This window comes from Actinomadura sp. 1N219, assembly GCF_044326405.1.
Classification (GTDB): Bacteria; Actinomycetota; Actinomycetes; order Streptosporangiales; family Streptosporangiaceae; genus Spirillospora.
Genome location: NZ_JBIRAY010000023.1, coordinates 57,672 through 103,876 on the forward strand (window position 1 = coordinate 57,672; position 46,205 = coordinate 103,876).

13 protein-coding genes (1 of these 13 only partly in view) are annotated in these 46,205 nt (G+C 75.3%); 9 read left to right on the plus strand and 4 right to left on the minus strand.

Features of this window, described 5'->3' with window-relative positions:
• A protein-coding gene (locus tag ACH35V_RS39700; RefSeq protein ID WP_395980049.1) for a type I polyketide synthase crosses the window boundary here: on the plus strand, nucleotides 1-16,444 show its 3' portion. It extends 3,770 nt beyond the left edge of the window; only the last 16,444 of its 20,214 coding nucleotides appear in the window; its start codon lies beyond the left edge, outside the window; the stop codon is at nucleotides 16,442-16,444.
• Between the two features lie 14 nt (nucleotides 16,445-16,458).
• Entirely contained in the window at nucleotides 16,459-21,990 is a 5,532-nt protein-coding gene (locus ACH35V_RS39705; RefSeq protein ID WP_395980050.1) for a type I polyketide synthase, read from the plus strand.
• A gap of 99 nt (nucleotides 21,991-22,089) precedes the next feature.
• Here the strand turns inward: ACH35V_RS39705 and ACH35V_RS39710 are convergent, their stop codons facing one another.
• Together ACH35V_RS39710 and ACH35V_RS39715 are read right to left on the minus strand one after the other, a co-directional pair.
• Entirely contained in the window at nucleotides 22,090-23,694 is a 1,605-nt protein-coding gene (locus ACH35V_RS39710; protein ID WP_395980051.1) for an MFS transporter, read from the minus strand.
• A gap of 29 nt (nucleotides 23,695-23,723) precedes the next feature.
• Nucleotides 23,724-25,277, minus strand: coding sequence for an AMP-binding protein (locus ACH35V_RS39715; RefSeq protein WP_395980052.1), 1,554 nt, complete (start codon nucleotides 25,275-25,277; stop codon nucleotides 23,724-23,726).
• Between the two features lie 111 nt (nucleotides 25,278-25,388).
• On the opposite strand from ACH35V_RS39715, the gene ACH35V_RS39720 reads away from it, so the two are divergent.
• Entirely contained in the window at nucleotides 25,389-25,646 is a 258-nt protein-coding gene (locus ACH35V_RS39720; protein ID WP_395980053.1) for an acyl carrier protein, read from the plus strand.
• A 26-nt stretch (nucleotides 25,647-25,672) separates the two neighbouring features.
• On the opposite strand, the gene ACH35V_RS39725 is transcribed toward ACH35V_RS39720, so the two are convergent.
• Complete coding sequence (locus tag ACH35V_RS39725; protein WP_395980054.1) at nucleotides 25,673-26,602, minus strand: ACP S-malonyltransferase; 930 nt, start codon at nucleotides 26,600-26,602, stop codon at nucleotides 25,673-25,675.
• Between the two features lie 216 nt (nucleotides 26,603-26,818).
• On the opposite strand from ACH35V_RS39725, the gene ACH35V_RS39730 reads away from it, so the two are divergent.
• From ACH35V_RS39730 to thiO, 6 genes are all read left to right on the plus strand, one after another.
• On the plus strand, nucleotides 26,819-28,399 hold the full coding sequence (locus ACH35V_RS39730; RefSeq protein ID WP_395980055.1) for an AMP-binding protein: 1,581 nt from the start codon (nucleotides 26,819-26,821) through the stop codon (nucleotides 28,397-28,399).
• A 129-nt stretch (nucleotides 28,400-28,528) separates the two neighbouring features.
• A complete protein-coding gene (locus ACH35V_RS39735) occupies nucleotides 28,529-29,389 on the plus strand; it encodes an SDR family oxidoreductase (RefSeq protein ID WP_395980056.1) in 861 nt (286 codons plus the stop codon).
• Between the two features lie 45 nt (nucleotides 29,390-29,434).
• Nucleotides 29,435-40,357 (plus strand): type I polyketide synthase, encoded by a 10,923-nt coding sequence (locus ACH35V_RS39740; RefSeq protein WP_395980057.1) that lies wholly within the window; start codon nucleotides 29,435-29,437, stop codon nucleotides 40,355-40,357.
• Between the two features lie 50 nt (nucleotides 40,358-40,407).
• Nucleotides 40,408-40,989, plus strand: coding sequence for an FcoT family thioesterase (locus ACH35V_RS39745; RefSeq protein WP_395980058.1), 582 nt, complete (start codon nucleotides 40,408-40,410; stop codon nucleotides 40,987-40,989).
• Nucleotides 40,990-41,020: 31 nt separating this feature from the next.
• Nucleotides 41,021-43,162 carry a type I polyketide synthase gene (locus tag ACH35V_RS39750; RefSeq protein WP_395980059.1) on the plus strand — a complete coding sequence of 714 codons (2,142 nt, stop codon included), beginning with the start codon at nucleotides 41,021-41,023 and terminating at the stop codon, nucleotides 43,160-43,162.
• Between the two features lie 62 nt (nucleotides 43,163-43,224).
• Entirely contained in the window at nucleotides 43,225-44,349 is a 1,125-nt protein-coding gene (gene thiO, locus ACH35V_RS39755; RefSeq protein WP_395980060.1) for a glycine oxidase ThiO, read from the plus strand.
• A 70-nt stretch (nucleotides 44,350-44,419) separates the two neighbouring features.
• Here thiO and ACH35V_RS39760 read toward each other — a convergent pair.
• The coding region (locus ACH35V_RS39760) for an acyltransferase domain-containing protein (protein WP_395980061.1) at nucleotides 44,420-46,205 on the minus strand (1,786 nt) is incomplete at its 5' end.

Sequence of the window (46,205 nt, forward strand, 5' to 3'; positions counted from 1 at the left end):
GTCGTGGCAGGGCGAGGAGCGGTTCGCCGAGTCGGTGCTGCTGGTCGCCACGTCCGGCGCGGTGGCCGTGGACGGCGTGGACGACGGCGTCGCCGATCTCGCGGGCGCGGCGGTGTGGGGCCTGGTCAGGTCCGCGCAGTCGGAGGACCCGGGCCGGATCGTGCTCGCCGACCTGGACGACGCGGCGGACCCGGCGGACGCGGTGGCGATGGCGTCCTCGGGGGAACCGCAGCTGGCGATCCGTGCGGGCGTCCTCAGAGCGGCCCGGCTGGCGAGGATGCCGATGGGGTCGCCGGACGCCGACCCCGCCTCGACCTTCGCGGCCGACGCCGATGGCGCGGTCTTGGTGACGGGTGCTTTGGGTGCGCTGGGCGGTGTGGTGGCTCGGCATCTGGTGGCCAGGCGTGGTGTGCGGCGGTTGCTGTTGACGAGCCGTCGCGGCGCTGACGCGCCGGGTGCGGCGGAGTTGCGCGCGGAGTTGGAGGGGCTGGGCGCCGAGGTGGAGGTGGCCGCGTGTGATGTGGCCGACCGCGAGGCGCTGGCGCAGCTCCTGGACGGCCGACACCTGTCGGGCGTGGTGCACGTGGCCGGGGTGCTGGACGACGGCATGATCTCGTCGTTGACGCCCGAGCGCGTGGACACCGTCCTGCGCCCGAAGGTCGATGCGGCCTGGAATCTGCACGAGCTGACACGGGACATGGATCTGTCGGCGTTCGTGCTGTTCTCGTCAGCGGCCGGTGTTCTGGGGACCCCGGGCCAAGGCAACTACGCCGCCGCCAACGCCTTCCTGGACGCTCTCGCCCACCATCGCAGGGCCGAGGGCCTGCCCGCGCAATCGCTGGCCTGGGGCCCGTGGGCGGCGGACAACGGCGGCATGGCGGGTGAACTCGACGACGCCGACATCCAGCGCATGGCCCGCGCGGGAGTGCGCGGCCTGACCGGTGAACTGGGACTCTCGCTGCTCGACCTCGCCGGGACGCTGGACGAGGCCGCACCCGTCCCCATCCACCTGGACCTCGCAGTTCTCGCCGGCACGGGTCAGGGCGAGCTGCCCGCCCTCTTCCACGGGCTCGTGCCACGCGTCAGGCGCAGTGCCGCGGGCGCGCGTGCTGAGGCGGACTCGCTGCGGGCGCTCCTGGCGAGCCGTCCAGAACCGGAATGGGCGGACGCGCTCCTCGACCTGGTGCGCACTCAGGCCGCCAATGTCCTGGGCCATGCCGGTCCGTCCGCGATCGAACCCGACCGGGCCTTCCGCGACCTCGGCTTCGACTCGCTGTCGGCGGTGGAGCTCCGCAACGGGGTCGGCGAGGCGACCGGGCTGAAGCTGCCCGCGACGCTCGTGTTCGACCACCCCACCCCGGCCGTGCTGGCGCGGTTCCTGCTGGACGAGGTGTCCGGCGCCGCCGCCGACGGCGGTGCCCTCCCCGCCGTGTCCGCGTCCGCCGACGACGAGCCCATCGCGATCGTGGGAATGGCCTGCCGGTATCCGGGCGGCGTCGCCACGCCCGAGGACCTGTGGCGGCTCGTCGCCGGCGGTGTGGACGCGGTCTCGGAGTTCCCCGCCGACCGGGGCTGGGACGTCGCCGAGCTGTTCGACCCGGACGGAGAGCGGCCGAACACCAGCTACGTGAACTCGGGCGGATTCCTGCACGACGCGGCCGCCTTCGACGCCGAGTTCTTCGGGATCAGCCCGAACGAGGCCCGCGCCATGGACCCGCAGCAGCGGCTGCTGCTGGAGACGTCCTGGGAGGCCCTCGAACGGGCGGGCATCGACCCGGCGTCGCTGCGCGGCACCGCCACCGGCGTGTTCGCCGGGATGATGTACCACGACTACGCGGCGAACAGCGCCACGGGCGCGATCGCCTCCGGCCGGGTCGCGTACCACTTCGGCTTCGAGGGTCCGGCGGTCACCGTCGACACGGCGTGCTCGTCGTCGCTGGTGGCGCTGCACTGGGCCGTCCAGGCGCTGCGTTCGGGGGAGTGCTCGCTGGCGCTGGCGGGCGGTGTCGCGGTGATGGCGACGCCGGAGACGTTCGTGGAGTTCAGCCGCCAGCGCGGCCTGGCCCGTGACGGGCGCAGCAAGTCGTTCGCGGCGGCGGCCGACGGCACCGGGTGGGGCGAGGGCGCCGGGATGCTGCTGGTGGAGCGGCTGTCGGACGCCCGCCGCAACGGTCACCAGGTGCTGGCGATCGTCCGGGGCAGCGCGACGAACCAGGACGGCGCGTCCAACGGGCTGACCGCGCCGAACGGGCCGTCGCAGCGGCGCGTGATCCGGCAGGCGCTCGCCAAGGCCGGGCTGAGCACGGCGGACATCGACGCGGTCGAGGCGCACGGCACGGGGACGACGCTGGGCGACCCGATCGAGGCGCAGGCTCTCCTTGCGACCTACGGGCAGAACCGTCCCGAGGGGCGTCCGCTGTGGCTGGGGTCGATCAAGTCGAACATCGGCCACGCGCAGGCTGCGGCGGGCGTGGCGGGGATCATCAAGATGGTCGAGGCGATGCGGCACGGCGTCCTGCCGAAGACCTTGCACGTGGACGAGCCGACCCCGCAGGTGGACTGGGCCGAAGGCGACGTGGAACTGCTCACCGAGGCCCGCGAGTGGCCGGTGGACGGGCGGCCGCGCCGGGCCGGGATCTCGTCCTTCGGGATCAGCGGGACGAACGCGCACGTCATCGTCGAGGAGGCTTCCGCCGAGGAGAGCGCCGGGGCCCGCGAGGCGTCCGGCGGCACGATCCCGTGGATCATCTCGGGCAGGTCGGCGGAGGCCCTGCGGGGCCAGGCGGAGAAGCTGCGCACGCATCTCGCGGAGCGTCCGGAGCTGTCGCCGGTGGACGTGGGCTTCACGCTGGCGACCTCGCGCGCCGTCCACGACCACCGCGCGGTCGTCCTGGCCGGCGACCCGGACACCGGGCTCGACGGGCTGGCGGCGATCGCGGCGGGCGAGACCCGTCCCGGCTGCGTCCAGGGCGTGGCGTCGTCCGGTTCGGTGGCGTTCCTGTTCTCCGGTCAGGGCGCGCAGCGGCTCGGGATGGGCCGGGAACTGTACGAGGCGTTCCCGGTGTTCGCGGGGGCGCTCGATGAGGTGTGCGCGGCGCTGGACGAGCACCTGGATCGTCCGTCGCGTGACGTGCTGTGGTCGGACGCCGAGTTGCTGGATCAGACGGTGTTCACGCAGACCGGATTGTTCGCAGTCGAGGTGGCGCTGTTCCGGCTCCTTGAGTCGTGGGGTGTGCGGCCTGCTGTGCTGGCTGGTCATTCGATTGGTGAGTTGGCGGCTGCGCATGTGGCCGGGGTGTGGTCGCTGGAGGATGCGGCGAAGCTGGTGGCGGCGCGTGGGCGGCTGATGCAGGCCCTTCCGCTGGGCGGTGCGATGGCGGCTGTGCAGGCGTCCGAGGACGAAGTCACCGCCCTGCTCGGGGACGGGCCGGTCGCCATCGCGGCGGTGAACGGGCCGCAGTCGGTGGTGGTGTCGGGAGCCGAGGACGAGGTCGTCCGGTTTGTCGATCACTTCACCGGCGAAGGGCGCAAGACGACCCGCCTCCGGGTGTCGCACGCGTTCCACTCGCCGCTCATGGACCCGATGCTGGACGAATTCCGCCAGGTTGCAGAGAGCCTGAATTATGGAGCCTTGGCCATTCCGATCGTGTCGACCTTGACCGGTGGGGTCGTTGAGCCGGAGCAGCTCGGCTCGGCGGAGTACTGGGTGCGGCATGTGCGGGAGGCGGTGCGGTTCGCCGATGCCGTCCAGGCGTTGCACGCCGACGGGGTGACCCGGTTCGTCGAGCTGGGGCCGGACGGCGTCCTGACCGCGATGGCGCGGGACAGCCTCGATCAGGTTCGCGGCGACGTTGTGGCCGTCCCCGTGCTGCGTAAGAAGCAGGACGAGGTCGCCGCCTTCCTCACGGCGGTCGGGTCGCTGCATGCGGCCGGTGTGCCGGTCGACTGGCGCGCGGCCTTCGCCGGACGGGACGCGCGGCGCGTGGACCTGCCCACCTACGCCTTCCAGCGCCGCCCGTACTGGATCGACATCCAGAGTCACTGGCGGGAGGCGTGGGCCGGGTCCTCGGCGGGGATCGGCGACATCGTCTCGGCGGGGCTGGAGGCGTCCGGCCATCCGCTGCTCGGCGCCGTGGTGCCGCTGCCCGGTTCGGACGGCGTGGTGCTGTCCGGACGGCTGTCGCCGCGGTCGCAGCCGTGGCTCGCCGATCACGAGGTCGGCGGGGTCCTGCCGTTCCCGGGGACGGGCTTCGTCGATCTGCTCGTCCGGGCCGGTGACCAGGTCGGCTGCGGCCGGATCGGGGAGCTGACGCTGGAGGCGCCGCTGGTGCTGCCGGCGGACGGCGGCGTCCAAGTACAGGTGGTGGTCGGCGCGGCCGGTGATTCGGGCGCGCGTCCGGTGTCGGTGTACTCGCGGGCGGACGCGGCCGAGCCGTGGCGCCGGCACGCCGAGGGCGTGCTCGAACCGGGCGGCGCGGAACCGGCGGGCGGCGCGGAGACGTGGCCGCCGCCGGGCGCGTCCGCGATTGACCTGGACGGCTTCTACGCGCGGCTCGCCGAAGCGGGCCTGGCGTACGGGCCGGTGTTCCGGGGTCTGGCGGCGGCGTGGCGGCGCGGCGACGAGGTGTTCGCGGAGGTCGCGCTGCCCGAGGACGTGAACGTCGACGGCTACGGCCTGCACCCGGCCCTGCTGGACGCGGGCCTGCACGCGATCGCGCTGACCGGGGTGTCCGGCGACGGGGTCCTGCTGCCGTTCGCGTGGTCGGGTGTGGAGCTGTTCGCGTCGGGCGCGTCGGCGCTGCGGGTGCGGATGGAACCGTCCGGCGGTGGCGTGTCGCTGCGCATGACCGACGCGTCCGGGCGCGCGGTGGCGTCGGTGGACTCGGTGGCTCTGCGGGAGATCGCGCCGGAGCGGTTGTCGGCGGCGCGCGCCGCGTTCCACGACTCGCTGTTCAGGGTCGAATGGTCCCCGGTGGCACTCGCTCCCGCCGACCGTCCGGTGTCGTGGCTGGAGTGGGAGGCGTTGGAGCCCGGTGGCGCGGCGCCTGACGCTGTCGTGCTGAGGGTCGCCGGAGGGGCCGATGCCGTCGCGGCGCGGCGGGCTGTCGTTGACGTCCTGGCCGCGCTGCAGTCGTGGCTGGCCGAGGAGCGGTTCGCCGCTTCGACGCTGGTCGTGGCCACCTCTGGCGCGGTGGCCGTGGACGGCGCGGACGACGGCGACGTCGCCGACCTCGCGGGCGCGGCGGTGTGGGGCCTGGTCCGGTCCGCGCAGTCGGAGAACCCGGGCCGGATCGTGCTCGTGGACCTCGACGAGCACGATCCGGCGTCCTGGGAAGACGTCGTGCCGGTGGCCGTCTCCGGTGAACCGGCGCTCGCCTTCAGGCAGGGCTCGGCCCATGCGGCGCGGCTGGCGCGCGTCCCCGCGGAGCCGCAGCCGGACACCGCTCCCGCCACCGCCTTCACCGGGGACGGCGCCGTTCTGGTCACCGGCGGGACGAGCGGGTTGGGTGCGCTGGTGGCGCGGCATCTGGTGTCGGCGCACGGCGTCCGGGATCTGCTGCTGACGAGCCGTCGCGGCATGGACACGCCCGGTGCCGCCGGGCTGGCGGCGGAGCTGGCGGAGGCCGGTGCGGACGTTGAGGTGGCGGCGTGTGACGTGGGTGACCGCGCCGCGTTGGCACGGTTGCTGGAAGGCCGCCGGTTGTCGGGTGTCGTGCACGCGGCCGGGGTGCTGGACGACGGAATGCTCTCGTCGCTGACGCCCGAACGCGTGGACGCGGTGATGGGCCCGAAGGCGGCGGGGGCCTGGAACCTTCATGAGCTGACCCGCGACATGGACCTGTCGGCGTTCGTGGTGTTCTCATCGGCCGCCGGGGTGCTGGGCGCCCCCGGCCAGGGCAACTATGCGGCGGCGAACGCGTTCGTGGACGGGCTCGTTCAGCATCGGCGCGCGTCCGGGCTGCCGGGCCAGTCGCTGGCCTGGGGGCTGTGGGCGGACGGCGGCATGGCCGGGCAGGTGGACGAGGCCGACGTCCGGCGCCTGGCCCGCGGCGGTGTCGCGGCCCTGTCGTCCGAACGGGGACTCGGCCTGCTCGACACCGCCGGTGCGCTGGACGACGCCGTCCTGATCCCCGCCGACCTGGACCTCAAGGCCCTCACCGCGGGCGGCCGGGAGGTCCCGCACCTGCTGCGCGGCCTCGTCCGGACACCGGCCCGGCGCGACCTCGGCGGCCGGATCGGCGCGTCCGGGGCGTCCGGCGCGGCGGCGGGTCTGGCGCGGCGCCTGTCCGGGCTGGCCGAGGGCGAACGGGAGGGGGCGGTGCTCGACGTCGTCCGCGACCGGGCCGCCCTGGTGCTCGGGCACGCCGACCCGGCCGCGATCGGCCCCGACCGGGCCTTCAACGAGCTGGGATTCGACTCGCTGTCGGCGGTGGAGTTCCGCAACGCGCTGAGCGAGGCGACGGGTCTCCGGCTGCCCGCGACGCTCGTCTTCGACTACCCGGCCCCGGCCGCGCTGGCCCGCCGCCTCCTGGACGAGCTGACCGGCTCCGCCGACGCCGCCGCCGGAGCCGCGACCGACGCGGCCGTCCGGGCGGACGACGAGCCGATCGCCATCGTCGGGATGGCGTGCCGCTATCCGGGCGGCGTCTCGTCACCGGAGGAACTGTGGCGCCTGGTCGCCGGCGGCGTGGACGCCGTCAGCGGGTTCCCGGGCGACCGCGGCTGGGACCGCGAGCGCCTCCACGACCCGGACGGACGCCGTCCCGGCACCAGCTACGTCGACTCCGGCGGCTTCCTGCACGACGCGGCGGAGTTCGACGCCGGGTTCTTCGGGATCAGCCCGAACGAGGCGCTCGCCATGGACCCGCAGCAGCGGATCCTCCTGGAGACGTCCTGGGAGGCGCTCGAACGGGCGGGCATCGACCCGGCGCGGCTGCGCGGCAGCCGCACCGGCGTGTTCACCGGCGTGATGTACCACGACTACGCGGCGAGCAGCAACACCGGATCGATCGCCTCGGGCCGGGTCGCGTACACGCTGGGCCTGGAGGGCCCGGCCGTCTCCGTCGACACGGCGTGCTCGTCGTCGCTGGTGGCGCTGCACCTGGCGGCCCAGTCGCTGCGCTCGGGCGAGTGCTCGCTGGCGCTGGCGGGCGGTGTCGCGGTGATGGCGACGCCGGAGACGTTCGTCGAGTTCAGCCGCCAGCGCGGCCTGGCGCGGGACGGCCGGGCCAAGTCGTTCGCCGCCGCCGCCGACGGGACCGGCTGGGGCGAGGGCGCCGGGATGCTGCTCGTCGAGCGGCTGTCGGACGCCCGGCGCAACGGCCACCCGGTGCTGGCGCTCGTGCGCGGCACCGCCACCAACCAGGACGGCGCGTCCAACGGCCTGACCGCGCCGAACGGCCCCGCCCAGCAGCGCGTGATCGGCCAGGCGCTCGCCAACGCCGGTCTCGGCGCCGCCGACGTCGACGCGGTGGAGGCGCACGGCACCGGGACGACGCTCGGCGACCCGATCGAGGCGCAGGCTCTCCTCGCGACCTACGGCCAGGATCGTCCCGAGGGGCGTCCGCTGTGGCTGGGGTCGATCAAGTCGAACATCGGGCACACCCAGGCCGCTGCCGGGGTGGCGGGGATCATCAAGATGGTCGAGGCGATGCGGCACGGCGTCCTGCCGAAGACGCTGCACGTGGACGAGCCGACCCCGCACGTCGACTGGACGGAAGGCGACGTCGCACTGCTCACCGAGGCCCGCGAGTGGGCGGCGGACGGGCGTCCGCGCCGCGCCGGGATCTCGTCGTTCGGCATCAGCGGCACCAACGCCCACGTGATCATCGAGCAGGCCCCCGCCGAGGACGAAGCACCGGCGGAGGAGCGTCCCGCCGCGCCCGGTGCGGTGCCGTGGATCCTGTCCGCGCGGAGCCGGGAGGCGCTCCCGGCGCAGGCCGCGCGGCTGCTGTCGTTCGTGCGGGAAAATCCGGACCTCGACCCGGGCGACGTCGCGTACTCCCTGGCCACCACCCGGACCGCGCTGGAACACCGCGCCGTGGTCGTCGGCGCGGGCCGCGACGATCTCCTCTCCGGCCTGGACGTCCTGTCCGCGGGCGGCGGCAGCTGGCACGGCGTCGTCACCGGAACGGCCCGTCCCGGCGGGACGACGGCGTTCCTGTTCTCCGGGCAGGGAGCGCAGCGGCTCGGGATGGGCCGCGGGCTGCACGAGTCCTTCCCGGTGTTCGCGGACGCGTTCGACGCGGCGTGCGCGGAGCTGGACCGGCATCTGGACGTTCCGCTGCGGGACGTCATGTGGTCCGAGCCCGGCCTCCTCGACCAGACCATGTACACGCAGGCCGCGCTGTTCACGATCGAGACCGCGCTGTTCCGGCTGCTGGAGTCGTGGGACGTGCGGCCCGGCCTCCTCACCGGCCACTCGATCGGCGAGCTGGCGGCGGCGCACGCGGCCGGGGTGTGGTCCCTGGAAGACGCGGCGAAGCTCGTCGCGGGACGCGGCCGGCTCATGCAGGCGCTTCCGGCGGGCGGCGCGATGGCGGCCGTGCAGGCGACCGAGGACGAGGTCGCCCCGCTGCTGACCGACGGACGCGCCGGCGTCGCCGCCGTGAACGGCCCGGAATCGGTCGTGGTCTCCGGCACCGAGGAGGACGTGGCACGGATCGCTGCGCATTTCGCGTCCGAAGGCCGCAAGACGGCGCGGCTGCGGGTGTCGCACGCGTTCCACTCGCCGCTGATGGACCCGATGCTCGCCGAGTTCGCGGAGATCGCCGCGGAACTGTCGTATGCGGACCCGTCCATCCCGATCGTCTCCGACGTCACCGGACGGCCTGCCGAACCCGGCGAGCTTTGCGACCCCGGCTACTGGGTGCGGCACGTCCGGGAAGCGGTCCGCTTCGCCGACGCCGTAGGCACGCTGCGGGCCGAGGGCGCCACCCGGCTCGTCGAGCTGGGACCGGACGGCGTCCTGACCGCCCTGGCACAGGCCGCCCTCACCGACGACACCGGCGACGTCACCGCGATCCCGCTGCTCCGCAAGGACCAGAACGAACCGGCCGCGCTTCTCACCGCGATCGGACGCCTGCACACCGAGGGCGTCCCCGTCGACTGGCGGGCCGTCCTCGCCGGACGCGGCGCACGGCGCGTCGATCTCCCGACCTACGCCTTCCAGCGCCGCCGGTACTGGCAGGCCGGGCCCGGAACGGGCGGGGACGCCGCGTCGATGGGGCTCGGGACGGCCGCGCATCCGCTGCTGAGCGCCGTCGTGGAGTCGCCGGGCTCCGGCGACGTCGTGCTGACCGGCCGGCTGTCGCCCGGGTCGAGGCCGTGGCTGGCCGACCACCGCGTTCACGGCGCCGTCCTGCTGCCCGGCACGGCCTTCGTCGAGCTCGCCGTCCGCGCCGGGGACCAGGTCGGCTGCGGCGCGCTGGAGCAGCTGACCCTCGAAGCGCCGCTCGTGCTGCCCGAACACGGCGACGTCGTCCTGCACGTGACGGTCGGCCCGGCCGACGGCACGGGGCGCCGGACGTTCGGCGTCCACTCCCGCCGCGCGGACGAACCGGCCGAACGCCCCTGGACCCGCCACGCCGAAGGCGTGCTGGCCGCGGCCGCCGGGGACCCCTCGTCCGACCTGGCGCAGTGGCCGCCCGCCGGCGCGACGCCCATCGAACTCGACGGCGCCTACGACCGCCTCGCCGACCAGGGCCTGGACTACGGGCCGGTGTTCCGCGGGCTGCGCGCGGCGTGGCGGCGCGGCGACGACCTCTTCGCCGAGGTCGCCCTGCCCGACGCCGCGGAGGGCACGGCGGGCGAGTTCGGCATCCACCCCGCGCTGCTGGACGCGGCCATGCACGTGACCCTGCTCGACGACGGCGGGGAGCCGCTGCTCCCGTTCGAGTGGAGCGGCGTGACGCTGCACGCGGCGGGCGCGTCCGCCGTCCGGGTCCGCGTGTCGCCGCTGGCCGGGGACGCCGTGAACATCCTCGTCGCCGACGAGGCGGGCCAGGCCGTCCTCACCGTGGAGTCCCTGATCCCGAGGCCCGTTTCCGCAGACCAACTCAGCGTCGACGCCGGGCCCTCCGAGTCCATGCTCCGCATCGGATGGTCCCGGCGTCCACTCCCCGAAGTATCCGAGGACGCGGACGTGACGGTCTGGACGTGCCCGCAGGCGCGCTCGGGTGATGTACCGGCGGATGTGCGTTCGGTCGCGGGCGAGGCGCTGTCGGCGGTCCAGGGTTGGCTGGCCGGTGAGGAGTCTGCGGGCTCTCGGCTGGTGGTGGTGACGCGGGGTGCGGTGTCGGTTGGCGGTGAGCCGGTGGAGTTGTCGCAGGCTCCGGTGTGGGGTCTGGTGCGGGCGGCTCAGGCGGAGCATCCGGACCGTGTGGTGCTGATGGACGTGGACGACGATCCGAGTTCGATGAGCCTGGCGTCGGCGGTCGCGGCCTCCGGCGAGCCTGAGGCGGCGGTACGCGGCGGAGAGCTGTGGGTGCCGAGGCTGTCCGAGGCGTCAGGGCCACGCCCCGACCGCGCTTGGACGCCGAGCCCGGACGGAACGGTGCTGGTCACCGGCGGGACGGGCGGTCTGGGCGCGCTGGTGGCGCGGCACCTGGTGTCGGCGCACGGAGCCCGGCGCCTGCTGTTGACGAGCCGACGAGGCATGGACGCCCCCGGCGCGGACGCGCTGTGCGCGGAGCTGGCGGATCTGGGCGCCGACGTCACGGTCGCGGCGTGTGACGTGTCCGACCGGCGGGCGCTGGCGGACCTGCTGGCCGCGATCCCGGACGAGCACCCCCTCACCGGCGTGATCCACGCGGCTGGCGTCGCCGACAACGGCCTCCTGGACGCGCTCACTCCCGAACGCCTGGACGCCGTCCTGGCGCCGAAGGCGGACGCGGCCTGGCACCTGCACGAGCTGACCGAAGACCTGGGCCTCTCGGCCTTCGTGCTGTTCTCGTCGGCGGGCGGGCTGGTGCTGGCCGCCGGACAAGGCAACTATGCGGCGGCGAACGTCTTCCTTGACGCGCTGGCCGTGCACCGGCGGGCGAAGGGCCTGGCGGCGACGTCGATCGCCTTCGGACTCTGGGACGCCGGCACCGGCATGGCCAACGACATGACCGCCGCCGATGTGGACCGCCTCGCCCGGCTCGGCATGCCCGCGCTCTCCGCCGAACAGGGCCTCGCGCTGTTCGACGCCGCGCTGGACAACGACGAGCCCGTCCTCGTGCCGCTGCCCCTCGACAAGAAGGCGCTCCAGGCGCGCGGCGACGACGTCCCCGCACTGCTGCGCGGCATGGCGGAACCCGCACGCCGGACCGTCCGGGCACAGGCAGGGACCGGGACATCGGACGGCGGAGCCCTGCGCCGCCGCCTCGCCGGACTGGACGAGACAGACCGCATCGGCCACCTCCTCGAACTGGTGCGCACTCACGTCGCCACCGTGCTCGGGCACACGTCCGTCAACGAGGTCGAACCGGACCGCGTTTTCCAGGAACTCGGATTCGACTCGCTGTCGGCGGTGGAATTGCGCAACGCGCTGCGAGGCGAGACGGGTTTGCGGTTGCCCGCGACGTTGGTGTTCGACTATCCGACGGCGCGTGCGGTGGCGGGCTTCCTGAACCAGGAGATCACCGGAACCGGCGCGGCTGTGGCGGCTCCGGTGGGTCGCGCCGCGCAGGACGACGACCCGGTCGTGATCGTGGGAATGGCGTGCCGCTACCCCGGCGGAGTCGGGTCCCCGGACGAGCTGTGGCAGCTGGTAGCCGACGGTGTGGACGCGGTATCGGGGTTCCCGGTCGATCGCGGCTGGGACGTGGACGGGTTGTATGACCCCGTGCCGGGTCGTTCGGGCAAGAGCGTCGCGCGCGAGGGCGGGTTCGTGTACGACGCGGCGGAGTTCGACGCCGACTTCTTCGCGATCTCACCGCGGGAGGCGGCCGACACAGACCCGCAGCAGCGGTTGTTGCTGGAGGCGTCGTGGGAGGCGCTGGAGCGGGCCGGTATCGATCCGTCGTCGTTGCGGGGCAGCGCCACGGGCGTCTTCGCCGGGCTCATGTACCACGACTATGCGCTGGACACCGACGCGGCCAGCACCAGCGGCGGCAGCCTCGTCACCGGCCGGGTCGCCTACGCGCTCGGCCTGGAAGGCCCGGCGGTGACGGTCGACACGGCGTGCTCGTCGTCGCTGGTCGCGCTGCATTGGGCGGCGCAGGCGCTCCGCTCGGGCGAGTGCTCGCTGGCGTTGGCCGGTGGCGTGACCGTGATGTCCACACCGGGAATGTTCGTGGAATTCAGCCGCCAGCGCGGGCTTTCGCCGGAGGGCCGCTGCAAGTCGTTCTCGGCGTCGGCGGACGGCGCCGGGTGGGCCGAGGGCGTCGGCGTAGTCCTGGTGGAACGGCTGTCGGACGCCCGCCGCAACGGACATCCGGTGCTGGCGGTCGTGCGGGGCAGCGCCATCAACCAGGACGGCGCGTCCAACGGGCTCACGGCGCCGAACGGTCCCTCCCAGGAGCGGGTGATCCGCCAAGCCCTCGCGACCGCCGGGCTGGACACGACGGACATCGACGCGGTGGAGGCCCACGGCACCGGCACCACGCTGGGCGACCCGATCGAGGCGCAGGCGCTGCTCGCCACCTACGGGCGGGACCGGGAGCCGGAACGTCCGCTGTGGCTGGGGTCGATCAAGTCGAACATGGGCCACGCGCAGGCCGCCGCCGGAGTGGCCGGGATCATCAAGATGGTCGAGGCGATGCGGCACGGCGTCCTCCCGAAGACCTTGCACGTGGACGAGCCGACCCCGCACGTCGACTGGTCGGCGGGCGCGGTCGAACTGCTGACCGAGACGCGCGAATGGCCGGTCAACGGACATCCGCGCCGCGCCGGGGTGTCCTCGTTCGGCATCAGCGGCACCAACGCCCACGTGATCCTGGAGGAGGCCCCGGCCGAGGAGAGCGCGGGGGACGGGGACGGCGAGGCGTCCGGCGGCGTCGTGCCGTGGATCATCTCGGGCAGGACGGCGGAGGCTCTGCGGGGCCAGGCGGAGCGGCTGCGCGCGCATCTCGCGGAGCGTCCGGAGCTTTCGCCGGTGGACGTGGGCTGGTCGCTGGCGACCGGCCGGGCGGCGCTGGAACACCGAGCGGTGATCGTCGCCGATGAGCACACCTCCGGGCTGGCGGCGCTGGCGGCAGGTGAGCCGTCCGCGAGCCTGGTCACCGGTGTCGCCACGACCGGGCCCACAGCGTTCGTCTTCTCGGGCCAGGGTGCGCAGCGGCTAGGCATGGGCCGGGAACTCTACGAGGCGTTCCCGGTCTTCGCCGCCGCCTTCGATGAGGTGTGCGCCGCGTTGGACGAGCGCCTGGACCGGCCGATTCGCGAGGTGATCTGGTCGGACGCCGAACGGCTCGATCAGACGATGTTCACGCAGGCCGGGCTGTTCGCCGTCGAGGTGGCGTTGTTCCGGCTGCTGCGCTCGTGGGGCGTGCGGCCCGGTTACCTGGCCGGTCACTCGATCGGTGAGCTGGCCGCCGCGCACGTCGCCGGGGTCTGGTCGCTGGAGGATGCGGCGAAGCTGGTGGCGGCGCGCGGACGCCTGATGCAGGCCCTCCCCTCTGGCGGGACGATGGCGGCCGTCCAGGCGTCCGAGAACGAGGTTATCGACCTGCTCGGCGATGGGTTGGTCGCCGTCGCGGCGGTGAACGGCCCGGAGTCGGTCGTCGTCTCCGGGACCGAAGCTGAAGTCGGCCGGATCGTCGACTACTTCGCCGCCCAGGGCCGAAAGACGACCCGCCTCCGGGTGTCGCACGCGTTCCACTCGCCGCTGATGGACCCGATGCTGGACGACTTCCGCAAGGTCGCCGAAAGCCTTAACTACGAAGCCCCGGCCATCCCGATCGTGTCCACCCTCACCGGCGAGGTCGTCACGCCCGAGCAGATCGGCACGGCCGAGTACTGGGTGCGGCATGTGCGGGAGGCGGTCCGTTTCGCCGACGCCGTCGAGGTGCTGCACGCGGAAGGCGTGCTGCGGTTCCTTGAGGTGGGGCCGGACGGTGTGTTGTCGGCGCTGGTCAGGTCAGCCCTGGACGAGGCCACGGCCGTCCCCGCGCTGCGCGGCGGCCAGGACGAGCCGACCGCGCTGCTCACCGCGATCGGGCACCTCCACGCCAGCGGCGCGGACGTCGACTGGCGTGCGATGTTCGCCGGACGCGAGCCCCGCCGGGTCGAACTGCCGACCTACGCCTTCCAGCGGAAGCGGTACTGGACGGAACCGGCGGCGAGCGGACGGGCGCAGGCGCAGGCCGATGGCGTCGACTCCGCGTTCTGGGACGCGGTGGAGCGGGAGGACCTGCCGGCGCTGGCGGAGGGGCTCGACCTCGAAGCGTCCGCGCTGGGCGACGTCGTGCCCGCGCTGTCGTCCTGGCGGCGCCGTCAGATCGAACGTTCCGCCGCCGATTCGTGGCGCTACCGGATCGTGTGGAAGCCGGTCCCGGACCGGCACGAGAGCGCGCTGCCCGGGACCTGGCTGGTGGCCGTCCCGGAAGGGCACGGCGACCGGGAGCCGGTCACCTCGATCGTCGAAGGACTCGCGGCGCAGGGCGCGCGGGTCGTGCCGATGGAGGTGGCGGGGGACGAGGACCGGGCCGCGCTGTCCCTCCGGCTGGCCGGACACGAGGATGCGGACGGCGTGCTGTCGCTGCTCGCGCTCGACGACCGCGTCCATCCGCGGCACCCGACGCTGACGCTCGGGACCGCGGGGACGATCACGCTGGCGCAGGCGCTCGGCGACGCCGGAAGCGGAGCGCGGCTGTGGTGCGTCACGTCCGGGGGCGTGGCCGTCGACCGGTCCGCGGAGCTGACCGACACGGCGCAGGCGTCGCTGTGGGGGCTCGGGACGGTGCTCGGCCTGGAGAGCCCCGCGACCTGGGGCGGCATGGTCGACCTGCCCGCCGTCGTGGACGGCCGGGCGGTGCGCCGCCTCTGCGGCGTCCTGTCGGGCGCGGACGGCGACCAGCTCGCGATCCGTCCCGCCGTGGTCGCCGCGCGGCGGATGGTCCGCGCCCCGGCCGCTGCGCCGGACGGGACCATGAACGGGACCGGGACGTGGCGGCCGCGCGGGACCGTGCTGGTCACCGGCGGGACGGGCGGCATCGGCGCGCATGTGGCGCGCTGGCTCGCGCGGGGCGGCGCCGGGCACATCGTGCTGACCAGCCGCCGCGGCCCGAGCGCCGAGGGCGCCGCGGAGCTGGAGGCGGAGCTGGCGGCGCTGGGCGCGCGGGTGACGATCGCGGCCTGCGACGTCGCGGACCGCGACGCCGTCCGCGACCTGCTCGACTCGCTCGACGCGCCCGCAGGAAACGACCTTCCATTGAGCGCGGTCGTGCACGCGGCGGGCGTCCTCGGTGACGGCAAGGCGCTGGCGGACCTGTCGGTCGAGGAGTTCGCCGAGGTCGGCCGCGCGAAGATCGCCGGTGCGCGGCATCTCGACGAGCTGCTCGGCGACCGGCAGCTGGACGCGTTCGTGCTGTTCTCGTCCGGCGCCGCGGCCTGGGGCGGCGCGGGGCAGTCCGCGTACGGGGCCGCCAACGCCTACCTGGACGCGCTCGCGCACCGGCGGCGGGCGCGCGGGCTGACCGCCACCGCCGTCGCCTGGGGCGCCTGGGACGCCGGGATGGTCGACACCGAGGTCGGCGCGGCCACCCGGCGGCTCGGGCTGGCGGCGATGGACCCGCGGGCCGCGATCGGCGCGCTCCAGCGGGCGCTCGACCGCGACGAGAGCCACCTCGTCGTCGCCGACATCGACTGGACCCGGTTCGCCGCCGCGTACACGCTCGCGCGGCGCCGTCCGCTCCTGGACGACCTGCCCGAGGTGCGGGAGGCCCTCCACGGGGACGCGGAGGCGGCGCCGTCCGGGGCGGACGACCAGGCCGCGCGGCTCGCCGCGATGTCCGACGCGGAACGCGGGCGTGCGCTGCGCGACCTCGTCCGCGCGCACGTCGCCGCCGTGCTCGGCCACGACGACGCCGCCGCGCTGGAACCGGGCCGGGCGTTCACCGACCTCGGGCTCGACTCCGTCGCCGCGGTGGAGCTGCGGTCCCGGCTGAGCGCGGCCACCGGCCGGCGGCTGCCCGCGACCCTGGCCTTCGACCACGCGTCCCCGGCGGCGCTCGCGGCGCACCTTGCCGACCTGCTGCGGCCGGACGGCGGCGCGGGCGGCGACGCCCCCGGCGACCGTCCGATCGGCGCCGAGCTGGACCGCCTCGAAGCGGCGCTGGCCGCGCTCCCGGCGGAGGAGGCCGAACGCGGCAGGCTCGCCGCCCGCCTGCAGAGCATGGCCGCGCGGCTGACCGAGCCCGCCGGGGAGCGGGACGCGGCGGCGGTGGCGGACCGGCTGGAGCACGCGAGCGCCGACGACATCTTCGACTTCATCGACAAAGACCTCGGCATGGCCTGACCGGAAAGGCTGCAATGGCGAACGACGCGAAGCTCCTGGACTATCTCAAGCGGGTGACCGCCGAACTGCACCAGACCCGCGAGCGGCTGCGGGAGGCGGAGGCGGCCGAGCCCGAGCCGATCGCCATCGTCGCGATGAGCTGCCGGTACCCGGGCGGGGTCCGCTCGCCCGAGGACCTGTGGCGGCTCGTCGCGGACGGCGGCGACGCGATCTCCGCGTTCCCGTCCGACCGGGGCTGGGACACGGGCGCGCTGTTCGACGCCGACCCGGACCGCCCGAACACCACCTACGTCCGCGAGGGCGGCTTCGTCCACGACGCGGGCGACTTCGACGCCGGGTTCTTCGGCATCTCGCCGCGCGAGGCGCTGACGATGGACCCGCAGCAGCGGATCGCGCTGGAGCTGTCGTGGGAGGCGTGCGAACGCGCCGGCATCGACCCGGAGTCCCTCCGGGAGGGACGCGTCGGCGTGTTCGTCGGGTCGGGCGGCCAGGACTACGCCTACGTGCTCGACGCGATGCCAGAGACCGAGGAGGCGTACCTCAGCACCGCCAACGCCGCGTCGGTGATCTCCGGCCGGATCGCGTACACGCTGGGCCTGGAGGGGCCCGCGCTCACCGTCGACACCGCCTGCTCGTCCTCGCTGGTGGCGCTGCACCTCGCCGGGCAGGCGCTGCGGAACGGGGACTGCGACCTCGCGCTCGCCGGCGGCGTCCTCGTCATGTCGCTGCCCGTGCCGTTCATCGCGTTCAGCAGGCAGCGCGGGCTCGCGCCGGACGGGCGCTGCAAGGCGTTCTCCGCGAGCGCCGACGGCACCGGCTGGGCGGAGGGCGCCGGGATCCTCCTGCTGGAACGGCTGTCGGACGCCCGCCGCAACCGCCACCCCGTGCTCGCGGTGGTGCGCGGCTCGGCGATCAACCAGGACGGCGCGTCCAACGGGCTGACCGCGCCGAACGGCCCCGCGCAGCAGCGGCTGATCCGGCGGGCGCTGGCGGAGGCGCGGCTGCCCGCCGCGCACGTCGACGCCGTCGAGGGGCACGGCACCGGCACGACGCTCGGCGACCCGATCGAGGCGCAGGCGCTGCTCGCGACGTACGGGCGGGACAGGTCAGGGGAGCGGCCGCTGTGGCTCGGGTCGATCAAGTCGAACCTCGGGCACGCGCAGGCAGCGGCGGGCGTGGGCGGCCTGGTCAAGATGGTGATGGCGATGCGGCACGGGACGCTCCCGAAGACGCTGCACGTGTCGGAGCCGTCGCCGCACGTCGACTGGGACGACGGCGCCGTCCGGCTGCTGACCGAGGCGGTGCCGTGGCCAGAGACCGGGCGGCCGCGCCGGGCGGCCGTCTCCTCGTTCGGCGTCAGCGGCACCAACGCCCACGTGATCATCGAGCAGGCGCCGGAGGAGGAACCGGCCCGCGACGAACCGGCGTCCGGCGCCGCTCCGGTGCTCTGGCCGGTGTCCGCCCGCACGCCCGCCGCGCTGCGCGCCCAGGCCGACCGCGTCCGCGCGCACCTGGACGGGGGCGCTGTCGCCGACGCGCTCGACGTCGGATACTCGCTCGCGACCGGCCGCGCGGCGCTGGAGCATCGGGCGGTCGTGCTCGCCGGCGACGCGGAGTCGGGGCTGCGGGGCCTGGCGGCCGTCGCGTCCGGGGAGGCGCGCGCGGACGTCCAGACCGGCACGGCGGCCGACGGCCCGACGGCCTTCCTCTTCTCGGGACAGGGCGCGCAGCGGGCCGGCATGGGACGCGGCCTGCACGAGGCTTTCCCGGTGTTCGCCGACGCCTTCGACGCGGTCTGCGCCGAACTGGACCGGCACCTGGACCGCCCGCTGCGGGACGTCATGTGGTCCGGCGCCGAACTCCTCGACCAGACGATGTACACGCAGGCCGGGCTGTTCGCGGTCGAGGTCGCGCTGTTCCGGCTGCTGGAGTCGTGGGGCGTCCGGCCCGACTTCGTCGCCGGGCATTCCATCGGCGAGCTGGCCGCCGCGCACGCCGCCGGGGTGTTCTCGCTGCCGGACGCGGCGAAGCTGGTGGCGGCGCGCGGCCGGCTGATGCAGGCGCTTCCGGCCGGGGGCGCGATGGCGGCGGTCCAGGCGTCCGAGGACGAGGTCGCCGAACTGCTCGGGGACGGGCCGGTGGCCATCGCCGCCGTGAACGGCCCTGACTCGGTCGTGGTCTCCGGGGCCGAGGACGACGTCGACCGCATCGCCGCCCACTTCACCGCGCGGCACCGGAAGACGACCCGGCTGCGGGTCTCGCACGCGTTCCACTCGCCGCTGATGGACCCGATGCTCGACGAGTTCCGCGGCGTCGCCGAAAGCCTCGCCTACGCGGAGCCGTCCGTGCCGGTCTGCTCGACCGTGACCGGACGGATCGCCGCCGCCGGAGAGCTGACGACGCCCGGCTACTGGGTACGGCACGCCCGCGAGGCCGTCCGCTTCCACGACGGCGTCCGCACCCTGCGGTCCGAGGGCGTGGCACGGTTCGCCGAGCTGGGACCCGACGGTGTCCTCGCGGCCATGACGCAGGCGTGCCTGGACGACGAGGACGCGGCCCGCGTCACCGCGGTCCCGGTGCTCCGCGCCGACCAGCCGGAACCGGCGGCGCTCCTCGCCGCGATCGGGCGGCTGTTCGTCAGCGGCGCCCGCCCGGACTGGGACGCCGTGTTCGCCGGGACCGGCGCGCGACGCGTGGACTTGCCGACCTACCCGTTCCAGCGCAAGCGGTACTGGCCCGACACGGCCGCGGGCCCCGTGGGCGACGTCGGCGCGGCCGGGCTGGAACCGGCCGGGCATCCGCTGCTCGGCGCCGTGGTCGCGGCGCCCGAGTCCGGCGGCGCGGTCCTCACCGGACGCCTGTCGGCGGGCGCGCGGCCGTGGCTGGCCGGACACGACGTGCTCGGGCACGCGGTGCTGCCCGGCGCCGCGTTCGTGGAGCTTCTGGTGCGGGCCGGGGACCAGGTCGGCTGCGGCGTGATCGAGGAGCTGACCCTGCACGACCCGCTGGTGCTGCCCGCGGGCGGGGCGGTCGCCGTCCAGGTGGTCGCGGGGGAGGAGGACGCGTCCGGCGAGCGTCCGGTGAGCGTGTTCTCCCGTCCCGCCGACGCCCCGCCGGACCGGCCGTGGACCCGCAACGCCACCGGGACCCTCGCCCCCGGACCGGGGCCGGACCCGGAGCCCGGCCCGGCGGAATGGCCGCCGCCGGACGCCGACCCCCTCGACGTCGACGGCGCCTACGAGCGGCTCCTCACCCGGGGACACGCCTACGGGGAGGTCTTCCAGGGGCTGCGCGCGGCGTGGCGGCGCGGCGACGACCTGTTCGCCGAGGTCGCCCTGCCCGAGAGCGTCGGCGCTGAGGCGGGCGGGTTCGGCGTCCACCCGGCGCTGCTCGACGCGGCGGCCCACGTCCTCCTGCTCGACGGCGCCGGCGGCGCCGAACCCGGCGAAGCCGTGCTGGCCGCCGGCTGGCGACAGGTGCGCCTGCACGCGGCGGGCGCGGCGGCGGCGCGGGTCCGGCTCTCGCCCGCCGGGGACGGCGCCTGGAGCCTGTCGCTGGACGACGAGTCCGGGAAGCCCGTGCTCACCTGCCGCGCCATGTCGACGCGCCCGCTGCCCGCCGCGCTGCTCGACGCCGCGGACGCCCGCCCCGACGACCTCTTCGAGATCGGCTGGGCCCCGTTCACCCTGGATACCGCGGCAGCGGCGAGCTGCGCCGCGCTGGGCGAGGACACGCTCGGCCTGGACGGAACCGTCCCGCGGTTCCCTGACCTGGCCGCGCTGACCGCCGCCGGATCCCCGCCGCCGGACACGGTGCTGTTCGGCCCCGCGCCCGCGACCCCCGAAGCCACCGCCGACATCCCGGGCGCCGTGCACCGGGCCGCGCACGACGTGCTGCGGCTGATCCAGGACTGGCTCGCCGACGAGCGCCTCGCCGCGTCCCGGCTGGTCGTGGTGACCAGGGGCGCGGTGGCGGCGACCGACCGCGAGCATCCCGGCGACCTCGCCGGGGCCGCGCTGTGGGGGCTCGTCCGCGTCGCGCACGCCGAGAACCCGGACCGGTTCGCCCTCCTCGACGTCGACACCGCCGCCGAATCGGCGCGCGCGCTCCCTGCGGCCGCCGGACTGCCCGAACCCGAGCTGGCGCTGCGCGGCGGCGTGCCGCACCGGCCGCGCCTCGCCGCCGCCGTCCCGTCCCGGCACCCGGCGCCGCCCGGCTGGGACCCGGACGGCACCGTCCTGATCACCGGCGGGACCGGCGGCCTCGGCACGCTGATCGCCCGGCACCTCGTGACCGCGCACGGCGTCCGCAGGCTGCTGCTTGCGGGACGCCGGGGCATGGACGCGCCGGGCGCCGCGGACCTGTGCGCGGAGCTGGCGGCGCTCGGCGCGCACGCCGACGTGGCCGCCTGCGACCTCGCCGACCGGGACGCCGCCGCCGCGCTGCTGGCGGCGGTCCCGGCCGGGCATCCGCTGACCGCCGTGATCCACGCGGCGGGCGTGCTCGACGACGGCGTGATCTCCGCGCTCACCCCGGAGCGGATGGACGCCGTCCTGCGCCCCAAGGTCGACGCCGCGTGGAACCTGCACGAGCTGACCAGGGAGCGGGACCTCGCCGCGTTCGTGCTGTTCTCCTCGGTGTCCGGGACGCTCGGCGCCGCCGGGCAGGGCAACTACGCGATGGCGAACGCCTTCCTGGACGGGCTCGCCGCCCACCGCCGCGGGCTGCGGCTCCCGGCGACGTCGCTGGCCTGGGGCCCGTGGGCGGAGGCCGGCGGGATGGCCGGCCGGCTCGGCGAGGACGAGCTGCGCCGCCACGAACGATCGGGCGTCCCCGCGCTGTCCACGCGGGACGGCCTGGCGCTGTTCGACCGGACGCTCCAGACCGGCGCGCCGGTCCTCGCGCCCGTCCGGCTGGACGTCGGCGTGCTGCGGTCCCACGCCGCGTCCGGGGGCGTCCCGGCGATGCTGCACGGCCTGGCCCGCGTCCCCGCCCGCCGGACCGCCGAGGCGGGCGGCGCGCCGTCACTCGACCGGCGGCTCGCCGGCCTGAACGCGCAGGAACGCGCCCGCTTCCTGCTGGATCTCGTGCGCGGCCACGTCGCCGCCGTCCTCGGGCACGACGACCGGGACGCCGTGGAGCCCGAGCGGGCGTTCAGCGAGCTGGGCTTCACCTCGCTCACCGCGGTGCAACTGCGGAACGCGCTGAACGCCGGCACCGGCCTGCGGCTCCCGGCCACGCTCGTGTACGACCATCCGACGGCCGCCGCCATCGCCGGGCTGCTCCAGGAGGAGCTGGGCGCGGGCGACGCGGCGGAACCGGCGCTGGACGCCGAGCTGGCCAGGCTGGAGCGCGCGCTCGCCGCCGTCCGGCCGGACGAGGCCGAGCACGCCCGCGTCGCCGCCCGGCTCCGCGCCATGGCGGCCCGCTGGGTCGAGACCCGCCGGGACGTGCCGGACGAGGCCCCGCCCGGCGAGGACCTGGCGGCGGTGACGGCGGGCGAGCTGTTCGACATCCTCGACGGCGAACTGGAGACACCGGCCTGACCCGGACCCGGCCGGCGCGGGGGTACGCCGGCCGCGGCCCGGGCCAGGGGGCCGGAAACCCGGGTGGAGGCGGTGCCTCCACCCGGGTTTCCGACGTTCTCAGCCGGCCGGATGGTCCTGCGGCTCGGCGGTGCTGGGCTCGGCGGTGCTGGGCTTGGCCTTGGTGGGCGCGGCCTCCGCCACGGCCACGGGCGCGGCGTGGTCGCGCAGGAGGATCATGACCGCGACCGCGGTGCCGGCCATCAGCGCGGCGCCGATCACGGCGTTGGCGGCCATGCCCTGGACGAACGCCTCGCGCGCCGTGTCCAGGAGTTCCGCCCGCGGCTGCTCCGGGAGCCGCCCGGCCACCTCGACGGCGCCGCCGAGCGTGTCGCCCGCCGCGTCCGCGGCCGCCGGGGGCGCGCCCGCCGGGACCGCGCCGTCGACGCCGTGGCGGTAGAACGCGGCGCCGACGCTGCCCAGCACCGCCACGCCGAGCGCGCCGCCGAGCTGGTTGCCCGTCTCCGCGAGCGCGGAGACGGCGCCGGCCCGCTCCGGCGGGGCCGCGCCGAGGATCAGGTCGGCGGTCAAGGTGAGGCCGGCGCCGAGGCCCGCGGCCACCGCGGTCGCGCCGACGACCACCAGCGCCAGCGGGGAGTCCGCCGTCACCTGGGTCAGCAGCAGGAACCCGGCGGCCGACAGCAGCAGCCCGCCGCCGATGACGCGGGCCGGGGGCACCGTCCGGGCGAGCGCCGCCGCGACGCCGGTGGTCACGGCCACCGACAGCGGCGCGGGCAGCGACCACAGCGCCGCCTCGAGCGGTCCCATCCCGTGCACGAGCTGAAGCCACTGCGTCGTGAACAGCGCGAACCCGACCATCGCGAACAGCGCCACCAGGTTCACGGCCATCGGCGCGCTGAACGCGCGGAGCCGGAACAGGGCGACGTCGATGACCGCGTCCGCCCGCCGCTGCTGCCGCAGGAACGCGGCGCCCGCCACCGCCCCGGCCGCGACGCACAGGAGGGGGACGGCGCCGACGCCGTCCTGCGCCAGCTCCTTGATCCCGTAGACCACCGGCAGCACCGCCGCGAGCGACAGCACCGCGCCGAGCGGCCCGAGGCGGCCCGGCTCGGGCGCGCGGTACTCGGGGATCAGGACGGGCGCCAGCACCAGCAGCAGCACCATCGGCGGCACGTTGATCAGGAAGACCGAGCCCCACCAGAAATGGTCCAGCAGCACCCCGGACACCAGCGGGCCGACGGCCGCGCCGCCGGAGAAGGCGGCCGTCCACGCCGCGATCGCGGTGCGGCGCTGGACGGGGTCGGTGAACATGGTGCGGATCAGCGCCAGCGTCGACGGGGCCAGCACCGCGCCCGCGACGCCGAGCGCGGCGCGGGCGCCGATCAGCATGCCCGCGCTGTCGGCGTACGCGGCGGCGACGGACGCGGCGCCGAACGCGGCGGCGCCGCACAGCAGCAGCCGGCGGCGGCCGAACCGGTCCCCGAGCGCCCCCATCGTGATCAGCAGCCCGGCCAGCAGGAACCCGTAGATGTCGAGGATCCACAGCTGCTGCGCGCTGGACGGCTCCAGCTCCGCGCTGACGAACGGGACGGCCAGGTAGAGCACCGACACGTCCATCGAGATGAGCAGGTTGGCCAGCACGAGGACCGCGAGACCGGCCCATTCCCGCCGGCCGGCCCGCGAGTGACTTTCGGTGGTGAACATGGTCCTCCGTCGTTGCTGGTCAGGGCGGGTCAGGGCGGGCCGGCCGCCGTGCCGGCGAGCCTGCCCCGGTCGATCTTCCGGTTGGCGTTCAGCGGGAAGTCCGCCACGTGCCTGAACAGGCGGGGCATCATGCCCTCGGGCAGGACCCGCCGCAGCTCGCGGGTGAGGACGGCGGGGGACGCGGGCGTCCCGGTGTAGAACACGACGAGTTCGAGGCCGCCGTCCGCCGCGGGCCGGGTGACCGTCACCGCGTCCTCGACGCCGCCGCAGGCCCGGACGGCCTCGTCCACCTCGGCGAGCTCGACCCGCCAGCCGTGGATCTGCACCTGCGAGTCCAGCCGCCCGAGGTAGACCAGCTCGCCGCCGGCGCGGCGGACCCGGTCCCCGGTCCGGTACCAGGTGCGGCCGCCGTGCTCCAGGAACCGGCCCGCGTCGTCCGCCGGGTCCAGGTAGCCCGCCGCCATCTGCGGGCCGGTGACGCACAGCTCGCCCTCGGCGTCGTCGACGCCGCCGTCCGGGCCGAGCAGCAGATGGTCGTGCCCGTCGTGCACGGCGCCGATCGGCACGTGCCCGTTGGCGCCCAGCTCCGGCGACACGCCGGGGGACCAGCGGTGCCCGGAGACGGTGATGGTCAGCTCGGTGGGCCCGTAGAGGTTCTCCACAGCCGAGCCGGGCGCGGCGGCCTGCCAGTCGGCCGCGTCGGCGCAGCGCAGCGCCTCCCCGGCGAAGAAGCTCCAGCGCAGCGACGGCATCGTGCCGGTCGACGGCGGGGTCGCGGACAGGCCGCCCATCCGGCGGGTGAGCGCGATGGCGCTCGGCGTGGAGAACCACACCGTCATCTCCCGCTCGGCGATGAACGCGGGCAGGTCCGTGTACGCGCGGACGGGCACGGTGTGCGCGCTCGCCCCGGCGCCCCAGGCGCAGAACAGGTCGAACATGGCGCAGTCGAAGTTGAGGCCGAAGGTCTGCGAGAACACGTCCCCGGCGTGGAAGTCGTACCGCTCGTCCATCAGCCGGAAGTAGTGCCGGGTGCTGCCGTGCGTGATCGGGACGCCCTTGGGCCGGCCCGTCGAACCGGACGTGAACAGCACGCAGGCGACGTCGGACGCCTCGGCGGGACGGGGCGCGGCGAGGGCGTCGCGGCGCTCGGACGGCACCGCGGTGAAGCCGTGCCGCCGGGCCGTGGCGGGCTCCGCCGAGAGGACCGCGGCGTCCAGTTCCGCCGCCGCGAGCCCGGCCATGCCCGCCTCGTCGGCGATCAGCGTCCGGACGCCTGCGGCCTGCAGCATTTGCCGGGTGCGCTCGGCCGGGAAGTCCGGGCTCAGCGGGACGACCGCCGCGCCCGCGTACAGCGCGGCGAGCAGCCCCGCGTAGGCGGTCCGGCCCTTCTCTGCCAGGACCCCGACCGCCGCGGGCGGCCCCGCCGGGCCCGCCAGCAGCGCGCCCGCCCAGGCCAGCGCCAGCTCGTGGAGCGCCTCGTAGGTGACGGTCTCGGTGTCGGCGCGGATCGCGGGACGGCCGGGCGAGGCGGCCAGGCCGCGCAGGAACCGCGCGTGCAGAGCGTGCTCGGGAACGTCGTTCATTCCATGTCCTGGGAGTGGGGTCGATAAGGGTTGTCCGCGGCGCGGGCGGCTGCTTAGCGTTGAGCGCGGCAACGGTCGTTGCCCGAGCGTCGACATCTTTCAGGAGCCACCATGTGGGACCCCCGGTTCGAGGAAATTCTGCGCGCCAGGCTGCCGTTCCTCCAGCCCGGCGAAGGCGTCGGCGAGGACCTCAGCCTGCGCGACTTCGGGCTGGATTCGATCGGCGCCGTCGAATTGCTCTCCTCGCTGGAGAAGACCTATTCGGTGCGGTTCGTCGACGACGCTCTCGACATGGCGAACTTCGAAACTCCCGCGGTGCTGTGGCAGACCCTCTCCACCATGATGGAGAAGACCGAAAAGGCTTCCTGAGCCGCGCCGGCCGGCCGCCGCGGCGCTCATCCGACCGGGTCCCGGCGGCGCGGCCGCAGGGCCATTTCCGGTTTCAGCGCGACGACCTCGAAATTGTCGGTGGTGCAGCTCACCCGGCCCCACAGGTCGTCCGGCCCCGACACGTGGACGGTGCGGACGTCCGCCTCCCGCAGCGTCCGGACGACCGCGGGCCACCGCACCGGCCGGACGACCGCGTCCAGCAGCATCGTCCGCACCTCGGCGGCCGTGCGCAGCACCGTCCCGTCGTGGTCGCAGACGATCGGCAGCTGCGGGTCGGCGAACGGGACGCCGTCGAGCACCTCCAGCTCGATCACGTCCCGGAGCGGCGCGAACGCGGCCGAGTGCATCGGCGGCCGCATCGTGTACAGGGGCAGGCCGCCCGCGGCGCGGAGCCGCTCCTTCAGCCAGTCGAGCCGGTGCTCGTGCACCGACAGCATGTGGAAGTCGTCGTCGACGTGGCAGGCGATGTCGTACCAGCCGCCCCGCTCGTCCAGGTCGAGCAGCACCTCGGCCAGCCTGTCCTCGGGGACCCGCGCGAACGACTGCGTGACGACGTCGCGGTGCTCGCGGGCGAAGTAGTCCGCCGTGCGGCGGCCCCACCCGGCGGTCGCCGCGACCGCGGCGGAGAAGTCGAGCGAGCCCGCGTACACCGCCGCCGGGGTCCCGCCGAAGCTCGGCCCGGCGCAGATCCCCGGCGCCGTGCCGAGTTCCTCGGCGGCCCATTCCGCCAGCGCCAGGCAGGTCACCATGAACGCGACGCGGGCCGCTTCGGAGTATTCCTCCGGGTCCTCCCGGAAACGGTCGATCAGCGAGTATCCCAGCGTCTCGTCGGCCCGCGCCACGAGGCGGCGCGCGGCCGGGTTCAGCAACAGGAACCTGGCCACGTCCGCGAAGTCGAACGGTTTGATCGCGGGAAAGACGATCGCGGTGTCCATATATCCATTCTCCTCGCCGGTCCAGCCGCCGAGAGACGGCGTGACGCCGCAAGTCTGGCCGGTCCGCGCACATCCGGAAAACCCCCTAAGCCCCCCTAGGGAGCGGCGTGCGGGTGGCCGAACCCCGGCCGGCCTGATTTTCTCGTGATAGGCGTGTTCGCATCGGCCGAACCGCGCGGTCCAGGACCGCGGCCCGCGATATCAAAGGTGACTCTAATGAGCGTGAACACAGCACCGGCTCGCGTACGGAGTTCGGTCGACAACCTTTATGGGTTCATGATGGAGGGCGCGGACGCCGACCCCGGCGCGGCCGCCGTCGTCGAGGCCGGCGCCCCCGGGGGCGAGCCGGCCGTCGTCACCTACGGCGAGCTCCGCGAGCGCGTCGAGGAGTACGCCGCCGCGCTCGGCGGGCTCGGGCTCGACGTCGGCGACCGGGTGGTCCTGGAGTCCGACACCACGTCGTCCGCCATCGCCGCCTACCTCGCCTGCTGCCTGCTCGGGCTGCCGTTCGTCCCGGTGAGCCCGGAGACGCCCGCCAAGCGGCTGCTGGCGATCATCGAGTCGGCCAGGCCCGCCCTGTTCCTGCAGGCCGAGGACGGCGAGCGGGACGGGATCCCGCCGGACGTCGGCGCCGCCAGGTTCGGCCCGGACGGGCTGCGCGCCGAGCGCCCGCCCGTCCCGCGGCCCCGGCGCCGCCGCGAGGTCGTCGCCACCGACCCCGCCTACATCATCTTCACGTCCGGCACGACCGGCCGGCCCAAGGGCGTCGTGATGAGCCACCGCGCCATCACCGCGTTCTTCCGCGCCGTGCGGCGGCTCGGGCTCGTCCGGCCCGGCGACCGCGTCGCGACGACCTCGCCGCTCCAGTTCGACTTCGCCCTGTTCGACATCGGCATCGCGCTCGGCAGCGGCGCCACCGTCGTGCCGGTGCCGCGCGACCGGCTCCGCTGGCCCCGCCGGTTCCTCGGCGTCCTGCGCGACACGGGCGCGACGCACGTCCACGGCGTCCCGTCGATCTGGCGCCCGGCGCTGCGCAACGAACCGGAGCTGCTCGGCTCGCTCGGGCTGCGCGGCGTCCTGTTCTGCGGCGAGCACTTCCCGATGCACGAACTGCGGCTCCTCCAGTCGATCTCGCCGGGCACGCGCCTGGTCAACTGCTACGGGGCCACCGAGTCGATGGCGTGCTCGTTCACCGACGTGCCCGCGCCGATCCCCGACGACCTGGACCTGCTGTCCATCGGGTTCGCGCACCCCGGCGCCGAGATGATGATCGCCGACGAGCGCGGCCGCCCGATCGAGGAGACCGGCGTCCCCGGCGAGATCTACCTGCGCAGCCCCGCGCTGTTCAGCGGCTACTGGGACGACCCGGAGGCCACCGCCGCCGCGCTCGTCCCCGACCCGCTGAGCCCGCTGTCCGGGCAGGTCGTCCTCCGCACCGGCGACCTCGCGCACCGCGGTCCCGGCGGGGAGCTGTACTTCCGCGCCCGCGCCGACTCGCAGGTGCAGATCCGCGGCAACCGGGTCGAGGTGGCCGAGGTTGAGCGCAGGCTCGCGGAGTTCCCCGGCGTCGGCGCGGCCTGCGCGCTGGTGCTGCCGGGGGCCGGCGCCGGCGCCGACCCCGTCCTCTGCGCGTTCGTCGCCGCCCCGCCCGGTCTCGACCGCATGGCCGCGCGCTCCTTCTGCGCCGAGGCGCTGCCCGACTATATGGTCCCGCAGGAACTCCATATCGTCGTCGGCGACCTCCCGCTCACGGCGAACGGAAAGGTCGACCGGGCCCGGCTCGCCGCAATGCGCTAGGGGGCCATAAGGGTTGGTGCGCCCCGGGGCGGCCAGTAGCGTCCTGAACAGACTCCGCGCCATTCCCATGGCCCGGCAAAAGCGTCCGCATTCAACCGGGATGCGAGTACGAGCACACGGAGGAAAGCGATGAAGGTATTCGTCACCGCCGGCACCGGGACCATCGGGACGGCGCTGGTCGGCGAGCTGCGCAACCGCGGCGCCGAGGTGTCGGTGCTGACCCGCAGCGAGGACAAGGCCGCCGCGCTGCCGGACGGCGTCCGCGGCGTCGTCGGCGACCTGCTCGACCTCAAGCTGCTGGGCGAGGAGTTCGCCGCCGCCGACGCGGTGTTCCTCAACTTCCCCATCGGGGAGACCGAGACCTTCCAGGCGATGCTGGCCGTGGACGCCGCCAAGCGCGCCGGCGTCGGCCACCTGGTGTACGTGTCCACCCACGACCCGGAGACGCTGTTCACGCCGCCGCACTGCGCGGTGAAGCTGGTCGTCGAGAAAGCCGTCAAGGCGTCCGGCGTCCCGTACACGATCCTGCGGCTCAACGAGTTCATGCAGAACGACATCCTGGCCAAGGACATGTTCCTCGCCGGGGTCAACGGGATCCCGCTCGGCGCCGTCGGCGTCTCCCGGGTGGACGTGCGCGACGTCGCGGAGGCCGCGGCGATCGTCCTGACCACGCCGGGGCACTATGGCGAGACCTACGTCGTCAGCGGCCCCGAGCCGCTCACCGGGCAGGCCGTGACCGACATCTGGAGCCGCGCCCTCGGCGTGGAGATCGCCTACGTCGGCGACGACCTGGCGTCCTGCTCGATGATCCTCAACCAGATGATGCCGCAGCACCTCGCCCGCGACATCTGGCTGACCTACGAGTACTACGACCGGTACGGCCAGGTCGCCGCCGCCGAGGACGTCGACCGGCTGACCAAGCTCCTCGGCCACGCGCCGCGCTCGTTCGCCGAGTTCGCCGCGGAGATGGCCGGGGTCTGGAAGTCCTGACGCGCCGCGCCGGCCCGGGGCAGGAAAGAATGGTGGAGTGCGCGCATGACTGAGTTCGGCACGCCGGAACGGCCGCTCGACACGGTGATCTCCCAGACGCTCGCCGTGCTGCGGAAAATGGATCCTTCCGGCCGGCACACCGTCACCGACGACCGCCCTTTCCTGGAAATAGGTCTGGATTCCCTGGGCCTGGTGGAATTGCATGCGAGGCTGACGGCCGCCACCGGCCTGCAATTGCCGGTGACGGTCGGATTCGACTATCCGACCCCGGGAGCGCTCGCCGACTTCCTGCTCGCCGAGTCGGGCGGCGGCGCCCGTGGCGGCAGCGCCGCGCCGGCCCCCGCCGCGGCGGAGCGGCCGGCGCCCCCGGGGGAGGACGACGACCCGATCGCGATCGTCGGCATCGGCTGCCGCTTCCCCGGCGGGGTCGCCTCCCCGGAGGACCTGTGGCGGCTGGTCGACGGCGGCGTCCACGTCATCTCCGGCTTCCCGGACGACCGCGGCTGGGACCTCGGCGCGCTCTACGACCCGGACCCGGACACGCCCCGGACCAGCTACGTCGACCAGGGCGGCTTCCTGGACGGCGCCGCCGACTTCGACGCCGCCTTCTTCGGGATCAGCCCGAAGGAGGCGCTCGCCATGGACCCCCAGCAGCGGCTGCTGCTGGAGGCCTGCTGGGAGGCGCTCGAACGGGCCGGGATCGACCCCGCCCGGCTGCGCGGCACCGAGTCCGGCGTGTTCGTCGGCGTGGAGCCGCACGAGTACGGCCCGCGCGTCCACGAGGCGCCGGACGGGCTCGACGGCCACCTGATGCTCGGCACCCTGCCGAGCGTCGTGTCCGGCCGCGTCGCCTACACGCTCGGGCTCGAAGGGCCCGCGCTGACCGTCGACACGGCCTGCTCGGGGTCGCTGACCGCGCTGCACCTCGCGGTGCGGTCGCTGCGGCGCGGCGAGTGCGGTCTCGCGCTGGCGGGCGGCGTCACGGTGATGTCGAGCCCCGGCACGTTCACCACGTTCAGCCGCCAGCGGGGCCTGGCGCCGGACGGCCGGTGCAAGGCGTTCGCCGCGGCGGCCGACGGCACCGGCTTCGCCGAGGGCGTGGGCGTGTTCGTCCTGACCCGGCTCTCGGCCGCGCGCCGGGCCGGGCATCGCGTCCTCGCGATCGTCCGGGGCACCGCGATCAACCAGGACGGCGCGAGCAACGGGCTGACCGCGCCGAACGGCCCGTCCCAGCAGCGCGTCATCCGCGCGGCCCTCGCGGACGCCGGGCTCGCCGCCGCGCAGGTCGACGCGGTCGAGGCGCACGGCACCGGGACCAGGCTCGGCGACCCCATCGAGGCGGGCGCGCTGATCGCCGCCTACGGGCGCGAGCGCGCGCCGGACCGGCCGCTGTGGCTCGGGTCGGTCAAGACGAACATCGGCCACACCGGCGCCGCCGCGGGCGCCGCCGGGCTGATCAAGATGATCATGGCGATGCGGCACGGCGTGCTGCCCGCGACCCTGCACGTGGACGCGCCGACCCCGCACGTCGACTGGTCGGCCGGAACCGTCCGGCTGCTGACCGAACCCGTCCCCTGGCACCCGGACGAGGGGCAGGCGGACGCCCCGCGCCGCGCCGGGATCTCGTCGTTCGGCGCCAGCGGCACGAACGCGCACGTCATCATCGAGGAGGCCCCGGACGACGCGGCCCCGGCGACGCCCGCCGAGCCGCCGCCGCCTTCCGCCGAGGGCCGGATCACTCCGCTGCCGCTGTCCGCGAAGAGCGAGCCCGCGCTGCGCGCCCAAGCGGCGCGGCTGCGGTCGCTGCTCGCGGACCCGGACTCTCCCGAGGCCCCGCCCTGGACCGACGCGGCGTACTCGGCGGCCACGACCCGCGCGTCCTTCCAGCACCGCGCCGTCATCGTCGCCGCCGGCAGGGACGACGCACTGCGCAGCCTGGACGCGCTGGCCGCCGGCGAAGCGGCGACCGGTGTGGTGCGCGGCTCCGTTCCGCCTGCGCGCGGCGGGACGGCCTTCCTCTTCACCGGACAGGGCAGCCAGCGCCTCGGCATGGGACGCGGCCTGTGCGCCGCGTATCCGGTGTTCGCGGAGGCCCTGGACGAGGCCGCCGGGCACCTGGACGTCCAGCTCGACGTGCCGCTGCTGGACGTGCTCTTCGGAACCGTCCCGGACGCCGCCGCACTGCTCGACCAGACCGCCTACGCGCAGCCCGCGCTGTTCGCCGTCGAGGTGGCGCTGTTCCGGCTGCTGGAGTCGTGGGGCGTGACCCCCGGCCACGTGGCGGGCCACTCGGTCGGCGAGCTGGCCGCGGCGCACGTCGCGGGCGTCCTGTCCCTGGCGGACGCGGCGATGCTGGTCGCCGCGCGCGGACGGCTGATGCAGGAGCTCCCTCCCGGCGGCGCGATGATCGCGGTCGAGGCCGCCGAGGACGAGGTCGCCCCCCACCTGGACGGCCTGGTGGGCATCGCGGCCGTCAACGGACCGGCGTCCGTCGTCCTGTCCGGCGACGAGGACGCGGTCACTCGCCTGGCGGACCGGCTGAGCGAGGGGAGCGACGCGAGCGGGCGCGGGCCGCGCAGGACCCGGCGGCTCCGGGTGTCGCACGCGTTCCACTCGCCGCTCATGGAGCCGATGCTGGCCGAGTTCCGGCGGATCGCCCAGGTCATGGAGTACTCGCCGCCGCGCGTCCCGCTCGTGTCGAACGTGACGGGACGCCCGGTCGCGCCCGACGCCGAGTACTGGGTCCGGCACGTCCGCGAGGCCGTCCGGTTCCACGACGGCGTCCGCTGGCTGCGCTCGCAGGGCGTCACCGCGTTCGTCGAGGTCGGGCCCGACGCCGTCCTGTCGGCGATGGGCCCCGCCTGCCTCGACGCCGGTACCGGAGACGACGCGGACGCGGTCTTCGTGCCGGTGATGCGCGAAGGACGCGACGAGGAACGCGAACTCGTGTCGGCCGTGGGGCTCGTCCACGCGCACGGCGGCCACGTGGACTGGGACGGCGTGTTCGCCGGCCGCGCCGCCCGCCGCGTCGACCTTCCGACCTACCCGTTCGAGCGGCGGCGCTACTGGCTGGACGCCGGACCCGCGGGCGCCGGACGCGACCCGAACGCGCATCCCCTGCTGGGCACGGTCATCACCCTGGCCGAGACCGGTGGAGTCGTCCTGGAGGGACGCCTGTCGACGCGCGCCCAGCCGTGGCTCGCCGATCACGTCATCGCCGGGACGGTGCTGCTGCCGGGCACCGCGTTCGTCGACATGGCGCTCCGCGCCGGGGACGAGTCCGGCTGCGCGGCCGTGGCGGAGCTGACCCTGGAGTCGCCGCTGGCGCTGCCGACCGGCGGCGAGGCGGCGGTGCAGGTCGTGGTCGGCCCGGCCGCCGAACCGGGACGCCGACCGGTGGAGATCTTCTCGCGGCCGGGCGACGCCGGCGCGGACGAGCCCTGGACCAGGCACGCCACGGGCACGCTGGCCACAACGGCGCCTGCGGAGCCGTCCGGCATGACGGTCTGGCCGCCGGAAGGCGCCGAGCCGGTCGACCTGGCCGACCTCGACACGGCGGGCCTCGACTTCGGGCCCATGTTCCAGAATCTGCGCGCCGCCTGGCGCGGGAACGGCGAGATCTTCGCCGAGGCCGCGCTGCCCGAGGAGGCGCGGCACGACGCCGGGCGGTTCGGCCTGCACCCGGCGCTCCTCGACTCTGCGCTGCGCCCCGCCGACCTCGCCGGGGACCCGGCCGGGGACGGCGGCGAGATCCGGCTGCCCTTCGCCTGGTCCGGCGTGACCCTGCACGCCGCGGGCGCCTCGTCCGTGCGGGTGCGGATCGCGCCCGCGGGCCCGGACGCCGTGTCGGTGGACGTCGCCGACGCGGCGGGCGCTCCCGTGGCGTCGATCGCCTCGATCGTGCAGCGCCCCGTCCCGGCCGACCGCCTCGACGGCCTTGGCCAGGCCCAGAACGCGCCGCTCCACCGGGTCCGGTGGGAGCCCGTTGCATCGCCGCCCGCTTCGAAGGGCGCTTGGGCCGTCCTCGGCGGTGGAGAACTCGGCCTGACGGGCGTCCCGGTCTTCGCGGGCGTCGATGAGCTGCGGAAGGCGATCGCGTCCGGCGCGGCGGTGCCCGAGGTCGTCGTGGCGCCTTTCCCGCCGGACGAGGCGTCCGGCAAGCCCTCGGCTGCGGCGCGGGCGTCCACCGTCCGGCTGCTCGACCTGCTTCAGGAGTGGCTGGCCGACGACGGGCTCGCCTCGACCCGGCTGGCCGTGGTCACGCGCGGCGCCGTCGCGGCCACCGACGAAGAGACACCTGACCTAGGCACCGCCCCGGTGTGGGGCCTGGCGCGCTCGGCCCAGGCGGAGCATCCCGGACGCGTCGTCCTCGTCGACCTGGACGCGGACGGCGACCGCGACGCGTCCCGCTCCCTCCGCACGGCCCTCGCCACCGGCGAACCGCAGATCGCAGTCCGCGCGGGCACGCCGCACCGCCCCCGACTTGTGCGGGCGTCCGGCACCGCCCCGAAGCCGCTGTGGGACGACACGGGCACCGTCCTCATCACCGGAGGGACGGGCGGGCTCGGCGGGCTCGTCGCCCGGCACCTGGTCGCCGAGCACGGCGTCCGGCATCTGGTCCTCACGTCCCGGCGCGGCCCGGACGCCCCGGGCGCCGCCGAACTCGACGCGGAGCTGACCCGTCTCGGCGCCACCGTCACCATCGCCGCCTGCGACGTCGCCGACCGCGCGGCACTGGCCGCGCTGCTGGCCGCGATTCCGCCCGAACACCCGCTGACCGGCGTAGTGCACACGGCGGGCGTCGTCGACGACGGCCTGGTCGGCTCCCTCACGCACGAGCAGGTGGACGCCGTCCTGCGTCCCAAGGCGGACGCGGCGTGGCATCTCCACGAGCTGACCCGCGAACTGGACCTCCGGGCGTTCGTGCTGTTCTCCTCCGCCGCGGGCGTGCTGGACGCGCCCGGACAGGGCAACTACGCGGCGGCGAACGTCTTCCTCGACGCGCTGGCCCGGCACCGCGCGTCGGCGGGGCTGCCCGCGACGTCGCTGGCGTGGGGCCTGTGGGCCGGCGGCGACGGCATGGGCGGCCGCCTGGACGACCTCACCCTGCGCCGGGCAGAACGGTCCGGCCTGGCCGCGCTGTCAGCGGACGAGAACCTCGCGCTGTTCGACCTGGCGCTCGGCTCCGGCGACCCCGACCTCGTCCCGGTGCGGGTCGACGCGGCGGCGCTGCGCGCCCGGACCGAAGGCGTCCCGGCGATGCTCCGCGGCCAGGTGCGCGGCCCGTCCCGGAACCGGCCCGCCCAGACGCCCACCAGCGGCACGTCGCTCGCGGCGCGGCTCGCCGACCTGCCCGGCGCCGAGCGGGACCGTGTCGTGCTGGACCTGGTCCGCGCCAGTGTGGCCGCCGTCCTCGGGCACGACGGCGCCGGCGCGATCGACCCCGCCCGCGCCTTCAACGAGATCGGGTTCGACTCGCTCGCCGCGGTCGAGCTACGCAACGCGCTCAACGCGGCGACCGGGCTGCGGCTGTCCTCGACCCTGGTCTTCGACCATCCGACGCCCCGCGCCCTCGCGTCCCACATCCTGGCGAAGGCGCTGCCCGCGGCCCCGGCCGCCGTGACCGCGCGTCCGGCGGACAAGGCCGGGACGGCGGACGAGCCCATCGCGATCGTGGGAATGGCGTGCCGCTACCCCGGCGGCGTCGCCTCCCCGGAGGACCTTTGGCAACTCGTCGCGGGCGGGCGGGACGGCGTCACGCTGTTCCCCGAGGACCGCGGCTGGAACGTCGCGGAGCTGTACGACCCGGAGCCCGGTCTGCCGGGCAAGAGCTACATCCGCGAGGGCGGCTTCCTGCACGACGCGGCCGACTTCGACGCCGACCTGTTCGGGATCAGCCCGCGCGAGGCGCTGGCGATGGACCCGCAGCAGCGGCTGCTGCTGGAGACCTGCTGGGAGGCGCTGGAACGGGCGGGCGTCGACCCGCTGTCGGTGCGCGGCGCGCCGGTGGGCGTGTTCGCGGGCGTCATGTACCACGACTGGGCCACCCGCCTCGGCGACGTGCCGGAGGACCTGGCCGGATACCTCGGCAACGGCAGCGCGGGCAGCATCGCCTCGGGCCGCGTCGCCTACGCGCTCGGGCTGGAGGGCCCGGCCGTGACGGTCGACACGGCGTGCTCGTCGTCGCTGGTCGCGCTGCACTGGGCGATGCAGGCCCTGCGCCGCGGCGAATGCTCGCTGGCCCTCGCGGGCGGCGTGACGGTGATGGCGACGCCGGACACCTTCGTCGACTTCAGCTTGCAACGCGGCCTGGCGATGGACGGCCGGGCCAAGTCGTTCGCCGCCGCAGCAGACGGCACCGGCTGGGGTGAGGGCGCCGGGATGCTGCTCGTCGAGCGGCTCTCGGACGCGCGGCGCAACGGGCACCGCGTGCTGGCGGTGGTCCGCGGGTCTGCGATCAACCAGGACGGCGCGTCCAACGGCCTGACCGCGCCGAACGGCCCGTCGCAGCAGCGCGTGATCGGCCAGGCCCTGCACGACGCCGGTCTCGGCGCGGGAGACGTCGACGCGGTCGAAGGCCACGGCACCGGCACGACCCTCGGCGACCCGATCGAGGCGCAGGCGCTGCTGGCGACCTACGGCCAGGATCGTCCGGAGGGGCGTCCGCTGTGGCTGGGGTCGATCAAGTCGAACATCGGCCATGCGCAGGCCGCCGCCGGAGTGGCCGGGATCATCAAGATGGTCGAGGCGATGCGGCACGGCATCCTGCCGAAGACCTTGCACGTGGACGAGCCGACCCCGCAGGTGGACTGGTCCGAAGGCGACGTGGAACTGCTCACCGAGGCACGGGACTGGCCGGTGGACGGGCGTCCGCGCCGTGCTGGGATCTCGTCCTTCGGGATCAGCGGCACCAACGCCCACGTGATCATCGAGCAGGGCCCGGAGCCCGGAAACACTGAGCAGGCCGAGGGCGGGACGAGGGTCGTGCCGTGGGTCGTCGCGGGCAAGACCGCCCCGGCGCTGCGCGGCCAGGCCGAGCGCCTCCGCGCCCACCTGGAGCTGCAGGAAGGCGGCCCGGCGGCGGTCGGCCGCGCGTTGGCGACGACCCGGGCCGCGCTGGAGCACCGCGCGGTGCTCGTCGGGAGCGCCCAGGACGAACTCGTCCGCGGCCTCGAAACGCTGGCAGGCCAGGACACACTGGCGCCGCCCGTCGTCGCGCGCGGTCCGGTGCCCGATGGCGGCCTGGCGTTCCTGTTCACCGGGCAGGGCGCGCAGCGCGCCGGGATGGGCCGCGAGCTGTACGAGACGTTCCCCGCGTACGCGGCGGCGTTCGACGCCGTGTGCGCCCGGCTGGACCCGCACCTGGAGCACCCGCTGCGCGAGGTGGTGTGGGACGGCCAAGACCGCCTGGACGAGACCGTCCACGCCCAGGCCGCCCTGTTCGCGGTCGAGGTCGCCCTGTTCCGGCTGCTGGAGTCGTGGGGCATGCGCCCCGACCACCTGGCCGGGCACTCGATCGGCGAGGTGGCCGCCGCGCACGCCGCCGGGGTCCTGCCGCTCGACGACGCCGCGACGCTGGTCGCGGCCCGGGGCCGCCTGATGCAGGCGCTCCCGCGCGGCGGCGCGATGGTCGCCGTGCAGGCGGCCGAGGACGAGGTCGCGCCGCTGCTGACGTCCGGGCGCGTCGCGATCGCGGCGGTGAACGGACCGTCGGCGATCGTGCTGTCCGGCGACGAGGACGAGGTGCTCGCGCTGGCCGCCCGGCTGGACGCCGACGGCCGCCGAACCAGGCGGCTGCGCGTCTCGCACGCCTTCCACTCGCCGCTCATGGACCCGATGCTGGACGAGTTCCGCCAAGTCGTGGAGCGGCTGGAGTACCGGCCGCCGGAGATCCCGGTGGTGTCCAACCTGACCGGCGCGCTCGCCGACCAGGGATCGGGCGACTACTGGGTGCGGCACGTCCGGGAGGCCGTGCGGTTCGCCGACGGCGTGCGCTTCCTGGAGTCGGCGGGCACGGCGACGTTCGTCGAGCTGGGCCCGGACGCGGTCCTGTCGGCGCTGGGCCGGGAGTGCGCGGGCGGGGACGCCGCGTTCGTCCCGCTGCTGCGCCGCGACCGTCCGGAGGAGGCCGAGCTGGTGGCGGGCGTGGGCACGGCCTTCGCCCGCGGAGCCCATGTCGACTGGGACGCCTTCTTCGCCACTTTGCCGGGCCGTTCCGGCGGCGTCCGGACCGAGCTGCCGACGTACGCGTTCCAGCGCCGCCGCTACTGGCTCGACGCGGGCGCGCCCGCGGGCGACGTCGGCCATGCCGGGCTGGACCCGGTCCGGCACCCGATGCTGGGCGCCGCCATCGACGCGCCAGGCTCGGACCAGCTGGTGCTGACCGGCCGCCTGTCCGCCGGGACGCAGCCGTGGCTGGCCGACCACGCGGTGCTGGGCTCGGTGCTGCTGCCCGCGACCGGCTTCGTCGAGATGGCGTTGCGGGCCGGGGAACGGGTCGGCTGCGGCACGCTCGCGGAGCTGACGCTGGAGACCCCGCTCGTCCTTGACGGGCGGAACGGATACGCGATGCGAGTCGTGGTCGGCGAACCGGACGGCGACGGCGCCCGCACGGTCACGCTGTACTCCCGCCCGGACGGCGAGCAAGCCGGGCCCGGGTGGACGCGGCACGCGACCGGCGTCCTGGGACCGGACGGCGGCGCACCGACCTTCGACCTCGCCCAGTGGCCACCGCCCGGCGCGACGCAGATGGACGTGACGGACGCCTACGACCGCCTGTCCGGCATGGGCTACGGCTACGGCCCCGCCTTCCAGGGGCTCCGCGCCGCATGGCGCCGTGACGGCGACGTCTACGCCGAGGTCGCGCTGCCGGACGCGGTGCGCGGCGAGGCGGCGCGCTTCGGCCTGCATCCCGCGCTGCTCGACGCCGCGCTCCACGCCGACGCCCTCAGCGAGGACGGCACAGACGACGAAGGAACGGCGAGCGCCCCGTTCGTGTGGGGCAACGTGACGTTGCACGCCGAGGGCGCCTTCGTCGTGCGCGTCCGCAGCCGCCGCGCGGACACCGGGGCCTTGACGGTGGAGCTGGCCGACGAGGCCGGACGTCCCGTGGCGACGGTGGAGTCCGTGGTCACGCGCCCGGTGTCCGCCGGGCAGCTCGCGGGCGGCCGCCGTCCGCCGCTGTACCGCGTCGACTGGGTCACGCCGCCGCGGCCTTCGACACCCGCCGACACCGACCGGTGGGCGGTCCTCGGCGCCGACAAGCTCGGCCTGGACGACCGCGTCCCGCTGTTCACCGACCTTGCCGCGCTCGCGGACGCGGTCGGCGCGGGCACGATGCCGACGCCAGACCTCGTCCTGTTCGGCTGCCCGCCCGCGACCGCCGACGACCCCGTGACGGACGCCCGGGCCGCGACGGCCGCCGTCCTGAACACCCTCAAAACATGGCTGGCCGACGACCGGTTCACCAAGTCGCGCCTGGCCGTCGTGACTCGGAACGCCACCGGCGCCGACGCCGAGCCGGGGCAGGCGGCGGTGTGGGGCCTCGTCCGCGCGGCGCAGGCCGAGAACCCGGACCGGTTCGCGCTCCTCGACCTCGACGGCGCGGCCGCGTCCCTCCGCGCGCTGCCTTCCGCGCTCGCGTCCGGCCCAGACGAGCCGGAGCTGGCGCTGCGCGACGGCGAGCCGCGCGTCCCCCGACTGGCGGAGGCCCCGGCCCCGGCGGTGGGCGCGACCCCGCCGTGGACGCCCGGCGGCACCGTCCTGATCACGGGCGGCACCGGCGGGCTCGGCGCCCTCGTCGCGCGGCACCTGGTGACCGCGCACGGCGTCCGCGGCCTGGTCCTGGCCGGACGGCGCGGCCCCGCCGCGACCGGCGCGGCCGACCTGCGCACCGAACTGACCGGCCTCGGCGCCCACGTGGACGTCGTCGCCTGCGACGTGGCAGACCGTGCCGCGCTCGCCGCGCTGCTGGCGCGGATCCCCGCCGACCGGCCGCTGACGGGTGTGGTGCACCTCGCCGGAGTCCTGGACGACGGCGTGATCGGCTCCCTGACGCCCGCCCGGATGGACGCCGCGCTGCTCCCCAAGGCGGGCGCCGCCTGGCACCTGCACGAGCTCACCCGCGACCTGGACCTGTCGGCGTTCGTGCTGTTCTCGTCCGCGAGCGGCGTGCTGATGGGCGCGGGCCAGGGCAACTACGCGGCGGCGAACGCGTTCCTCGACGCGCTCGCCGCGCACCGCCGCGCGCTGGGCCTTCCCGCGACGTCCCTCGCCTGGGGCCTGTGGGCGGAGCGGAGCGGGATGGGCGGCAGGCTCGGCGACGCCGACCTGCGCCGCGCCCGCGACGCCGGGATGCCCGCGCTGTCCCCGGACGAGGGCCTGGCGATGCTCGACGCCGCGCTGGCCGCCGGAACGCCCGCGCTGGTGCCCGTCCGGCTCGACCCGGCCGCGCTGCGCGCCGGGCACGACGAGCTGCCCGCGATGCTCCGCGACGTCGTCCGGCCGCCGGCCAGGAGGGCGGCGCCGCGTCCCGCGAACGCGCCGGGACCGTCGCTCGCCGAGCGCCTGGCCGGCCTGGAACCGGACGAGCGGGAGCGGGCCGTCCTGGACGTGGTCCGGGCCGAGGTCGCCGCCGTGCGCCACGACGACCCCGCCGCGATCGAGCCCGGCGCGCGGTTCGGCGACCTCGGGCTCGACTCGCTCGCGGCCGTGGAGCTGCGGAACCGGCTGGGCGCCGCGGCGGGCGTCCGGCTCCCGGCGACGCTGGTCTTCGACCACCCGACGCCCGCGCTGCTCGCGCGGTTCCTGCTGGCCGAGCTGCTCCCGGAGCCGGAGACCCCGCAAGCACCCGGCGCCGACCCCGACACCGACACTGACGACGCCCAGGCCGGGGACGCGATCGAGGCGATCAGGGACATGGGCGTCGACGACCTGCTCCGGGCGGCCCGGCGCGCGGGCCCGGGCTGACCGGCCCGCGGCCCCCGACACCTGCGACCTTGAGATGGAGTGAGGCGGACATGGCGGAAGTGATGGACCGGCCGGGCCGGGTGACGGACCCGGTCCGCCACGCCAACGACCCGGAGCTGCTCACCCGGGTGCTGCGGCCGTACCGGGCGAAGAACTGCGAGTACCTGACCTCGGCGGAGATCACGGTGGCGGGCGACCCCGCCGAGCAGGGGCGCCTCGGCGCGGCCTGCGCCTTCGAGATCCCCGAGTCCTGCTACATCGACGACACCGGGCACTTCAACGCCGTCGAGTTCAACATCTGCTTCAACCAGATGTTCTACTACCTGGTCGCGAAGTCGGTGAAGGAGCGGCTGACGGCGCCGTTCTCCCGCTGGAGCATGGACGACTTCTGGACGCGCCAGCTCGGCGAGATCCTCATCACCGACTTCCGCAGCGCGTTCCGCACGCAGATGCGCGGGCGGCACTTCCGCGGCGAGATCGACCTCGTCGACGTGGCCGAATGGGACGGCAGCGACATCAGGGACGCGCTCGTGGTCATCCGCACCACCTGCCGGTACTGGGACGAGCACGGCGGCGACAGCCACGGCGAGGTCACCGCCGCGATCCTGAACCCGCCGCCGTCCGGCGGCTGATCCGGAGGCAGCAGTGAACGACGAGGCAGCAGTGAACGACACGGCACTGAACGACACGGCAGATGCGGCCGCGGGGGTATGGCCGCCGCCGGGGGCCGTCCCGGTGGACACCGCGGACTTCTACTCCCGGCTCGCCGACCGCGGCTTCCGCTACGGGCCCGCGTTCCGCGGGCTGCGCGCCGCGTGGAGCCGGGGCGAGGAGATCTTCGCGGAGGTCACGCTGGACGGCGCCCTCGGCGGCGCCGCGGCCTCCTACCTCCTCCACCCGGCGCTCTTCGATGGAGCGTTGCACACCACCCTGCTGCCGTCCGGGGACGGGCAGGACGCGCCGCGCCTGCCGTTCGTCTGGCGCGGCGTGCGGCTGCGGAACTCTGGGGCGCGCCGCCTGCGCGTCCGCATGGCGCCGGACGGCGACAACGCCGTGTCGTTGACCGTCACCGACGACGAGGGGCGGGAGGTCGCCTCCGTCGCCTCGCTCGCGCTGCGCCCGCTCGGCGGCGGCGGCCACGCCGACGGCGCCGCGCTGCTGCGCCTCGCCTGGAACGCCGTGCCGCGCACATCGGCAGCCACTGCGGACGACACGCGTCCGCTCGCCTTCCTCGGCACCGACCACCTCGGCGTCACCGGCGCGCTGAAGGCGGCGAGCCGGCGCGTCGACGTCCATCCGTCGCTGCGGTCCCTCGACGAGGGGCTGCGCGCGGGCGGCGACGCCGTCCCCGGCGCCGTCCTGGTCTCCTGCACCGACGAGGCCGCCGAGGTGCGCGCCGCGACCCAGCGGGCGCTCGTGCTGATCCAGGAATGGCTGGCCGACGCCAGGCTGGCCGACGTCCGGCTCGTCTTCGTCACGCGGGGCGCGGTGGCCGTCCGGGACGGGCACGACGTCCCCGACCTCGCCGGCGCCGCCGTCTGGGGGATGGTGCGCGCCGCGCAGGCCGAGCACCCGGGCCGGTTCGCGCTGGTGGACCTCGACGACGCCGGGTCGGCCGGGCCCGCGCTCGCGGCCGCCGCGGCCGCCGGGGAGCCGCAGCTCGCCGTCCGCGACGGCGGCCTGCTCCGCCCGCGCCTGGTCCGCTGCCCGCCCGCCGCCTCCGCCGCCGCGACGCGCTGGGACCCGGACGGCACCGTCCTGATCACCGGCGGCCTCGGCGCGCTCGGCGCGCACGTCGCCCGGCACCTCGTCCGGAGCGGGCGGACGCGGCGGCTCGTGCTGCTCGGCCGCCGCGGCGCGGACACCGCGGGCGCCGCCGCGCTGGCCGGCGAGATCGCCGCGCTCGGCGGGCACGCGGAGATCGCCGCCTGCGACGCGGCCGACCGCGCCGCCCTGGAACGGGTGATCGCCGCGATCCCGGACCGGCACCCGCTCACCGCCGTCGTGCACGCCGCCGGAGCCGTGGACGACGGCACGGTCGCCGCGCTCACACCCCGCAGGTTCGAACGCGTCCTGCGGCCCAAGGCGGACGCCGCGCTGAACCTGCACGAGCTGACCCGGGACCTGCCGGGCTGCGAGCTGATCCTGTTCTCGTCCATCTCGGGCACCCTCGGCGGCGCCGGGCAGGCGAACTACGCCGCGGCCAACGCCTTCCTCGACGCGCTCGCGCACCGCCGCCGGGCGCTCGGGCTGCCCGGCGCGTCCCTGGCCTGGGGGCTGTGGGAGGACGGGATGGCGGGCGGCCTCAGCACCGCCGACCTGACCCGCCTCCGCCGGTCGGGCCTCGCCGCCCTCACCGCCGAGCAGGGCCTCGCGCTGCTGGACGCGGCCGCGGGCCACGACCTGGCCGTGGTGGCGCCCGTCCGGCTCGACGAGGACGTCCTGCGCGAGGGCTCGGGCTCGCTTCCCGCGCTGCTGCTCGACCTCGCCGGCCCCGGCCGCGCGTCCCGCCCGCAGGAGGCCCCCGAGCTGCGTGAACATCTCGCGCGCCTGGACGGCCCGGAACGGGAGGAGACCGTCGTGGCGTTCGTCCGCGGCCAGGTCGCCGCCGTCCTCGGGCACGGCTCGGCGGACGACGTCGACCCGGCGCGCGAGTTCGGCGAGCTCGGCCTCGACTCGCTCACCACGGTCGAGCTGAACAGGCGGCTGGCCGCCGCGACGGGCCTGCGGCTGCCCGCCACCGTCGCCTTCGACCATCCGAGCGCCGCCGCGCTGGCCGGCCACCTGCACCGGCTCCTGACCTGACCTGACCTGACCAGGCAGCATCCCGGACGGCGCGGCCGTCCGCCCGACGAAGGGACCCGACCATGCACGTGGTGATCGTCGGCGGCGGCGTGATCGGGCTCGCCGCCGCGTGGCGCGCGCTGGCCGCCGGGCTGACCGCGACGGTGATCGACCCGGCGCCCGCGAGCAAGGCGTCGCACGTCTCGGCGGGCATGCTCCCGCCCGTCACCGAGCAGGTCCACGACCGCGGCCCGCTGCTCCGCTTCTACCTGGACTCGCGCGACCGCTACCCGTCCTTCGTCGCGGAGCTGGAGGACGACGCGGGCCGCCCCGCCGGGTACCGCCGCGACGGCGTCCTCGACGCCGCCTTCGACGACGCCGACCTCGCCGGGCTGCACCAACTCCGGGACTTCCAGATCTCCCTCGGCATCCGCACCGAGACCCTGGCGGCCCGCGACTGCCTGTCCCTCGAACCGCGGCTCGCGCCGACCGTCCACGGCGGACTGTTCGCCCCCGACGACGGGTCCGTCGACCCGCGGCGGCTGACCGCCGCGCTGATCGACGCCGTCCTGCGGCGCGGCGGCGACCTCGTCACCGACGCCGTCACCGGCGTCGTGACGGCCGGCGGCCGCGCGACCGGCGTCCGGCTCCGCTCCGGCGGCACCGTCTCCGGCGACCGGGTCGTCCTCGCGGCGGGCTGCTGGACGCACCGCCTCGGCGGCCTCCCGCCAGGCGCCGTCCCGGAGATCCGGCCCGTCAAGGGGCAGATCCTCCGGCTGCGCTCGGACCTGCCGTTCCTCACCCGCACCACCCGCGGCGTGGTCGCGGGCGCCTCGGTGTACCTCGTCCCGCGCCTGGACGGCGAGCTGGTCGTCGGCGCCACCTACGAGGACGTCGGCGACGACACGGCCGTCACGGCGGGCGGCGTCCAGGACCTGCTCGCCCGGGCCACCGCCGTCCTGCCCGGAGCGACCGCGCTGGAGTTCGCCGAGGCGAGCACCGGCCAGCGCCCGGCGGCGCCGGACGGCCTTCCGGTCATCGGCGAGACCAACGTTCCCGGTCTGCTGCTCTGCACGGGCCACTTCCGCATCGGCGTCCAGCTGACGCCCGCGACCGCCGACGCGCTGGTCGCGCTGCTGACCACCGGCGAGCTTCCCGAGTCGGCCAAGCCCTTCTCCCCGTCCCGCTTCACGACCGCCACCGCCTGACCCGCCGACCCGTCCAACGGCTTGGGGCCCTCATCGAGGTCGATGAGGGCCCCAAGCCGTTTCTCTTCGTCTAGACGGGCATGGTCGCCGGGGCGAGTGTGCCGTCCGCGTTCTGCGTCCAGGACGTGTCGTCCTCGCTCCGCGTCCGGACGATGATCGACCTGCGGCCGGACGCGTCCGCCGGGCCGATCAGCAGGTGGAGCAGGACGGCGCCGCGGGCGTCGAACGTGACGAGGGTGTGCAGCACGAGTTCCTCGATCTCGTCGCAGCCGGTGAGCGACGCGCCGTGCATGACGAGCTCGACCAGCGCCGTGCCGGGCAGCAGGACCGTGCCCATGATGGTGTGGTCGGTGAGCCAGGGCTGGGCGTCCAGGGAGATCCGTCCCGTGAGCAGACGGCCCCCGTCGGGAAGCTCGGTGGTGGCAGCGAGCAGCGGATGGCCGGTGGCGTCGAGCCCGATTCCGGTGGCGCTGCCGGTCGGGGCCGGTGCGTCCAGCCAGTAGCGTCGCCGCTCGAACGGGTACGTCGGCAATTCCACGCGGCGGCCCTCGCCGACCGCAGCCGCGGACCAGTCCACGTCGCCGCCGCGCGCGAGGGCCAGGGCGGCGGTGAGGGTCTGCGCCTCGGGACGTCCCGGACGCAGCACCGGCTCCATCACAGGGTCGGTCTCGGTGACGGCCGTCCGCGCGAGCGCGGTCAGCACGCCGTCCGGCCCGAGTTCGAGATAGGCGGTGACGCCTTCCCGGTGCAGGGCCTGGACGCCCTCGTGGAACCGGACGGCCTCGCGCACGTGCCGCACCCAGTAGCCGGGGGACGCGATCTCCGGCCCCGCGAGGTCGCCGGTCAGGTTGGACACGATCGGGATCTCCGGCGGACGGTACTCCAACCGCGCCGCGACCTCGCCGAACTCCTCCAGCATCCCGTCCATGTGGGGGGAGTGGAAGGCGTGGCCGACGCGCAGCCGATGCGTCTTCACGCCGCGCTCCTTCCACTCGTCCGCGATGGCCAGGACGGCGTCGGCGTCGCCGGAGACGACCGTGGCGTGAGGGCCGTTCACCGCCGCGATCGAGACGTCGCCGCGCAGCGTCCCCGCGACCTCGTCCGCGCCGGCCCGGATCGACACCATCGCGCCGCCGGGCCGGGTTTGTTGCATGAGGCGGGCGCGGGTGGTGATGAGGGTGGCGGCGTCGGTGAGGGTGAGGGTTCCGGCGAGGTGTGCGGCGGTGAGTTCGCCGAGGGAGTGTCCGAGGAGGTAGTCGGGGGTGATGCCGAACGTTTGCAGCAGGTGGTGGAGCGCCGTTTGCAGGGCGAAGAGGCTCGTCTGCGTGTAGAGCGTCTGGTCCAGGAGCTGGGCCTGCGGGCTGCCGGGCTCGGCGAAGATGACCGGTTTGAGCGGGTGGGGGAGGTGGGGGTCGAGGTGGTCGCAGACGTGGTCGAGGGCGTGGGCGAAGGCGGGGTGGGTGTCGTAGAGTTCGCGGCCCATTCCGGCGCGTTGGGCTCCTTGGCCGGTGAGGAGGTAGGCGAGTTTGCCGGGGTGTGGGACGTGGGTGGGGGTGGTGTGGCCGTCGGCGAGTGCGCGGAGCCCGGTGAGGAGCTCGGCGCGGGTGTCACCGGTGACGACGGCGCGGTGGTCGAAGGTCGTGCGGGCGGTGGCGAGGGTGTGGCCGATGTCGGCGGCGCGCAGTTCCGGGTGTGCGGTGATGTGTTCGTGAAGGCGGGCCGCTTGGTCGCGTAGCGCGGTCGGCGTTTTGGCGGTGATGAGGAGTGGGGTCGGGGTGGTGGCCGGGGTGGGGTTGGGGGTCGGGGTTGGGGTGTGTTCGATGATGATGTGGGCGTTGGTGCCGGAGATGCCGAAG

What these genes read in the sequence shown, in the direction of transcription:
- ACH35V_RS39705 (WP_395980050.1), top strand. Translation starts at nt 16,459, where the DNA reads ATGGCGAACGACGCGAAGCTCCTGGACTATCTCAAGCGGGTGACCGCC.
- ACH35V_RS39710 (WP_395980051.1), bottom strand. Translation starts at nt 23,694, where the DNA reads ATGTTCACCACCGAAAGTCACTCGCGGGCCGGCCGGCGGGAATGGGCC.
- ACH35V_RS39715 (WP_395980052.1), bottom strand. Translation starts at nt 25,277, where the DNA reads ATGAACGACGTTCCCGAGCACGCTCTGCACGCGCGGTTCCTGCGCGGC.
- ACH35V_RS39720 (WP_395980053.1), top strand. Translation starts at nt 25,389, where the DNA reads ATGTGGGACCCCCGGTTCGAGGAAATTCTGCGCGCCAGGCTGCCGTTC.
- ACH35V_RS39725 (WP_395980054.1), bottom strand. Translation starts at nt 26,602, where the DNA reads ATGGACACCGCGATCGTCTTTCCCGCGATCAAACCGTTCGACTTCGCG.
- ACH35V_RS39730 (WP_395980055.1), top strand. Translation starts at nt 26,819, where the DNA reads ATGAGCGTGAACACAGCACCGGCTCGCGTACGGAGTTCGGTCGACAAC.
- ACH35V_RS39735 (WP_395980056.1), top strand. Translation starts at nt 28,529, where the DNA reads ATGAAGGTATTCGTCACCGCCGGCACCGGGACCATCGGGACGGCGCTG.
- ACH35V_RS39740 (WP_395980057.1), top strand. Translation starts at nt 29,435, where the DNA reads ATGACTGAGTTCGGCACGCCGGAACGGCCGCTCGACACGGTGATCTCC.
- ACH35V_RS39745 (WP_395980058.1), top strand. Translation starts at nt 40,408, where the DNA reads ATGGCGGAAGTGATGGACCGGCCGGGCCGGGTGACGGACCCGGTCCGC.
- thiO (WP_395980060.1), top strand. Translation starts at nt 43,225, where the DNA reads ATGCACGTGGTGATCGTCGGCGGCGGCGTGATCGGGCTCGCCGCCGCG.